This is a genomic window from Amycolatopsis sp. NPDC059657 (genome assembly GCF_042734395.1).
Taxonomy (GTDB): domain Bacteria; phylum Actinomycetota; class Actinomycetes; order Mycobacteriales; family Pseudonocardiaceae; genus Amycolatopsis.
Genome location: NZ_JBHWEB010000025.1, coordinates 1 through 57,671, shown reverse-complemented (window position 1 = coordinate 57,671; position 57,671 = coordinate 1). Strand labels below are relative to the sequence as shown.

Annotated in this window: 48 protein-coding genes and 3 CRISPR repeat arrays (1 of these 51 running past the window's edge); of the genes, 26 read left to right on the top strand and 22 right to left on the bottom strand. The window is 66.5% G+C overall.

Going from position 1 to position 57,671, the window contains the following annotated elements:
- Positions 1-681: the 3' portion of a recombinase family protein gene (locus ACFV15_RS16380; protein ID WP_378351277.1), read on the top strand. 1,260 nt of this gene lie to the left of the window's left edge; the window shows 681 of its 1,941 coding nt (coding positions 1,261-1,941); its start codon lies beyond the left edge, outside the window; its stop codon occupies positions 679-681.
- Here the strand turns inward: ACFV15_RS16380 and ACFV15_RS16375 are convergent.
- Positions 597-2,564: a recombinase family protein gene (locus ACFV15_RS16375; RefSeq protein WP_378351276.1), complete on the bottom strand. Its 1,968-nt coding sequence runs from the start codon at positions 2,562-2,564 to the stop codon at positions 597-599. The genes ACFV15_RS16380 and ACFV15_RS16375 overlap by 85 nt on opposite strands.
- On the bottom strand, positions 2,561-2,770 hold the full coding sequence (locus tag ACFV15_RS16370; protein ID WP_378351275.1) for a hypothetical protein: 210 nt from the start codon (positions 2,768-2,770) through the stop codon (positions 2,561-2,563). The genes ACFV15_RS16375 and ACFV15_RS16370 overlap by 4 nt, the downstream gene beginning before the upstream one ends.
- A gap of 785 nt (positions 2,771-3,555) precedes the next feature.
- On the opposite strand from ACFV15_RS16370, the gene ACFV15_RS16365 reads away from it, so the two are divergent.
- From ACFV15_RS16365 to ACFV15_RS16300, 14 genes are all read left to right on the top strand, one after another.
- Complete coding sequence (locus ACFV15_RS16365; RefSeq protein WP_378351274.1) at positions 3,556-3,864, top strand: hypothetical protein; 309 nt, start codon at positions 3,556-3,558, stop codon at positions 3,862-3,864.
- A gap of 31 nt (positions 3,865-3,895) precedes the next feature.
- On the top strand, positions 3,896-4,168 hold the full coding sequence (locus tag ACFV15_RS16360) for a hypothetical protein (RefSeq protein WP_378351273.1): 273 nt from the start codon (positions 3,896-3,898) through the stop codon (positions 4,166-4,168).
- A 90-nt stretch (positions 4,169-4,258) separates the two neighbouring features.
- The gene (locus ACFV15_RS16355; RefSeq protein WP_378351272.1) at positions 4,259-4,657 is read left to right on the top strand and encodes a hypothetical protein; all 399 of its coding nucleotides are present in this window, start codon (positions 4,259-4,261) and stop codon (positions 4,655-4,657) included.
- Positions 4,658-5,542: 885 nt separating this feature from the next.
- The gene (locus ACFV15_RS16350; protein WP_378351271.1) at positions 5,543-6,400 is read left to right on the top strand and encodes a hypothetical protein; all 858 of its coding nucleotides are present in this window, start codon (positions 5,543-5,545) and stop codon (positions 6,398-6,400) included.
- Between the two features lie 67 nt (positions 6,401-6,467).
- The gene (locus ACFV15_RS16345; protein ID WP_378351270.1) at positions 6,468-6,731 is read left to right on the top strand and encodes a hypothetical protein; all 264 of its coding nucleotides are present in this window, start codon (positions 6,468-6,470) and stop codon (positions 6,729-6,731) included.
- Positions 6,732-6,941: 210 nt separating this feature from the next.
- On the top strand, positions 6,942-7,709 hold the full coding sequence (locus tag ACFV15_RS16340; RefSeq protein ID WP_378351269.1) for an NlpC/P60 family protein: 768 nt from the start codon (positions 6,942-6,944) through the stop codon (positions 7,707-7,709).
- A gap of 703 nt (positions 7,710-8,412) precedes the next feature.
- Complete coding sequence (locus ACFV15_RS16335; protein ID WP_378351268.1) at positions 8,413-8,952, top strand: hypothetical protein; 540 nt, start codon at positions 8,413-8,415, stop codon at positions 8,950-8,952.
- 1,437 nt (positions 8,953-10,389) lie between these two features.
- Complete coding sequence (locus tag ACFV15_RS16330) at positions 10,390-10,779, top strand: type II secretion system F family protein (protein WP_378351267.1); 390 nt, start codon at positions 10,390-10,392, stop codon at positions 10,777-10,779.
- Positions 10,780-11,272: 493 nt separating this feature from the next.
- The gene (locus ACFV15_RS16325) at positions 11,273-11,503 is read left to right on the top strand and encodes a hypothetical protein (RefSeq protein WP_378351266.1); all 231 of its coding nucleotides are present in this window, start codon (positions 11,273-11,275) and stop codon (positions 11,501-11,503) included.
- 140 nt (positions 11,504-11,643) lie between these two features.
- On the top strand, positions 11,644-11,853 hold the full coding sequence (locus ACFV15_RS16320; RefSeq protein ID WP_378351265.1) for a hypothetical protein: 210 nt from the start codon (positions 11,644-11,646) through the stop codon (positions 11,851-11,853).
- The gene (locus tag ACFV15_RS16315) at positions 11,850-12,236 is read left to right on the top strand and encodes a hypothetical protein (protein ID WP_378351264.1); all 387 of its coding nucleotides are present in this window, start codon (positions 11,850-11,852) and stop codon (positions 12,234-12,236) included. The genes ACFV15_RS16320 and ACFV15_RS16315 overlap by 4 nt, the downstream gene beginning before the upstream one ends.
- The gene (locus ACFV15_RS16310) at positions 12,233-12,688 is read left to right on the top strand and encodes a hypothetical protein (protein ID WP_378351263.1); all 456 of its coding nucleotides are present in this window, start codon (positions 12,233-12,235) and stop codon (positions 12,686-12,688) included. The genes ACFV15_RS16315 and ACFV15_RS16310 overlap by 4 nt, the downstream gene beginning before the upstream one ends.
- Complete coding sequence (locus ACFV15_RS16305) at positions 12,666-13,076, top strand: pilus assembly protein TadG-related protein (protein WP_378351262.1); 411 nt, start codon at positions 12,666-12,668, stop codon at positions 13,074-13,076. The genes ACFV15_RS16310 and ACFV15_RS16305 overlap by 23 nt, the downstream gene beginning before the upstream one ends.
- 12 nt (positions 13,077-13,088) lie before the next feature.
- Positions 13,089-16,112, top strand: coding sequence for a BTAD domain-containing putative transcriptional regulator (locus ACFV15_RS16300; protein ID WP_378351261.1), 3,024 nt, complete (start codon positions 13,089-13,091; stop codon positions 16,110-16,112).
- A gap of 162 nt (positions 16,113-16,274) precedes the next feature.
- Positions 16,275-17,901: a CRISPR direct-repeat array (repeat unit 28 nt; unit sequence GGACCAGCCCCGCTCGCGCGGGGACGAC).
- A gap of 63 nt (positions 17,902-17,964) precedes the next feature.
- On the opposite strand, the gene cas2e is transcribed toward ACFV15_RS16300, so the two are convergent.
- From cas2e to ACFV15_RS16245, 11 genes are all read right to left on the bottom strand, one after another.
- Entirely contained in the window at positions 17,965-18,312 is a 348-nt protein-coding gene (cas2e, locus tag ACFV15_RS16295; RefSeq protein WP_378351260.1) for a type I-E CRISPR-associated endoribonuclease Cas2e, read from the bottom strand.
- Positions 18,309-19,271, bottom strand: a complete 963-nt coding sequence (gene cas1e, locus ACFV15_RS16290) for a type I-E CRISPR-associated endonuclease Cas1e (RefSeq protein ID WP_378351259.1) — start codon at positions 19,269-19,271, stop codon at positions 18,309-18,311. The genes cas2e and cas1e overlap by 4 nt, the downstream gene beginning before the upstream one ends.
- A 1-nt stretch (position 19,272) precedes the next feature.
- Complete coding sequence (cas6e, locus tag ACFV15_RS16285) at positions 19,273-19,935, bottom strand: type I-E CRISPR-associated protein Cas6/Cse3/CasE (RefSeq protein WP_378351258.1); 663 nt, start codon at positions 19,933-19,935, stop codon at positions 19,273-19,275.
- Positions 19,935-20,645, bottom strand: coding sequence for a type I-E CRISPR-associated protein Cas5/CasD (gene cas5e / locus ACFV15_RS16280; RefSeq protein WP_378351257.1), 711 nt, complete (start codon positions 20,643-20,645; stop codon positions 19,935-19,937). Before cas5e ends, cas6e begins: the two co-directional genes overlap by 1 nt.
- Entirely contained in the window at positions 20,642-21,766 is a 1,125-nt protein-coding gene (gene cas7e, locus ACFV15_RS16275) for a type I-E CRISPR-associated protein Cas7/Cse4/CasC (RefSeq protein ID WP_378351256.1), read from the bottom strand. The genes cas5e and cas7e overlap by 4 nt, the downstream gene beginning before the upstream one ends.
- Complete coding sequence (casB, locus tag ACFV15_RS16270; RefSeq protein WP_378351255.1) at positions 21,763-22,377, bottom strand: type I-E CRISPR-associated protein Cse2/CasB; 615 nt, start codon at positions 22,375-22,377, stop codon at positions 21,763-21,765. Before casB ends, cas7e begins: the two co-directional genes overlap by 4 nt.
- Positions 22,374-23,972, bottom strand: a complete 1,599-nt coding sequence (gene casA / locus ACFV15_RS16265; protein WP_378351254.1) for a type I-E CRISPR-associated protein Cse1/CasA — start codon at positions 23,970-23,972, stop codon at positions 22,374-22,376. Before casA ends, casB begins: the two co-directional genes overlap by 4 nt.
- The gene (gene cas3 / locus ACFV15_RS16260) at positions 23,959-26,727 is read right to left on the bottom strand and encodes a CRISPR-associated helicase Cas3' (RefSeq protein ID WP_378351253.1); all 2,769 of its coding nucleotides are present in this window, start codon (positions 26,725-26,727) and stop codon (positions 23,959-23,961) included. The genes casA and cas3 overlap by 14 nt, the downstream gene beginning before the upstream one ends.
- Before the next feature lie 318 nt (positions 26,728-27,045).
- Positions 27,046-27,626: a CRISPR direct-repeat array (repeat unit 29 nt; unit sequence GGGACCAGCCCCGCTCGCGCGGGGACGAC).
- 124 nt (positions 27,627-27,750) lie between these two features.
- Entirely contained in the window at positions 27,751-28,260 is a 510-nt protein-coding gene (locus ACFV15_RS16255; protein WP_378351252.1) for a hypothetical protein, read from the bottom strand.
- The gene (locus tag ACFV15_RS16250) at positions 28,260-32,786 is read right to left on the bottom strand and encodes an RHS repeat-associated core domain-containing protein (protein WP_378351251.1); all 4,527 of its coding nucleotides are present in this window, start codon (positions 32,784-32,786) and stop codon (positions 28,260-28,262) included. Before ACFV15_RS16250 ends, ACFV15_RS16255 begins: the two co-directional genes overlap by 1 nt.
- A gap of 160 nt (positions 32,787-32,946) precedes the next feature.
- Positions 32,947-33,829: a CRISPR direct-repeat array (repeat unit 29 nt; unit sequence GGGACCAGCCCCGCTCGCGCGGGGACGAC).
- Position 33,830: 1 nt separating this feature from the next.
- Positions 33,831-34,574 carry a DUF2637 domain-containing protein gene (locus ACFV15_RS16245; RefSeq protein ID WP_378351250.1) on the bottom strand — a complete coding sequence of 248 codons (744 nt, stop codon included), beginning with the start codon at positions 34,572-34,574 and terminating at the stop codon, positions 33,831-33,833.
- Positions 34,575-34,864: 290 nt separating this feature from the next.
- Here ACFV15_RS16245 and ACFV15_RS16240 point away from each other — a divergent pair, with 290 nt between their 5' ends.
- Together ACFV15_RS16240 and ACFV15_RS16235 are read left to right on the top strand one after the other, a co-directional pair.
- On the top strand, positions 34,865-35,329 hold the full coding sequence (locus tag ACFV15_RS16240; RefSeq protein ID WP_378351249.1) for a hypothetical protein: 465 nt from the start codon (positions 34,865-34,867) through the stop codon (positions 35,327-35,329).
- Positions 35,330-35,474: 145 nt separating this feature from the next.
- On the top strand, positions 35,475-35,783 hold the full coding sequence (locus ACFV15_RS16235; protein ID WP_378351248.1) for a hypothetical protein: 309 nt from the start codon (positions 35,475-35,477) through the stop codon (positions 35,781-35,783).
- 54 nt (positions 35,784-35,837) lie between these two features.
- Here the strand turns inward: ACFV15_RS16235 and ACFV15_RS16230 are convergent, their stop codons facing one another.
- Positions 35,838-36,224, bottom strand: coding sequence for a hypothetical protein (locus ACFV15_RS16230; RefSeq protein ID WP_378351247.1), 387 nt, complete (start codon positions 36,222-36,224; stop codon positions 35,838-35,840).
- Between the two features lie 91 nt (positions 36,225-36,315).
- Here ACFV15_RS16230 and ACFV15_RS16225 point away from each other — a divergent pair, with 91 nt between their 5' ends.
- Positions 36,316-37,800, top strand: coding sequence for a substrate-binding and VWA domain-containing protein (locus ACFV15_RS16225; protein WP_378351246.1), 1,485 nt, complete (start codon positions 36,316-36,318; stop codon positions 37,798-37,800).
- Positions 37,801-37,812: 12 nt separating this feature from the next.
- Entirely contained in the window at positions 37,813-39,543 is a 1,731-nt protein-coding gene (locus ACFV15_RS16220; protein ID WP_378351245.1) for a hypothetical protein, read from the top strand.
- Here the strand turns inward: ACFV15_RS16220 and ACFV15_RS16215 are convergent.
- Positions 39,537-40,187, bottom strand: a complete 651-nt coding sequence (locus ACFV15_RS16215) for a class I SAM-dependent methyltransferase (protein ID WP_378351244.1) — start codon at positions 40,185-40,187, stop codon at positions 39,537-39,539. The two genes, ACFV15_RS16220 and ACFV15_RS16215, sit on opposite strands and share 7 nt — an antisense overlap.
- A 146-nt stretch (positions 40,188-40,333) precedes the next feature.
- Here ACFV15_RS16215 and ACFV15_RS16210 point away from each other — a divergent pair, with 146 nt between their 5' ends.
- Together ACFV15_RS16210 and ACFV15_RS16205 are read left to right on the top strand one after the other, a co-directional pair.
- Complete coding sequence (locus tag ACFV15_RS16210) at positions 40,334-44,281, top strand: alpha-(1->3)-arabinofuranosyltransferase (RefSeq protein ID WP_378351243.1); 3,948 nt, start codon at positions 40,334-40,336, stop codon at positions 44,279-44,281.
- A gap of 161 nt (positions 44,282-44,442) precedes the next feature.
- A complete protein-coding gene (locus ACFV15_RS16205; RefSeq protein WP_378351242.1) occupies positions 44,443-45,333 on the top strand; it encodes a hypothetical protein in 891 nt (296 codons plus the stop codon).
- Here the strand turns inward: ACFV15_RS16205 and ACFV15_RS16200 are convergent.
- On the bottom strand, positions 45,294-46,481 hold the full coding sequence (locus ACFV15_RS16200) for a polysaccharide biosynthesis protein (protein ID WP_378351241.1): 1,188 nt from the start codon (positions 46,479-46,481) through the stop codon (positions 45,294-45,296). The two genes, ACFV15_RS16205 and ACFV15_RS16200, sit on opposite strands and share 40 nt — an antisense overlap.
- A 71-nt stretch (positions 46,482-46,552) precedes the next feature.
- Here ACFV15_RS16200 and ACFV15_RS16195 point away from each other — a divergent pair, with 71 nt between their 5' ends.
- Both ACFV15_RS16195 and ACFV15_RS16190 read left to right on the top strand, forming a co-directional pair.
- Positions 46,553-48,217 carry a hypothetical protein gene (locus ACFV15_RS16195; protein WP_378351240.1) on the top strand — a complete coding sequence of 555 codons (1,665 nt, stop codon included), beginning with the start codon at positions 46,553-46,555 and terminating at the stop codon, positions 48,215-48,217.
- A 3-nt stretch (positions 48,218-48,220) separates the two neighbouring features.
- Positions 48,221-48,397 carry a hypothetical protein gene (locus ACFV15_RS16190; RefSeq protein WP_176968663.1) on the top strand — a complete coding sequence of 59 codons (177 nt, stop codon included), beginning with the start codon at positions 48,221-48,223 and terminating at the stop codon, positions 48,395-48,397.
- A 930-nt stretch (positions 48,398-49,327) separates the two neighbouring features.
- Here ACFV15_RS16190 and ACFV15_RS16185 read toward each other — a convergent pair.
- Positions 49,328-50,560, bottom strand: a complete 1,233-nt coding sequence (locus ACFV15_RS16185; RefSeq protein WP_378351317.1) for a glycosyltransferase family 4 protein — start codon at positions 50,558-50,560, stop codon at positions 49,328-49,330.
- A 153-nt stretch (positions 50,561-50,713) separates the two neighbouring features.
- On the opposite strand from ACFV15_RS16185, the gene ACFV15_RS16180 reads away from it, so the two are divergent.
- Positions 50,714-51,415, top strand: a complete 702-nt coding sequence (locus tag ACFV15_RS16180) for a class I SAM-dependent methyltransferase (protein WP_378351239.1) — start codon at positions 50,714-50,716, stop codon at positions 51,413-51,415.
- Here the strand turns inward: ACFV15_RS16180 and ACFV15_RS16175 are convergent.
- Entirely contained in the window at positions 51,412-52,488 is a 1,077-nt protein-coding gene (locus ACFV15_RS16175; RefSeq protein WP_378351238.1) for a DUF3068 domain-containing protein, read from the bottom strand. The genes ACFV15_RS16180 and ACFV15_RS16175 overlap by 4 nt on opposite strands.
- A gap of 209 nt (positions 52,489-52,697) precedes the next feature.
- Between ACFV15_RS16175 and ACFV15_RS16170 the strand changes: the two genes are divergently transcribed.
- A complete protein-coding gene (locus tag ACFV15_RS16170) occupies positions 52,698-53,072 on the top strand; it encodes a hypothetical protein (RefSeq protein ID WP_378351237.1) in 375 nt (124 codons plus the stop codon).
- Here ACFV15_RS16170 and ACFV15_RS16165 read toward each other — a convergent pair.
- The 4 genes from ACFV15_RS16165 to ACFV15_RS16150 form a co-directional block, all read right to left on the bottom strand.
- On the bottom strand, positions 53,027-54,205 hold the full coding sequence (locus ACFV15_RS16165; protein WP_378351236.1) for a PucR family transcriptional regulator: 1,179 nt from the start codon (positions 54,203-54,205) through the stop codon (positions 53,027-53,029). The two genes, ACFV15_RS16170 and ACFV15_RS16165, sit on opposite strands and share 46 nt — an antisense overlap.
- Before the next feature lie 121 nt (positions 54,206-54,326).
- Entirely contained in the window at positions 54,327-55,163 is an 837-nt protein-coding gene (locus ACFV15_RS16160) for an MBL fold metallo-hydrolase (protein ID WP_378351235.1), read from the bottom strand.
- Between the two features lie 62 nt (positions 55,164-55,225).
- Positions 55,226-55,888: a response regulator gene (locus tag ACFV15_RS16155; protein ID WP_378351234.1), complete on the bottom strand. Its 663-nt coding sequence runs from the start codon at positions 55,886-55,888 to the stop codon at positions 55,226-55,228.
- Between the two features lie 9 nt (positions 55,889-55,897).
- Positions 55,898-57,070: a sensor histidine kinase gene (locus tag ACFV15_RS16150; RefSeq protein WP_378351233.1), complete on the bottom strand. Its 1,173-nt coding sequence runs from the start codon at positions 57,068-57,070 to the stop codon at positions 55,898-55,900.
- 170 nt (positions 57,071-57,240) lie between these two features.
- Between ACFV15_RS16150 and ACFV15_RS16145 the strand changes: the two genes are divergently transcribed.
- Positions 57,241-57,573 (top strand): hypothetical protein, encoded by a 333-nt coding sequence (locus ACFV15_RS16145; protein WP_378351232.1) that lies wholly within the window; start codon positions 57,241-57,243, stop codon positions 57,571-57,573.
- The last annotated feature ends 98 nt before the right edge of the window (positions 57,574-57,671 follow it).

Below are 57,671 nucleotides of genomic sequence, written 5' to 3'. Positions count from 1 at the left end.
TGTCGGGTCCGCGAGGATGTCCTGCTCGACATGCTTGAAACCTTCCTGTCGACGAGGGTTTTCGGTACTTACCGCCAGGACCTTCTTGAACTCAACCTCAAGACGCTCGACGAGGCCGCCGAAGGCGAACGAACCGCCCGTATCCAGGCGCTTCGACGTGCGATCGCGGACAACCAGGCCAAAGGCAAGAACCTGCTTCGCACCCTCGAAGTGGCCGAGGATGTGGATCAAGACTTCATCCGCGACGTCAACGAGCGACGCGCCGAGCTGAAAATCCAACGGACGACACTTGAAGCCCAGCTCGACGAGGTGGAGGAGGGGCGGCGCAAGGCGCCGAACCCAGCCCTCCTCCCGCTGCTTCCCACTGGGGAAATCAAGCTGGGCGGACTACCGGACGAGTTGACCCGGCAGCTGTTCGAAGCGCTACGGCTCGAGATCCGCTACAACCACGACACTCGCTTGGTTACCTGCAGGATCACCCTCGTCGGGGCGAGCCTCGCCGCAGTGAACCAGGCGATCAAGAAGTCGAACGTCATTCCGTTCCCATCCACGAGCAGTCCGCTCGCGACACAGGAGGCCCCTACGATGAACGCAGGTCAGACGTCCCTTATTGATGATGGTTTGCGGGCCACCCTGTCGGGGGCACGGACAGCATCCACACAAGCGCTGTCTGCCCGCTGAGCAGGCACTTCTTGTGCGGACATGGGGTCACTGATCCTTTCGGCCGTGTGGGCGATCTCGGGCACCAGCTTGGCTGGTAGCCGGATAGTGATTGTCACATGGTCGGTGTCGTCGTGGAGCCTGATCTCGAGCTGGGTGGCCTCGGACAGGGCTTGGAGCTGCGGCTCGGGTGCGTTAGCGAGGTTGAGCGCGAGGTAGGGGAGCGCGTCGAGCAACGCCACGTCCTCGGTGCTGGGAAGCTGGGTCGGGTCTGCTTTGTCCGCGGCGTCGAGCTCGGCGAGTCTGGTGAGCGGCGTGCTCTTTTGGGCTTCCAGGTCGTTGTAGCTGCCACGCAGCGCCTTGGTGAACGGGTCGCCTGGATCGCCGTCCTGAGCCTGGCGGAGGACACCGGCCTGTTTCCGTTCAAGCTCAGCGAGCAGCCGCTGAAGGCGTTCTCGTTCCGCCTGGCGTGCGAGGGTGGCTCGGTCATCGACTTGGTTGAGGTCTGCGGCTAGGAGTTCACGGCGCTCGGGGCCGAACACGCGGTCGGCGAAGAACCTTGCGACCGCGTTGAGCAGCGCGTTCTCCCTGATGTAGACCGTCTTGGGATGCCCGACCCACTTATCGGGACGTCCGCGGTTGTTGTTGCGTGGCGCGCACTTGTAGTAAGGCGCATCGTGCCGGATACAGCCCTCCATGCGACGGTTGCAGTCGCAGAAGGCTCTGCTGCGGAACAAGTACGTGCGCTTCGTGGCGGGATGGCTGTTGGGGGCGTTGCCGGGCCGGGACCCGCGGTTGGCCTGTGATCGGGCGTTCAGCTGGTCGTACAGCTGCTTGGGGATCAGGGGCGAGTGTGCGGGCTCAACGGACCAGACCCATTTGACTTGATCATTCACCTTGCCGCCTCGTGATCGGCGGGCTCGGCGATTGAACACCTGGTAGCCGGTGTATTTGGGGTTCTTCAGGATCTCGTACACCGTGGTCTTGCCCCATGCGCCGCGTGCGCGGGCCTTGTTGGTGGGCGCGGGTGGCGGGTACTTCGTTGGGTCGGCGTTGAGCTTGTCGGCGATCTCGCCATAGCCGAGTTGCTCGTGGTACCGCCACAAGGCGATCTGGGTGACTGTTTCAGCGGCGAGCCCGTCCGGCTCCAGTCTGGACTTGGTGAGTCCCTTGGCGGCCTTGACCGGGTTGGGGTGGCGGAAACTCTTGGCTCGGTATCCGTACGGCGGCTTGCCGATGTTCCAGCCTTCGCGGACATGGGTGCAGAGACCGCCCCAGGACATTTCGAGGGTGTTGAGGACCTCGTACTCGGCTACCGACTGGTTGATCCTGCGCTGCAAGATCCGCTGAGCCCGGCTGCCCGACAACATGATCGGTTCGTTCGAGGCGAAGAGGGGGACGTCAGCCAGGTCGAGCGCACGCTCTACCGAGAGGCCTTCGAAGGCGCGGCGGGCGACGCGGCTGATTCCTTCGCAGATCACCACGTCGAATCGACGGTCGGCGCGCGTGGCCTCGTCGAGGAGGTCCGCGATTCCGCCGTCGCGGGCGATCGGGATGTCGAATCGCTCGTAGTTGTCGCCGTGGCCGCGGGCGTCGAGATCCATTCGCCCGGACTCGACGTCGTAGAAGTGAGCGACGATCACCCAAGACTCGGGGATCGCCGGCTTACAGTTCCCGAGTTGGCGCAGCATGGACTGGCGCGGGTCCTGTTGGTCCTCGGTGGATGTCCTGCCGAGAAACGCCACCCGCACTTCGTCGCGCAGCAGCGCGGCGGGCATCCCCAGAGGCGAGACCGCGTAGTCCGACAGCCCAGACGGGCCAGAAGCCGTCACGGGCGTCAACGCCGCCGCTGTGAGCTGCGCCTGCTCGAAGAGCGACGAAATGGTCTGGCCGGGCTCTGTCATGCCGGTTCGTCCTCCGTGGATTCCTGACGGGATCGTTCGTCGGCCCAGCGGAGAAGATCGCCGATCACGGTGGCGAGTCGGCCGCTGAGACGTTCAGCTTCGGCGCCGTGGATTTGGCGGATATAGCCAGAGAATTTGAGAGCCGCGCCGTTTCTGCGTGGCTGATCGTAACACCAGACTGCATGGTCGGGGGCGTCACCGTGCATGGCATGGCTCCTTGTCGGCAGACCGACTCTCCCGGTGACGTGAGACCAGAAGCCTTGTGCAGTAAGGCAAGTCGTCTCGTTGGATCTCGGTGAGTCTCGGCGTGGATGCTCTGAAGGAGACATGCGTTTCGAAGATACCGTTTGATTCATTGAATCGACTGACGATTCCTAGCCCAAGCAGGCGAACAGTCTGGGCGGCGAGACCTGATGAGACGATGAGACCTGCAAGTCGAGACAAACGAGACTGCTACGAGACCAGGCCGACGTCTCGATACTCGGAGTGTCTCCCGGAGTCGCCCGACCGGGCAACCGAGCGTTGGAGAGGCTTCGCGTGGCAGCGAGGTGTCGATCCCAACTGGTCGGCTCTGCCTGCAGGTTTTGACTTGGTGCTGGTGCGCATGCGTGGCGCGTGCGGACGTTCAACCAGCGGTGGCCTGCGGAGTCGGTTGTCACTGCGGCTGGATGCGTGTTCGGAATCGCAGAGGTTGCAGGTCTGCTTCCTTATAAGCGCAGAAGTCGCGATTTGGGTGATGCAACCAGAAACCGGCTTCACCCGAATGGGTGTTGCGTTGGTTGCACATGGTCGGCATGATCAACTTTGTTATCAAAAAGTCGGGGAGGGCTTCAGATGACGAGGTGGTCGAGCTTGGCCTCGCGATATATGCAATGTTGCGGCGGGCTGCACTTCGCGCGAGCGCGCCGGATGCGCGTGCGTCTATAGTCAGTCGCGTAGAAGGTTTACTCTGCCACTCTGGGGCTCTCTCCTGTAGTAGGGGAGGTTCAGTGTGAATATTATCCAGCGAGGTGCGTTGGTTGCTGGCGCGCTCAGCCTCGGCGTGCTGGGGTCAGCTGGTTCGGCGGCTGCGAGCCCGGGCATTGCCGCTGTTCACAGTACTTCCTTGGTCGGTGCGGTCTTTGCGAGTTCGCCGGAACCTGCGTCGGTCGAGGATTGGTATCCGTGGGGGACGTACGCGTCCGAAGGGCAGTGTGTCGACGCGGGAAATAAGTATCTGAGGGAGGAGCCTTGGCATTTTCGCGCCTACCGTTGTCAGATGCAGGGAATTATTTGGAAGCTCTATTTGGATGAAAAGTAGTAGGTAGGCTGTATATCCTGAGGGGGATACGATGAATAAAATGGTAATGCGCGCCGCTCTCTTTTTCTCGGTGGCCATGTCGCTTGTATTTGGTGGCGGTCTCGCGTCGGCGGCCAGTGTGTCGCCTGCGAACTCTGCCGGAGTTGAGTCGTACTTCAGGTACGGCGTCTACAATGGATACGAGGAATGTTCCGTCTACGGTGTTGCCTACGATGCTGCCAATCCGCGGTCGACCGGCTGGTACTGCGTCTCGGAGGGTGGCAACCGTTATGCGCTCTACGTCGACGATGGCATCACTGACTGAGGCTGACCTGGCGAGTTAGTTCGCAGTTGACTTGGCATGCTCGACAACGTTATGTTGTCGAGCATGCCAAGGAACGCGAACCGTCTCACCATGGACGAGGAATACGAACTGGTCACCCAGCTCAAGCGCTTCATGCCGCCGAGTGCACGTGAGCAGGAGCATCCCGGCCTGTGGCCGCTGGTCGAGATGACCAGCGCCTGCTCAGTCGGCTCTGCAGAGCAGGACACGGACCGTCGGTCTGCCGGTCTGCCGACCGTCGATGAGGTCACCGCGAATGATGTGATCGCTGCGATGCGCCTCGTCCCGCAGGTCCGCGAGGACCTCGACGCCAGTGAGATCCGGCTCATCGAAGCCGCCCTTGACCGTGGAGAGAACTTCGACTCCCTCGGTGCTGCCTGTGGCCTGTCTCGGCAAGGCATGCGCCAGCGGTACCAACGGCTTGGCGGTACGCGTCGCTGGGCAGGATCCGACAACGACGACAGCGAATAGGCTCGGTGCGCTGGAACTGCCAGGAAATCCTGGTCGGCTGCACGCATTCTGACCTGGTGCGCCGTCGTCGCCAATGCTGCAGTGCGATGCTGGCTACGCGGGTTGATCTCTCTGTCGTGCCCCGGTGAAGATTGCGGGCAGGGTTCCTGACTCGTGGTCCGCCAAGCAGGTCCGGACGGCCGGTCACTGAGTTGTCCTGACCTACTTGGCGGATTCGGCGCCCCTGCGTGGTCTCGGCACGGCCTCGACTTTTCGGCGTTGTCTGCTGCCCGCCGGGAGCCCGTCAAACGCAGGCGCTGACGCCGCGGTAGCAGGCCTGTCCGACGAGATACGTGGACGCGTCGTCGAGCATGTAAACCCAGACCTTGTCGGCCCCGCCGACGACGTCTGCTTTCAGGGGGAGGGGCTGCGGTCCCCGAGTTGTTACACCAGACGTTGGAGTGGTTGCTGTCCAGAAGGCCGCTGCCTCGATACGCCTTCGCGTAGACCTGCCGGCACCCGGTGGCCTTGAACGCTCCGTCGACGCCAACACTCCGGTTGTACCAGGTGACCGTGCCTTTGTAGTAGCTCGCCCCATACACAATCGAGAAGGTGCTGGTGGGGTAGGCGGTGGCGGCGGCCGGAGCCGCCGCGAAAATCATCCCCGCGACCGCGGTCACGGCCGCGCCGACCTTTCTTGTGTGGCTCTTCGCTGTCGTTCTGTCCTTCAATATCACCATGACGAACCCTTCCCGGTTCGCAGACGGTGCAATAGACCAGAACATATAACCCACACGGGTGAAGTAATGCTTGCCCTTAGGCAGGGGCAAGGATCTGGCCCAGCAAATGGCCAAGGGGTGATTTCGAGGCTGTGGCGATCTTGTTGCCACTCGGAAGGCCTCGATCATGTCCACCTGTTCGAACAGTCCCCTGTCAGCGTTGCAGGCCCATTTCACCAACCCGCGTTCGCTCACCCGATTCGATGGCGCGCTCGAGGCGTGGTCGGCGCGAGATCCGGAGCTGGCGGGAATCACAGGCCACGCTGAGCTGGCCGAGGTATTGCGGAGCGACAACTACGCGCGCCACGACGTGGTGCTCCATAACCTGCTGCGGCGTGCGGCCACTGCGGACGATGAGGGGAACCTCGCGACCGATGTGGTGATGAACGCGATGGTGCCGGCGGTACCCGGCATCGTGGGCCGCGTCATCCGAGCCACCCGCGCCGCCGCGTTCACGTGCGGGACTCGCCGTGGTGTGACGGGAGCCGGGGTCTCGACGAGCGAGAGCAACCGAGACATCCAGGCCGTGGTGATCGGCCATCTCTGGGAGAAGGTGCGCTGTTACCCGTTGCGGCGGCGCAATTGTGTCGCGGCCAACTTGGTCAGGGACACACAGCGGGCCGTTCTGCGGTCCTTTGGCGTCGACTACTGCCAGGCCGCAGCGGACGTGGTCAGTTTGGACGATGCCGCGCTCGCCAGTCAGGTCCGCGATCAACCTGGAGAACTCGGCGCGTCCGAGGAACTGCTGGAGCTGCTGTCATGGGCGCTTGAGCAGAAATGCCTGGATGAGAAGGCCGCGGCGATTCTGGCCGAGCGCTACTTCGGAGAGCAGATTGGCTCGGGCGGCGTGGTCGCAGATCGGAAAGTCGGCAAGAAGCTGGGAATGAGCCAGCCGACAACGACCCGCCAACGTCAGCGCGCGGTCGAGCAACTGGCTGCTGCCGCCCACGACTTCTGTGGTGGCAGGAGGTCGTGGTTGGGGTGAATCAGACGACGGGTGCGGAGTGCGTGTCTGGGCATAAGCAGTCCGCACCCGGAGGGTTGGAGCACCTGTGACCGGTTCCCGTATCGCACTCGATCCCGATGAAACGGCGATCGCCCGCGCCCGTATTCATGCGCGGGACCTGGCCGCACGGCTGGCGGTCTCGCTGATCGATCGTCAGCTCTATGTCGAGTTGCGGGAGTTCCTCGAGGAGGTCGGCTTCCCCGCGTGCGACGCGTTGGACGCCATGGCCGGTCGCACTGACGCGAGACTGCGGTCCCGGCTGTGTCTCGTGCTTGGTCTCGATTCGAGCCGTGAGGACGAGACACGATGAGACGGCGATCGGGTAGCGAGACCGGGTCTCGGTTGCTTCCGGACGCCGATGTCGAGTCGTTGCGCCGGTCGGTCGTGCGCCGCGGCGGGCGACTCGCCGCGTGGTGTGTGGTGGTAGCTGGTCCGCTTGTGACCGTGCTGGCGCTGGTTCTGCTGCGGCCGGTACAGCAGACGGCGCCGACCGCGGTAGAGCAGGTGCAGCGAGATCCGCGTGGCTGGGCCGAGATGTACGTGCGGGCGGTCCATCCTGGCCAGCATCGCGCAGGTCGAATCCCGGCACGCGGCCGGCCGCACGATCGCGCCGAACGGGGACATCACGCCGCCGATCCAGGGCCCGCTACTCGACGGATCCGGCGTCGGGGGTAACCGCACCCCGATCCGCAATCCGGACGGAAGTTTCGCCGGCGCGGTCGGTCCATTTCAGTTCCTGACCACCACCTGGGCCACCGTCGCCCAAGACGGCAACGGAGACGGGCAACGCAACCCGCACAACGCCTTCGACGCCGCACTCGGCGCCGCCGCACTCTTGTGCGGAACCGGCGCCCGAAACCTTGCCGACGAGGGTCAGTTGCGGGCCGCGGTGTATGACTACAACCACAGCGCGGCCTACGTTGAGCAGGTCATCGCCAACATCCGCGGCTACGACGCCATCCAACTGCAACCCGGCACCGCCGTCGACGCCGTCGGCGCGGCCAAGACCGTGATCGACGCGGCGATGGCCCAGCGCGGCGTGCCCTACATCTGGGGCGGCGGCACCGCCAACGGACCCAGCGGAGGCGGCTTCGACTGCTCCGGCCTCACCCTCTACGCCTACGCACGCGTCGGAATCACGCTCGCCCACAGCAGCAGAATCCAGTTCACCACCGGAACCCGAATACCCCGCGAACAAGGCCTCGCCGCACTGCGTCCAGCGGATCTCGTGTTCTACAGCCCGGCAACATCCACCACGTCGGGATCTACCTCGGCAACAGACAGATGATCAACGCACCCTACTTCGGCACCGTCGTCCGCATCGACCACCTTAACCTCGCTGACTACGCGGGCGGCGTCCGTCTCTTGAATTGAAGCCAGTCACTGCGTTAGCCCAGGCCCGCGAGTTCGGGCAGCGAGGGCAAGCTCACAGGTGAGGAACGTCGGCAACACTGATGCATCGACTTCGAAGGCGACTGACCCCGCCAACCAAACGTATTGAAGGGGCGAGGGGGAGGTACAACACCTACACAAAGGACGCCCGTTCTGGATTTGAAACACATTGCTATTGCCTGACCTGAGGGCGGTTTGGAGAACTTCATAGTCTGTCCGCCGAACTGACCGCGCGCACTCGGTGGATATCGCCGGTAGCCCGACGCAGTGTTGTGTTGCGGATTGCGCAACCGTAGCGATGGCGACGTGAGGCGATGCGGTTACGAGGGTAGGCGGTTGCAAGGCGTGTTGCGATGGAGACTGTGCTATGTAGTCAGTCTCCGGTCGCTTGCTGGTTGCCTTGTGCATGTTGCCTCGTCTCGGCTGCGGGTGGGCGCGGCCGGGTGGAATGTAAGTGTGACTTGAACTCTGATCATCACCCGGTTGGCCGATGCGATCAGTCTGGTGGTGAGCCAAGCTAAAGGACGTCTACTTCGCGGAGGTTGTTCGCGGCTGGTAGCACTAAGGCTGGCGCTGGGGGGCTTTCGGCAATGTGAATCGTGGCAAGCACCTGGACGACGGTGCTTGGCGAGGATATTTATGGTTTCGAATCACGGCGGGACACGCAGACAGATTCAATGCTCCTTCTTGGGCAGGGGTTGACCTATGGGCCTCTCGTCTACGGTGGAGACTGGAAGAGTGGATTTGGATATCCGGTTAACGACTGGAGCGACCCTTTTATTGGTGAGTATGTGTGTGACAGCGGTGCGTACAGCGGAGAAGTCTGCCCAACTCGTGTTGCCGCTACTGACTCATTCATCAATGGGTCCGATGGTGGCACAGGGCCGGGATACGTGACAGAAAACTCATCCATCGACTATCACGGTAGTGCCGGAGAAGGAGATAGTGGCGGCGCGAGCTTCACCGTTCGCGGTGACGCTGTCATTGCTACCGGAATGATCGTTGCCGGATATATCGATAGTCAGGCTCCTTGCAGTCCCGGCGCGATGGAAATGCCGAGGCTCTGCTTCCACACTGTTTTCCACAACAATATTGAAGCCGTTGCGGATGCCCTTGACGTAACACCGATGACTCGCTGACGCAAGCGTGGCTCCTTGTCGAATAATCGACAAGGAGCCACGTTGGTTTTGTGTATCCGGTTATGTTGCTAACCCTGACGTGCCTCTACTACTTTTCCTTGCCTGGTGAGCAGCCGAATTCGGCCAGGCCTGTAGTCGAGACTTGCGGTCGGCGAATGGCCGAGGTCAAGCAATTGAACGGTGAAGCCGTCGGCCTCGCAGCGCTCTTTCGCTTCACGTTCCGGACAGCCCGATAGCTCTGTTAGGTCAAACGAGGGCTTCCGTCCGTCCAGCATGGCTACTCCTATCAGTACTGGCAAAGCAGGCTGTGCGAGCATCGCTCTCACAGTGTAAGCAGGCTACGTCGTAATAGCTTGAGCGTGCGTCACTGAGGAGGATGCATCACGCCGGGCTGGGCTATTGGGCTTGGCATGAGACATGCCAGCACTGCCGTTTGCGGGTCGCCAGGCTGGCTAAGCTATCTCCGCGACCGCGACCGCGACCGCGACCGCGACCGCGACCTGCGTTCTTCGCGAGCCCGCTGCTTGCATCAAACGGTGACCCTAGTGTGCATGTCGCGTGTGTAGACCTTCGAGCCGAGATGTACGTGGGGCTGAATCTGGCTGCTCTAGACCTGTCGCTCGACTTCCTCGCCACTTCCCAGGCTTACGCTGGTCTAGGCTGGTGGGACAGCCTTGCTCGTAAAACCGACCCCTTCCCTGCTGGCATGACCTGCGGGTTAATGTCCTGGGACAGTGCCGTAGGCGCTCCATATGGGCTCCGTCCTGACGTAACCCGCGGTGTGGTGGGTGACACCACTCGCGATCGGGATCGCGGTCTTCGTGCTCCACCGATACTTACGTTCCCACCACCTCCGCTCCTGAGTTCAATACGCCCCCCCCCGAGATCCACCGCGACACGGAGGAGAACTGCCTCCCGCCGCCGGAACGGGCCGGTCGCGTTGTTGAGATAGCGACCCATCGGCAACCTGCCGACCGACATCGCCGACTACGAACGCGCCGGATTCGGCCGGAACTGGCTGACCAGGGGAGGCGACGGCGGCTGGGTGCCCGACCAGCCCAGGGTCCGTGATGCCTGAACTCGTTCTCGCCGTGCTGGGCGCCGGTTTCGGGGTGGCCTCGCACTCGTCGTCGCAGGCTTCTACGGCCGAGGCAAGCCCGCGTCCTGGCGGAGGCCGGTCTCGGTGTGGTGGCCCCCCGATCCCGACGAGACGTTCACCTGCGCTGGCCGCTCGCGGTGATCGTCGGCACTGACAGGCTGGCCGGTCGCCGGCGTCGCCGTGCTCGTCGTCTGACTCTCGTGGTTTTGTTCACAGCAGGCATGATCGGAACGGCTCGAAGCCCTTGAGAGCGGGCTTCGCCACCTCGCCGACGTCATGGGGCCAGGCAACATCGGCCTGGTCAGCGCCATCGCAGGCTCCGCACATGAAGTGCCGCCGTGCTCCTCGCGTTCGACGACCAGATCGGCGACGCCGCGGCCGCCGGACTCTGCGTGGCCTACCAGCAAGGATCCGGCGTCGCCGACCTCCTCAAGACCCTCGCGACGCAGGTCGCCGAGGAAGTCACCGCGCGCCGCGCCACCGAAGCCGAACGCGCCCGCCGCCGCTCGACCGCACGAATCCTGCTCGGCATGTGGGCGGCCATGTTCACCGGCTTCGCCGTGTTCGGCAGCACCACCTACATCTCGGCGTACAACACCGCCATCGGCCAGTTCGTCCTCGCCGTCATTCTCGCCATGGTCGGCGGCTCCGCAGTCTGGCTGCGCCGGCTCGGGATCGAGCCCCGTGCGCCGCGCTTCCTCGTTTCAAGCCCAGGGAGGAAACCGTGAACCCCCTCGCGCTGTTGATCCTGCTGGCCATCGGCACCGCCGCCGGGCTCACGCTGGTGGTGGCCGCCTTCGTCCCGTTCCGGCCTCGCCTGAGCGACGTCTTGCGCGACCGCGATCTGCTCGCCGTCACCGCGGGCGGCTCGACGAACCGGGTCATGCAGCTGGCGGGCCGACTTCGGCTCACCGTGCCTGACACCGACCTCGATCTCGTCGGGCTGCCTCGAGAATCCTTCGTACTGCAACGCATCGGCTTCGCCCTCGGCGGCGCCCTGTGGATTCCGCTCCTGGCATGGATCCTGGCGCTCGCCGACGTCGCACCGCCCCCATTCCTCACCGGCATGGCGTCCCTCGGCGCCGCCTTCGCCGGCTGGACGCTGCCGCCAGTGCTGCTCAAAGGAAAGGTGACGCGCGCGCGGCGTTCAAAGGCGCCCTCGCCTCCTACTGCCAGCTCGTCGCACTGGGACGCCTCGGCGACCGCGGGCCCGCCGAGGCGATGCGTTACCCCGCCCTGCTCGGATCGGGCTGGGGATTCCGGCGCATCCAGATCGCCATCGACGAAGCCGCCTTGCGCGGCGAGATGCCGTGGGACGGCCTGCAACGGCTCTCGGAATCCATGGGCGTACGCGAGCTCAAAGACCTCGGCCACATCATCACCAACGCCGGACAGGGCGGAGCAAGCATCGTGGACACGTTGCGCGCCAAGGCATCTTCCCTCGCCCAGTAGCAACTCGCCGCGCAGAAGGTCGGGTCGTCGATCCGATCCGACCGCATGGACATGCCGGTCGCCGTCATGGGCCTGGCCTTCATCGGTTTCTTGGCTTTCCCCGGTATCTACACCCTGCTCGGCGGATAAAGGAGAAGATCATGCTCATCACGAAGCTCTACCTCGCCACGCTGGCCCTCGGCCAGGTCCTACACGAGCGCCGCGCGCAGTTCGCCCGTGAGAGCGAACGCGGCGACGAGAACATCACCAAGGTGTTCTACGCCGTCCTCGGCGTCACCGTCGCCACGCTGATTGCCGCAGCGGTCACCGCGTTCGTCAACGGCAAACTACCGCTGATCGGCGGCCAATGAACCGCCTCGCCGTGCTGCATGGCGAACGCGGCGACGAGAACCTCGCCGCGGTCTACGTCTTCAGCGCGCTGCTGTTGTTCACCTGGGCCGTATTCCAGGCCGTCGCGGTGTTCCTCGGCAGCAACGTCGCGCTGGAGGCGGCTCGCGACGGTGTCAACGCAGCGAGGCTTCCACCGGTCGACACTGTGACCGCTGAAACCCGAGCCCGCGACTACACCAGCCGCGTGACGGTCGGCTGGCTCACCAACGTCGCGGCCTCCGCATCCAGTGATGGCCAGAACGTCACCGTGACCGTCAGCGCGGACGCCGCCTCCTTCGTGCCGTTTCTGCGATTCCCAGTCAGCCAGACCGCGTCAGCGCCGATCGAACAGCTCGCATCATGAGACGCCGTGCGCTGCAACACGGCGAACGTGGTGACCTGACCGTGGAGGTAGCCATTGGTGCGTCGGCACTCATCCTCCTTTTTGGACTTGTACTGGCCGCGATGCGAATCGAGACCGCGGAAGCGGCCGTCGATGAGGCTGCTCGCTCCGCAGCCCGTGCTGCCTCTATCGCCCGCGATGGCGAGGCTGCCGCCGCTACCGCCCGGCAACGGGCTCGCGACGTTCTTGCCACCCAACACCTCGCCTGCGCGGCACTCGATGTCGCCATCGACACCCGTGACTTCGCCCAACCCCTCGGCGAGACCGGGTATGTCACCGCGGTGGTCACCTGCGAAATCCAGCTCAGTGACTTACTGATACCGGGAATCGGCGGTGCCAGGACGGCAAGTCCGAGTTCCGATCGCCGATCGATCGGTATGGAGTTCGCCGATGAGACTGCAGCTTCTGCGTGATGATCGAGGCTCGGCGTCGGTCTGGCTGATCGGCTTGAGCGTAGCCCTCGCGATCGCGATCGGCGGGGCTGTCGACGGCAGCCGAAAAGCCCAAGCTCACTCCCGCGCCACTGCTATAGCTGAGGAAGCTGCTCGTGCCGGTGGGCAAGCGCTGCGCGCTCAAGCGCTCGCAGCAGGTCGGGATGCCACCGTCAATCCGGAGATGGCTGCCACCGAAGCTCGCAACTACCTCGCCGGCGCCGGTGCGACCGGTGTGGTTTCGGTACAGGGCAACCGCATCGTGGTCGACACGACGATCACCGAGCGGACGGTCTTTTTGAGCATGATCGGCATAGCCGAACACACCGTCCACGGCTATGGCACCGCCGACCTGATCTCGGCCGGATAAGGAGGACAGCTCATGCGGATCATCCGAATCTTTGCGACCGCGGCAGTCCTGGCCCTCGTGCTTGCAGCTCCGCCGGCCGTGTTGTGGACAACCCGTTCGACCTTCCTGCCCGACCACATCCCCAATGCAGCTGAGCTAGCCGGCCGGCTCACCGACCGCGACACCGGCCACGTCTTCCTTGCTGTCCTAGTACTCGCCGGACTGCTTGCCTGGCTGCAACTGGTAATCGCCTTCGCTGTCGAGATCATCGCCCGTGCGCGTGGTGTCCGTGCTCCGCGGCTGCCTGGTTTCGGGTGGGCACAGAGACTCGTCGCGGCCGTGCTCCTCGGACTGCTCGCCGGAACCGCGACGGCGGCGGCCGACTCTGGCCAGGAATCCGCTGAGTCTGTAGTCAGTACGCCGTTCGTGGCCAGCGACATACCGGCCCCAGCACCGCCCTCGGAGTCACAGCCGACCCACACAGTCGTGCCCGGCGACTCGTTGATGCGCATCGCTGCGGACCGACTCGGCGATGAAAACCGGTTTCGCGAAATCTTCGAACTCAACAAGAGCCGTCGTCAGGCCGATGGTGGACTCTTGCGCGATCTGGGTCTGCTCAAGCCCGGCTGGATCCTTGTTCTGCCCGCCGATGGCGACCGGTCGCCGTGTGGCGAAGTGACCGTGCGCATCGGCGACACTCTGTCCAAGATCGCCCGCGACCACCTCGGTGACTCGCGCCGCTACCAAGAGATCTTCACTCTCAACAAAGACCGACCCCAGCCTGGCGGACATCCGCTGACCGACCCCGACCGCATCTACCCCGGCGCCGTGGTGCGGCTACCTACTGCCGCTCGGCCCGCGGGTGGAGGATCGGCACCACAATCAAGTTCGATCGCGCGGTCCGTCGACGGGCCCAAACCGGTCGCGCCGAACTGTGCACCCCCAGCGCAACCAGTTGACGAAAGGCCGCCGACCGATCCGGCCTCTCCGGCCTTCCCGCCGAGTAGCACACCTGCGCCTCCGGTCGCGACGCCTTCGACCTCCGGAGTGGAGCCTGCTGCGGCAGACGACGGCGTATCCACCTCTGTGATCATGGTGGGCGGGCTGCTGGCCGCGGGAATCCTCGCAACCCTCGGTACCCGCCGCATGCTCGCCCAACGCCGCCGTCGACCCGGCCACCGCATCCCGCACCCCGAGACACTCGGCGACGCCGAGACCGCTCTCCGAATCGCTGAACAACCCGAGATCGCACAGCTGCTGAACACCTCCCTGCGTACCCTCGCTCACCACGCCCACGAGGACAGCCACGAACTCCCGGTGATCCGGTCGGCCATCGCCGGTCCTGCCGGGCTCACCCTGCATCCACAGCATCCAGCCAGGCCACCAGCGCCCTTCAAGGCGCAGCGGCGTTCGCGGGACGCGTGGACACTTGACCCCGCAGCAGCCTTGCTGAAACCAGAGCAGGTCCGCGCCACCCCCGCTCCGTACCCGGCGTTAATCACCCTCGGACACACCCGCGACCGCGACCTCGTCCTGGTCAACCTCGAACACGCTGGCGCGATCGTGCTCCGCGGCGACGGTGCCGACGTCGACGCGGTCCTGCTTGCCATGGCGTGGGAACTGTCGGCTTCACCATGGGCCGACCACATCGTGGTGACCCTTGTCGGGGTCGGCCAGACAACGGCCGCACACAATCCCGACCGCCTGCGTTATGCCGCCACCGTCGACGATGCGCTGGATGCATTCGAACGTCGCGCTCATGACGTCGCCCAAGGCCTGCGCGATGCGGGCGTCGATTCCGTCACGCAAGCTCGTGGCACCAATCGAGCTGAAGACACCTGGACCCCGGACATCATCCTGTCCGCCTGTCCCTTTTCTCGTTCCCAACAGGACCGGCTCTTCGCGCTGATCGCCACGGGTGGTCCCGTCAAGAGTCTGGCCGCGATCATCACCGCCGCTGACGACGCACACCCGCTCACCGGAGCCTGGGAACTTGATCTCTCGACCAACCCCACCCCGGTCGAAGCGCTCGGCCTCGACGTCGAGCTCCAACGCCTCACCCCGGCACATGTGAATGAGCTCGTCGCGGCGCTCGCGGCTGCGGACAACGCGGTCCAGGCCCCGGCCGAGGAATACCGCAATGTCCCTACCGAGCCCGAGGACATTCCGGAACCACTCAATACCGACGAACTGCTCGTCGCCGAGACAACGGCACCAGAGTGCGACACGGCAGATTGGCCTGATCCCGTGGTTCCCTTGATCCAAGTCCTCGGATCGGTCGGGCTCAAGAACGTCGACGTGACAACGGTCGAAGCACGGAAGGTCAACCGCCTCACCGAACTCGCCGTGTTCCTCGCGCTGCACCCAGGTGCGACAGCTGACGAAATTTCTCGTCAGCTGGGCACCGGTGCCCAGCCGTGGTCCCAGGCCACACGACAGGGTTACATTTCGCGTCTGCGCACCTGGCTCGGTCGCGACCTCGACGGTGAGCTCTACGTCCCCAACAACGACTCCAAACACGGCGGCTACCGTCTGTCCGAGGCGATTCAGTGCGATTGGCTCCATTTCCAACAACTTGCACATCGCGGCCTCAATGGTGACCCCGCCCGTAGGCTCGCCAACCTCGAGCGTGCGCTGGACCTCGTCGACGGCGTGCCCCTCAGCAATGTCCCGCACGGTCGCTATACGTGGAGCTCCTGGCTCCAGCGCGACATGACCGATGCCATCGTCGATGTCGCCCACACTGTTGCCGACATCCAGCAACAAGCCGGCAACCTGCGCGCGGCCCGTCACGCTCTCGGTCAAGGATTACGTGCCGAGCCCGTCAGCGAAATCCTCTACCGCGACTTCCTGCGAGTCGAGCACCGTGCAGGAAACCACAACGTAGTCAGAGAAATGGCCGACAAGCTCGCCGAGTTGTCCGAGACCCTCGACGTCGACCTGGAACCGGAGACCAGTGAGCTCATCCGCCGTCTTCTGGAGTCTCACGTTCAGGCGCAGGTCGTACCCCAAGCGGAGGAATCCACTGAGCTGATCGAATCGACTCGTCGGCTTTGATCTGCGGACAGGCGTCGTGCTCGCTGGCGGACCAGCGCGACCAGCCGCCAGCCCGCGCCGGTCCTAAGGGTCGTGTCGTGGGCTTTGCACAGAGTCGCATCCTGGTGTCGGCGGCCGTGGTCAGTATTCTCGGTGAGCGGCCAGCGGTGATCGGGTCGGGCACGATCATCGGCCCCGCTCGCGGGGACGACTGCGTGCATGTGTGTGCGTATGCGCGTAAGGAGGGACCAGCCCCGCTCGCGCGGGGACGACGCCTGCTCGGCGCGAGATACGGCCTCCCGCATGGGACCAGCCTCGCTCGCGCGGGGACGACACCTACCTGAGGGGGCGTTCGTGGTGGAGTGAGGGACCAGCCCCGCTCGCGCGGGGACGACATGGCGAGATTTCGCACCAGCCCCTGCGCTTCGGGACCAGCCCCGCTCGCGCGGGGACGGCTGCTGCCTCCGGTCCGGGCTCGTCGACGGGGAGGGACCAGCCCCGCTCGCGCGGGGACGACACTGCCTGCCGCCGAGCTGGGCACGGTGTTACGGGACCAGCCCCGCTCGCGCGGGGACGACGCCCAGACCCGGGTGGCAGGTGAGGCGGAGCCGGGACCAGCCCCGCTCGCGCGGGGACGACTTCCGGCCCATCAGGTCATAGTCGCAATCGTGCGGACCAGCCCCGCTCGCGCGGGGACGACAGCAGGGCGACGTCTTCGGCGCTCGTGTGGTCGGGACCAGCCCCGCTCGCGCGGGGACGACCATCGCCCATGGAACGTCGCAAGATCGGAAGGCGGACCAGCCCCGCTCGCGCGGGGACGACTTCGAAGACGTCGTCGGAGAATCAATCCGCCGGGGACCAGCCCCGCTCGCGCGGGGACGACAGAGCCTTCACCGTCTCCTCGTTCACCGCCACGGGACCAGCCCCGCTCGCGCGGGGACGACGCCCCGCCGGTGAACCTGGCGGGTCCGCTCACGGGACCAGCCCCGCTCGCGCGGGGACGACCCTCTAGCTTGTACATAGCTACCCCTCGTGTGGGGACCAGCCCCGCTCGCGCGGGGACGACGGAGAAGGTTGTTCGGCAGCTGCGGGCACGCGGGGACCAGCCCCGCTCGCGCGGGGACGACGCCAATGGCATCACGTGGAACGGCACCAACACGGGACCAGCCCCGCTCGCGCGGGGACGACGTCGAGTCGGACGCCGGCGAGTCGGTGCAGTTCAACGGACCAGCCCCGCTCGCGCGGGGACGACGTCGCTCCGTCTGGCACGACAACCGAGTTCATGGGACCAGCCCCGCTCGCGCGGGGACGACCCGCTGGTCCGCGAGGACCTGGCCGAGGCCGGCGGACCAGCCCCGCTCGCGCGGGGACGACCCCTGGGCCCTAGGCCCCAGAAGGGTGCCAAGGGGACCAGCCCCGCTCGCGCGGGGACGACGCGCGGCTCTGGTACGACGACCGCGACATCGCGGGACCAGCCCCGCTCGCGCGGGGACGACCGCGGGCCTGACGAGGAACAACAGCCCGACCGAAGACGCCGCGGACCAGCCCCGCTCGCGCGGGGACGACGTAGCGGATCAAGTCGTGGTCGGTGGTGGCGCGGGACCAGCCCCGCTCGCGCGGGGACGACTACCAGCAGAAGGATGTCGCGGATTCGGCGACGGGACCAGCCCCGCTCGCGCGGGGACGACCGACGGCGTTGGTGGTGTCCGGCCCGAGCTTGGGGACCAGCCCCGCTCGCGCGGGGACGACGTCAACGGCGGAACGACCCTGCCGCGTCCACAGGGACCAGCCCCGCTCGCGCGGGGACGACCCTTCCTGACCTGTGGTTTCACCAATCAGAACAGTGTTTTGCATTCACTTCTACTCGGGCTTGTCAGTGTTGGCCGTAGCGGCGCCGTCTGCCAGCGTTGCTCCAGCCCTTCTTGTGGCCGTCGTCGTTGGCGTTGTTCTCGGCCGGACGCAGCATCAGCTGGATGCCTTCGAAGTCGACCGGAATCCAATCATGGCGGTGAACTTCGAACTCGAGACCTTGCTCGTTGTCCGCGTTGTAGACCATGATCGCTCGCCCGGTCTTGGCCATGTCGATGACGCGCTGCCACATCAGCTCCCGTACTCGGGCAGTGACACTGCCAACGAAGACACCAGGCGAGATTTCGAGCAGCCATCGGGTCAGGTGTCCACGAAGGCCGACGGGGCAGGCGGTGACGACGATGACTGTCATTCCTCAGCGCCAGGTTCCTCGTAGCCGGTGCCTGCGGCGACGTTGCGGCCGTTGTAGTCCCAAAGCATGACCACATCAGGATCCTCGAACGCCTCAGGACCGTATTCGATGAGGTCGTCGTCGTTGAGCAGCGTCTTGATGTCGCGGACGCATGTTTCCAGGAACGCGCCGTCCTTCATGACGTCGCGGATTGCACGTCGGGTCTCGGCTCCGATGTCGGCGACTTCCCGTGAGGCGATGTCGAAGGCGACCGGGATGGTGATGTCGGCTTTGTAGAGGTCCGCGATGTCGTACACGAACGACCTGATGTGTCCCGTGTGGACGAACCCGAGTCCCGGTGCGCAGCCGAGAGCGACAATGACCGCGTGCACTACTCCGTACAGGCTGGTGTTGGCCGCGGAGAGGGCTTGGTTGATCGGCGAGCCTTCGTCGAAGTCGGTTGTGTCATAGTCGCGCCGTGTCCATGAGACGCCGGTGCGGTCGGCGTGCTGGCGGTAGAGACGGCGTACGCGGGCGCCTTCACGTCCGCGAAGTTGCTGCATCGTGAGCGCGGTCGTGTCTTCGCCCTGAAACCGCATGGCGTACATGGCTCGCGCCACGCGAAGCCGCGAGTTCTGATTGGACACAAGCCTTGCTTGCTGTTCGATCAACCGCGATGAATTCGTCAATGTGCGCCCGTGGGCGTAGTAGCGGACACCGTGTTCGCCTACCCATACAGCTGTCGAGCCGCTTTCGGCGAGCAGGACCATGGCCTGCTGGCTGACGGTCGTTCCCGGGCCGAGCAGCAGTGCGCCGAGCGTCGCCGCCGGGATGTGGACCGTGCCGCGGGCGTCCTTCGCGGTGATGGCGTTCGCGGCGCGGTGGATCACCGCGTGTTCGAGGTAGACGAAGGTGAGCCGGTCCTGCGCTCGGGTCAGCTGCCCCAGCGGAACGGGTTTGGCGCCCGGGATGTCAGCCATGTCAAGTCGCCGCGGCCAAGGTGAGCAGGCCGCACCCGTAGCCTTTCGCGGCCCCGATGCCGTGGGTCAATGTGCGCCGGAAAAGCGCGGCGTCGGAGATTTCCAGAGTGCCTTCGAAGGTCGCGGTCGCCAGCGTGACGGTATTCTTGCCTCGGTCGAAACGCCAGATGCGACGGCCGTGTACGGCGACGTCGGGCTCTTTACCAAAGCCGTCCGGGATGACGAAGCCGTTGCGTTCGCAGCGTTCGAGCAGCCACGCCTCTTGCTGGCGCACAGTGACGTGGCCAAATCGCTGCGAGCGCTCCGCGGCGTCGGATTTGCGCTTGCTGTGTACGGGATTCGCAGTGAGCCGGAAGCTCCAGCGGCTGCCCCGCTCCAGCCGGTCGAGCAACGGTGCGTACGGGCGTGTCTGCCACGTGCTCGTGGTCGGCCAACCGGCTTGCTCGACCAGGTGGGTGAGGTCCGGTATGAACGGGCTGACGAGGTAGAGCACGGTGTGATTGCCTCGCTCGTCGACCCGCCAGAGCACACGGCCGTGCTCGGTGGCTTCGCGCTGGGCGGGCGGAAAGGAAGCGAGTACCGCGGCGTGCATTCGCTGAGGCGAGGCGAGAAGGAAACGCGCATCCCGGCGCGCTGCATTGATTTCGAAGCGGGTCAGGTGCATCAGCTCACGCTCCCGAGCAGGTCCATCGGGTCGTGCGGGTCCGCGTCGAGCGAGCGGTAGTCAGGATTTGTCACGTTCACCGGGGTGCGTTTGATCGTGCGCCACTCGTATTTGCGGTGTCCGGGATCGAAGCTGATCGGCTGGTCGCGGACAACCTCGCTGCCGGCTTCGTTGGGCGGGCAGTCCACGATCATGTCCAGCTTGACTTCAGCGCGCCGATGGCGTTCGCGGATACCTGGTGACGCCATCCACGGTGCCGTACGCAGAACATGCTGGGCGCTGCCTTCATGAAGCCCGTAGTTGAGCTTCCCCGCCGGCGGGCAGGAACGGCGGCCAAGGAACAGCGGATACGCCGGACGTTTGAGCGCATCGCTGAGCCCTGCGAGCAGCTGTGGCTCGCCTTCGACAGCCACGGCGAAGACCGCGTCAGCAAGGTAAAACCGGTAGGACAAGGGCATCGACTCCGCCCCGTCCCTTGAGCGTGCAGTCTGGAAATCCCGCTCGAACTGCCCAGGCTGATCGACCCGCACACCGATGCGCAGATCGAGCAGCTCCTCGAGAGGATCGATCCGCCGGATGCCTTGTGCGTTGGCCAGCAATCCGATGATCCCGCTCTTGCTCGGCGCGCGATCTGTTGCCCGGCGGGCGAAGCGGCTGCTCGTTCCCCAGGACTGCAGTGGCGCGGCCAGCCGCAGCAGCAACGTTGTCATGGCGTCAGCCTGTCGGCGACGAGTGCACCCAGCTCTCGCACGGTCGTGTCGAACGTCGACCGCTGCCCGAGTTCCGCCAGCGGCTCGACCCGCTCGCCGCCGCCGAACGCCCATGCGGTTACAGGCGTCTCGTCGAAGGCCTCGTGCAGCTCGCGTGCGTGGCTGGCGAGCCGGACAATCGACGCGGTGATACGCCCCCCTTTTTCGCCTTCGCGGACAGCGTCCTCGAAGGCGCCGACCAGGTTGATGGGCTGGGTCTCGCGAACCACGATCAGCACGGCGTCGGGCAGGGTCCGGTTGGCGAAGGTGTTCTGCTTTCCGGTCGGCATGCTGGAAATGAACGCGCGAGCGAACGCTTCGATCGCTCGTCGTGTCGCCTCGGCGTCGCCGAGGTTACCCAGCAGCTGGTTCGCGTCGAGGGTGGCATAGCGGTAGAGCGTGGAGGAGTTGAACTCGACGGTGCCGATCATGCCGGCACCGGAGTCCTCGCTCTCGTCGGCTTTCTTGTGGTCGTCGACCGCGGTGAAGTAGTCGTACTCGTTGGCGACGGTGTGCACGCTCAGCGCATGTGCGACCTGTACAGCGGCTTCGACGTTCAGGTCAGGGATGTTCGCGACCATCCGGCCGAAGAGGGAGACGTCGACCGAGTGATCGCGGTCGGCACGGGCTTTCGCTTCCGTCTTGTTGATCGCCAGTTTGCCGTCCTGCCGGGCCGCTTCGATCGCCAGTTCGGCGAGGTTCGCGATCTGCTGATTGCTCAGGAAGAGCAGGAACTCCGATTCGTTGAGCGCTTCCTTCTTCCGGGCCGGCTTGAGCTTGATCCCCGCGGCTTCGAGTACCGCCGTGGCGAGCTCCTCCGCGCGCTCGGTGAGGCCGGGTTCCTGGCGGGCGATCTCGCCGGAGACGAGTTCGACGACCTGCCGTGTCCGCACACCGAGCTGGTCGCGGTCGAGCAGCTCGCCGAACATGTCCCGAGTCGAGCGTTTCCAGGCCTGGCTTGAGACCCGCGCCCTGCGCGTTCCACCGTAGACCGCGGTCTTCGGGCTGCCGGTGTCGTCGCGGTTGATGTTGCTCGGCGGCACCGTCTGAATCACGTGGAAGTCGATGAGTGTGCGAGTCACGGGACGTCTTTCTGCTCGGTGTTCTCGGATTTGTCAGTCTTGGGCGGAACATGGAAATCCCGGCCCCAGCGCAGCCCCACCCGTGCCCGCCCACCAGGGCGCTGCCACGTCACCAGATGCTCGGCGAGCAGCCCGTAGTCCAGCGGCACACCGGCGGCGCGCAGCAGCTGGACGATTCCGCGCAGGTGATAGACCAGCTCGGCAAGATCCTCGGCGGTACTGAGCATCGCGAACCGGCGCGCGACGGCGTGCGTCGGTTTGTACTCCGAGTCCGGGATCAGGCGCCGTACGGCTTCGCCGAGCGACCGCCCGCGCTGATGCATTCCGCGCGGCTGGGACTGCTGATGGACCGCGTACAGGGTGATGGCGTGGTGCGCGGCGATCTCAGCCCAGCTCGCCTTGTCATCGGCTCGCTTGTAGATGAGTTCGTCGCCGAGTGTGTATTCGAAAATGTCCAAGGCGTCGCCGGGTTCTTTGCCCGCCGCGCGGCGCAGCCGGGCGAGCGCGGCGACCGCGGCGGAACGGTTGGCTCGGTTGCCTTGCTGCAGTTGGCTCACCCGGGCGCCGACGAAAGCCTGCACGACGCGTTCCGGGCTGAGGATGTCGGTCACGCGGTGCTCCTCGCAGGTTCTTGGTGCGCCATCGGGAAAGCCTCATTCACCGAGCGCCGGAACCACACGTCGGCGTGCGCGGCGGTGATCCAGCGCTTGCGGACCATCCGGCCGGTGAGAGCTTGTGGCGAGGCGGTCTCGAGAAGAGCCTGGCCGAGTGCGCTGATTTCAGATCGAGCGGTCGTATGCCAGGCGATCTTGCTGTCGGTTGACTCGCTGTCGGGGCCGAGCCCGGCCAGCCAAGCGCGGAAAAGCGGATCGAGCGCCGCATAGGCGAGTTCGCTCGCCCTGGCCTTGTAGCCGTCGACCGAATCGCGTGACCCGCTGGCCTCGGCGAGGGCCACAGCGAGCTTGCCCAGCGCGTACGCGCCATCTTCAGCGGCCCGGACACAGTCCAGCACAACCTGCTTGAGGTCGTGCGCGCCCTGATCGAGAAGCACGGCCTGCAGGGACACGGCGTCGTCAACGATCTCATCGATGACCGATTCGTTGCTGCCGTACCGCACACCGATCGCGCGCAGCTGCAACGGATAGTTCTTCGGCACGACCCGGTTGTTCGTGAGCTTGCTGATCCACTCCATCACTCCCGGAGCAATCCGCGCTGGAGGATCACCGGCACCGGTACTCGACGAGGAAGGCAGCATCGCCTGCAGCCCGCGCCACACCAGACGTTCAGGATCGTGGGTCAACGGCATGTACACCGGAACCGCCGACTTGAGCTTCTTCTCCTGAGCCTGACTACGCCGCCACGCCGTATGGATCTCCACGCCGTGCTTGTTTTGCGGGGTGACTCGGCTGCCCTGGCAGATCAAGACCCCGACGACTCGACCGCCCTCGCGTGCCAGCCGTATGCGACGGCTTTGCCAGACGAACAGATCTACATGCCCTGTCGGCGCGCGATTCTCGTCCTCGGCTCCGAGCGGTGGGCGATCCCAAGCAGGGCAGTCCCCGGCCGACGTTGGCATCAGGTTCAGCAGCAGCGTCTCCAGCAGCGTGGCGCCATGGGGGAGGAGACCACCCAGACTGCCGGACCAGCCCGTCCCGATCGGGTACCCCTTCCCGCTCTTAACCCGAGCTTCGTCGCCGACGGCGCCGGACTTGATGCCCGAGGGATCGAAGGCGTGACAGTGCACCAACCAGCGCGCGGCCTCGGCGTAGCTGAGATCGAGGATGCGGCCGACCCGGTTGGAGAAGAACGGGTGCCCGTTCGGAACATCGGCGATCAGCTTGCTGAGCTCCGACACCTCGCCCTTCGCCGTGTGCAGGTCGCTGACCTGGAGAAAGGGTGTGTCCGGGTGAAACAGATCGAAGCGGCCGCGGCTCTCATCCAGGTATCGCTCGATGTCATCGACCGGCAGAATCTTGGCCCGCCACAACTTCTCCCACAGGTCTTCACTCAGCTGTTCGCGCAGTGTCCCGTGCAGAACGGCCAGCAGCAGCCGGGTCAGCGCGAACACCTGTGTCGGAACATCACCAGCCAGCCCGCGCAGGGCACCCGCGCGCCGGAATACATCGATCAGTGACAGCTCGTGCAGTTGCCCGTCGAGGTCATGAGCGAGCAGCCACGGTTCGTCGACCAGGTCAAACTCGTTCATGGATCAGCCCTCGCCGGAGGTCGTAGATCAAGCGGTAGCCGTGCACCACGGCCTGTCGCTCGTCATCAAGCGGAAGCACCAGCTGTCCTTTCAGGTAAGGGCTCGCCTCGAAGGCGGCAAAGCGGTTCTCCTCCAGTTCGGCGATGACAGCGTCGATCACGCCGCCGTGGCTGAGCGCGAGCGGCAAACGCAACGTGCACGCGGCGATCACCCGCGCCAGGTACACCGGAACCGGCTCCAGGAGGGGGATCTGCTGCCTGCCGACCTTCGGGAGCCAGTTCGGTGTCAGCAGCCCGCCGCCCGCGTCCCGCTGCACCACCAGGACCTCCAGCGACTCGGCACCATCGCGGACTTGAGCCATCCCTTGTGGACTGTCCTCATGCACGTCACCGACCCCGGCGCGTAACCACGACACCAGTGAGATGGAACTGTCCGCTTCGCCGAGCAGGTACGTCTGCGCGTACGCGACCCGCTCCTGCTCCTTCGCACGAGCTACTTCCGCCGCAGTCGACATCGCCGCCTGCCAGCTGGCTGGCCCGAGCGGTTCGTCACCGTAGGCGCGCTGGACAAGCGGAGCGATGTCGTCGGGGACACGCACCCTGCTCTGGTCGTGCAGCAGCGCGGCGGCTCGAAGCAGAAGGTGCTCGCCGTAGACACGACGCGACCCGGCGACCGCGGGCACCGGCGTCGCTGTCCAATCGTCCACGCCGACTACCGCGCATCGCGGCTCGGACAGACGATCCGGCCGTGACCGGGTGTGGCGGTGCAACCTGCCCAGGCGCTGCAGCACCAAGTCCATCGGAGCCAGATCGGTGACCATCAAGTCGAAGTCCACGTCGAGCGACTGCTCCAGAACCTGCGACGCCACCACAATGTGCAGCTTCGGCCGCTCGGCCGCAGCGCTCGGCGGCCCGAATCGTCGCACCAGGCCGGTATCGATTCGCATCCGATCGCAGGCGAGGAAACGCGAATGCGTGATGGTCACGGCGTCTTCGCCGAACTCGGCGCTCAATCTCTCCGCCGTCTCCTGCACTCGGCCGACCGTGTTGCGCACCACCGCGGCGCAGCCACCGTCGGCCAGGTGCGTCCGCAAGTAAGCGACCAGCGTGTCCAGGTCGTCAGGCAGACGATCAACGGCGATATCGCTCGAGTCACCGACCTGCTCGATCAACTCCGGCGCGACACCCGCCGACCCCGTCACGACCGGATAACCCGGATCTTCCGTCGGCGAAGTCCCGGTACCTCCGGTGCCGCTCTCATACGCGCGCAGCAGTTCAGCGCGCCGCCGACTGGGCAGCGTCGCCGACAAGAGCACAACCGGAACACCGTATGCGCCCAGCCAGTGCAGAATCCGGTGCAAATACTGCGACATGTACACGTCGTAGGCGTGCACCTCATCGATCACCACGACCTTGCCCGCCAACGCCAGATGCCGCAGCATCACGTGCCGACTCTTCAAAGCCCCGAACAACAGCTGATCAATCGTGCCGACCACGAACTGAGCCAGCATCGACTTCTTCCGCCCACTCAGCCACCAGTGCGCCACGACCGCGTCCTCGCTGGTCGCTGCCGCAAACCGGCCATCGCGCACCAAACCCGCATGCTCGTCATTCAAATGCGCCTTACCGTGGGCCAAACTCAAGGCGCGGCGCTCAACCGACGGCAGTTGGCCCAGCCATTCGCGCACCCGGCTGTACATCGCATCTGTCGTTGCCTGCGTCGGCAACGCCACAAACACACCATCGGCCCCGGACCGCGCCGCCATGACCTCGGCGGCCATCAACGCGGCTTCCGTCTTGCCCGACCCCATCGGCGCCTCAACGATCAACAACCCCGGGACGGCCTGCCTCACGGCCGCCCGGACCGCCGCTGCCTGCACCGGCCGAGCCGACCGCCCTCTGCCGCCGAAACGCTCACGAAAGAGGCGATCGATGTCACCATCGAAAGGCTCAGCGACCCACCGCTGCGGCAGATTCAAAGCCGCCAACGCATCCCGCGCACGCTCAGCCGTGGCCGCGTCGTCGGGTTTCACGTCCACTGCCGAAAGTGGCAGAAGCGGAAACAAGTCCGAATTCGAGGCTATCCAGTCCGACACGATGACAATCGCCACGAGAAGTACCTGCGTCGGAAGACTCAGCTCGCGATCTCGATAGCGTTCCAGCACATGCGCGCCGCCGATGCGCCTGGCAGCTTGCAGCAGGAGGCTTTGCCTCGTCGTGTGCCATATACCGTGGCCAGTGAAAGTTGGCGAAGCGTCAACAATGGCGAGCTGTGCTTCGTCGGGAGTCATGCCGTGATGGCTCCCGACGACCGAACCCCACTGCTGGGCATTGCGCTTGAAGTCAAAACTCAGTTCGTCGGTCAACCACTCACGGACAGTCCAATGTCCAACGAGCGAGTGATTGACCGCTCGCCGATCCTTATCTTCACTGAGGCGTGGATGCATGCGGAACCCGTTGTCACGCATCCGATCTGCCAGGATATCAACCTGGCAGGCGAACGCCGGACTCGCTTTCCCAATGTCGTGAACCCCTGCCAGCCATGAAGCCAAGCGTACGGTGTCCTGCTCGCCTGGCAATTCGTTTGCCATGCGGTTGATGGCCTGCGGCGAAATCCAATGCTCCGCCAGGGAGTGAGCAACGGACATTGTGTCGTCCAGATGTTGCCGTAACGGCAACCACCCGTCGACATTTCCCAACTCGTCGTGGGTAGTTTTAGCCCATACGAACGAGTCGCTCAGCCCATTGATCAGCACCCTGCTCCTCCCATAGATACCATGTCAGCGGCAAGGCGTGGACTGTTTCAATTGTCGGCGAGGATCACGCTTATGGAGCAACTGCGTCCCAGAAGAGCTACTGACCTGGCGTTACGATCGAGCCGGATGTGTTGCATGATTCAGTAACGGGCTGTGGCCTGAATCGGTGAGGTGGCTCCATGTGCAGCGGTCATCCCAAACTTCTTATTGCTGTGCTTGCAACCCGTCCTCAGCTCCCGAACCGGCCGGAAGGGCGAGCTGACAGGGATCTGGCTCGCTTGTGCGGAAGACCGGACGGGGCTCGTGGCCTGTCGGGTGGGGACCAGCCCCGCTCGCGCGGGGACGACGGCAGACCGTGAGCTCGTGGCTTACGTGGGTGGGGGACCAGCCCCGCTCGCGCGGGGACGACCTACCAGTTCAAGGCGCTCTCGGCGCCGCGGCGGGGACCAGCCCCGCTCGCGCGGGGACGACGCCCTGGTCGGCTACGAGGTGGACGGGACCCCGGGACCAGCCCCGCTCGCGCGGGGACGACGCTGTAGGTGAACGGCCGCACCGTCCCCGAGGGGGACCAGCCCCGCTCGCGCGGGGACGACGCCCAGACCCAGCGCGGTATTGCCCGAGGTGCGGGACCAGCCCCGCTCGCGCGGGGACGACGCTGGCGCGGCGTGGGATCGCCTCCGCCCACAGGGGACCAGCCCCGCTCGCGCGGGGACGACCACTGGTGCCCGGTCGCCGTCCACGCCTCGGGGGGACCAGCCCCGCTCGCGCGGGGACGACCAACCAGCACCAGTGAACGTGTCACTGTTGGCGGGACCAGCCCCGCTCGCGCGGGGACGACTTGGTTGTGTGCTTCGGGTTCTTGCCCGGCGGGGGACCAGCCCCGCTCGCGCGGGGACGACACTATTTGACCAGCGACTCTAGCAACGGAGACAGTGTTTCTATATTACTTTGAATCTCGTGGAAGGCCTTCGAAGGCGCAGAGTCCGAGGCGGCAGAGGCCTCTTTGACAGAGTGGCGGCCGGGTTACCTGCCCAGTCCGGGCACGGTGCCGCGCCGCCAGTCGGGTAGGGGCCACAGTTCGTCGAGCGCCGGATCGATGCGGTAGAGGTAGTTTGCGAAATTCTGGGCGAGGGTGGTGAGCATCCGCTCCAGCTCTGGCCACGGGACGTATTCGGTGCCGGGGTCAGGTTTCCACCCGGTGTCGGACGTGCAGGTGATCTCGACCAAGTCGCCCAGCATCGCGAATTCGAGATTCCGCTCCAGGTGCGGACTGTAGAAGTCCAGCCCCGCTTCGTCTCCGGCGCGCAGATCCTCGATGAGGTCGGGGGTTTGCTGGAGCACTGCGGCGAGGTCGTAGTCGATGTCGACCGGCCACGAGTTGTCGCCGAACCCCGACACCGAAAACCGGCAGTCCGTACGCGCGAGCGCGCCACAGGTGCCGATGATCAGGGATTCGAAATCTTCCTTCAGCGGCTCGATGTCGGTGATCCGCGGCGGCGCGGTCGGCTGCTGAAGGGCGAGCGTGAAAGGCACTAATCGGCTCCCGGGATGATGGGGTAGGCGGTGTGGTAGGCGCCGCCGATCCTGCTGGGTTTCAGCAGGGCGTGGGTGGCTTGCAGGATCGATCCGTCGGGCATGATCACCGAGCCCAGTCCTTCGGGGAGAGGCACGGTCCGGACCATGTCCAGATTCGGATCATAGACTTCGCGCAGGAACTGCGCGGCTTGGTCGTTGTCGGTCCAGCGTCCTTGCGGGCCGCCTTTTCCTTGGCTGTTCGCGCGTTCGACCAGGTCCTGGGTCGGCCGTCGTGCGCCGTGGCCGTTCTCGTTGTTCAGTGCGTGCCCGAAGGTCTTGCCGCTGTTCGGATTCCAGTTCAGGTCTTCGGCGGGCGGGCATTTCTTCACCTTCGGGTTTCTTCTCGCCAAACCGAGCGGGTCGGTCCACGCTGTCGGGTCATGGACGTAGACGTAGGGGTTCGCGTCCGGTGCGAGGCCCAGCGGGTCGGCGCTGTGGTAGCGGCCGCTTTCCGGGTCGTAGTAGCGCTGGTAGTTGTAGTGCAGCCCCGTTTCGGCGTCGTAGTACTGGCCGGGAAACCGCAGCGGTGTGTCCGTCCGCTGGGCGAGCTGGGACAGCGCGGCTCCCCAGATCGTTCGTTCGGCGTGCCAGGCCAGCTCCCCGGCGGCGTCGACGAGTTCGGTGGGAGTGCCGATGAGGTCGGTGACGATCGAGTAGAACTCGCGATCCACCCACTCCTGCGTGGCGTCGTGGGCCAGGCTCCGCTCGACCTGGGTGACCGGCCGGAAACCGCCGAGTTCCCAGTTCCAGGTCGTGGTGCTGCCCGACGAGGTGGTCTGTTCGGTGAGTACGCCGCCGTCCCAGGTGAAGTCCACCTGCTCGACGACGGTCATGCCGTCGTCGGCATAGCGCTGCTTGGCGATGCGCCGGCCGAGCGGGTCATAGCGGTAGCGCCAGCGCGTGCCGTCCGGTGTCACCACCGCGGTCAGCCGATCGTTCGCGTCCCAGGAATAGCGCCAGGCGGCGGGTTTCGCCGAGAGCCGTTTCTTCTGCCGCAGGACCACCCTGCCCTGGGCGTCATAGGAATACCGCAGGTTCCCGGCGCTGTGCAGCCGGCCGCCGGAGTATTCACGCGGCCCGGCATCCGCCGAACCCGGCCAGGATGCCGAGGTGAGGTTGCCTGCCGGGTCGTAGGAGTAGGTCTCCGTCGAGTTGTCCCGGCGCACGCTGTGGACGCGACCGGCCTGGTCGAACTGGTACCAGCGCGTCCCGGCGAGCCGATCCTCGACAGCTGAAAGGTGGCCACCGGGCTGGTAGCGGTACTGACGCTGCTGGATCAGCCGCGGACGGCGGGTGGGGTCGGCCCGGCCGCCGGTCACCGACGAAATCGTCTGGCTGGTGAGCCGGTCCGCGGCGTCCCAGGTCTGCGCCTGGATCGTGCCGGTGTCCACCAGCCGTTCCACCTCGCGCCCGGCGGAGTCGTAGCCGAAATGAAGGCTGCGACCGGCGGTGTGCAGGGTGGTGACCTGGTCGTTTCCGTTGTATTCCCAGACGCTTTCCGCTCCGGTCGGCGTGCGGCGGTGGACCCGCCTGCCCAGGGGGTCGTAGCGCGAGGTGAGTGTCCGGCCGTTGACGGTCTCGGACAGGACCCGGCCGAGCCGGTCCCGGTCGAACACCAGGTCCGCGTCGGCGTTCACCGCTCTGGTCAACCGGCCCATCGCGTCGAACTCGAAGGTCGCCACCGCGCCGTCGTCGCTGCGTTGTTCGACGATGTTGCCCACTGCGTCGCGGGCGAGCCGCAGGGTTTGGCCGGCGCCGTTGGTGCGGGCGATCAATCGTCCGGCCTGGTCATAGTCGTAGGTGGTGCGCCTGCCGGAGAAGTCAACCTCTTCGACGACGTCTCCGACCGGGTTGTACGCGTAGCGCCAGACCAGCCCCTGCTCGTTGGTCACCGCGGTCATTCGGAGTTCGCTGTCGTAAGAGAATTCGAGCCGTGAGCCGTCCGGCCTGACTTCCGCCGCGGGCAAGTCGAAGTGTGTCGTCTCGATCCGGCTGACCCGGCCGAGCGCGTCGACATGCTCGACCTTGTTGCCCTCGCCGTCATATCGCCACCGTTCGACGGCACCGTCGGGCGAGGTGCGGGAGATGAGCCTGCCGCCGACGGTCCACGCCAGACGGATGGTGTTGCCGAGCGGGTCGGTGGTCGCCATGACCCGGCCGAACTGGTCCCGGTCGTGCCGGGTGGTCGCACCGAGTGCGTCGGTGACTTCGACGACGAGCCCGGCGTCGTTGGTCCGGATCCGCTGGGTGTTGCCGAGTGCGTCGGTCACCGAGGAGAGGAATCCGCGTTCGTCGTAAGCGAGAGTGGTGACACCACCGCCGGGTTCGGTGACCGCGACGAGATTGCCCGCTGCGTCGTACTCGCGGCGCCACACCGCTCCGTCCGCGTCGACGATGGCGACTGGCAGACCGAGTTCGCCGAATTCGGCCGTCGATCGTGTTCCGTCGGGCAGGGTGATCGCGGTCTGGTTGCCGTTGCTGTCGTATTCGTAGCCGGTGGTGTTGCCGAGCGGATCGGTGTAGGACAGCAGCTGGTCGCGGCGGTCCCAGAGCTGGTGGGTTTCCCGGCCGAGCGGGTCGATCTCACGGACCGCCTGCCAGAACTCGTTGAAGTGGTAGGTCCAGCTGTTGCCGAGTGAATCGGTGTAGACGGTGACCCGGTTGCCCGGGTCGTAGTTCCAGCTCCCGGCAAGCGCGTTTCCCGAGCCTTCGGTCCGGACGCATCGGCCGTCGGCGTCATAGTGGTAGCGGTACCACTCGCCGTTGCGGTCCTCCCAGCGTGTGACGCGCCCGTCGGCGTCGTAGTCGAATCGCATGGCCCGATGCTCGGGGTCGAGCACCTCCGTCAGTTGCCGCGCGTCGTTGTACCGGTAGCGCACCAACGTGATCGGTTCGCCGACCGGGTTGTGCAGCCAGATCGCGGTGACCAGTCCGGCCTCGCTGTCGACGCCGAGGTGGTATCCACCGCTGTGCCTGATCCCGACGGGGATTCCCGCAGGATCGTGGTCGACGTCGATCCGATTGCCGTTGCGGTCGACGATCGCGGTGAGCGGGCGCAGTCCGGCGCCGCCGCCGAACTGCAGCTCGCGGCCGGTCGCCGGATCGGTGACCACGTAACCGGTTTCGGTCCGCGCCAACGGCCACCGCGGCCCTTCCCGTGGGAAGACCGGGGTGCCATCGGTGGCCGGCGCGGGATAGATCAGGCGGATGCCGTCCTGACCTGCGAAGTACACGCTGTCTTCGTCGACCTCCACACGCTGATCCAGCGTCGACGTCCAGGAACGGCCGAACAGGCGGCCTACCCGGTACTCCGAGAAGTGGGTGCGCTGGAGCACCAGCGGCAGCACACCACGCAACTCGACGTCGACCTGCGTGGTGAACATCTGCCCGGTGGCAAGGTCGATCGGGTCACCGGAGCCCGGCACGCATTCCTGCTTGCGCGCCTCGGTCTTCGGGTCGCCGCTGTTCTTCTTCATCGACGGGTCGGCGTCGCCGTTCTTGCCACCCGGGCTCTTGCCCGCACCTGGGGCGCCGGTGCCGCTCGGGTGCGTGGTGTCCGGACTGTCGGTCTTCGTGCTGGACGGAGTCGTGCCACTGTCAGGGCTGTCCGGCGAGTGAGCACTGGACGGTGTGGTGTCGCCCTTGGGTGCGTTGAGATCCGGGGCGTCGGTTTTCCTCGCGGCTTTGGCCGCGGACGGCGAGGTGCCGCCACCCTTGCTGAGCTTCTTGCCCAGTTTGGACAGTTTCTCGATGATTTCACCGAGCTTGTCCACGATCTTGCGGATCTTCGGTGCGACGTTGCCGATCGTCTTGACCAGCTTGCGGATGAGATCTGAGACTTTGCTGATCGCCTTGGTGATCGCGGCAGTCGCCTGGGCCGCGACCAGCGGTGTCGCGAAGCCGAGGGTGCACGCCTCTTCCAGTGCCCAGGTGATGAGCTTGCCGACCAGTTCGGCGACGAGGTCCCGCACAGTTTCGCGGACCATGGCCACGACCTGGCCCATCACCATCACACCGGTGGAGATCCCGTCCGCCAGCGTCGCCGCGCCCACTATCGCGTCGGCCTGCTCGGCGACCTCACCGCGGTAGGCCTCGGCCGCGGCGCCCTGCCAGCCCGCAGTGCCGGTCTTGCCCTCATTGTTCATATCGCCGGCGATCGCGTTGACCTCTTTGGCAACGTTCGCCCACGTGTCGGAATACGACTGGATGACCGGTGGATTGCCCGCAAGCCAATCCAGCGCCTCCTTCAGCGGCTGCACATGCTCGATCAGCCACGAAACCCCATACTGGGCCAAGGTCCCGATCGGATCGAGTGCCAGCGATAGGACCTCGAGGCCGACGCCGAGTGCGCCTAGGCCGCCCTCGACCCAAGACCCGTCCTTGACCCCGTTCGCCAGATCGACCGCAGACTCCGCGATCCCGATCCCCGTCACCCCGGTCGTCTGCGACTGAGCCTTCGCGACCAGCGGATTCCCCTCAGGCATACGCCATGCCCCCCTTCTCCCCGGAGTACGACGCAACACGGTTCGGCCGGGTTCCGCAACTCTCCGGAAGGCGTCGAGATCAGAAAATCGGGTACTCACGGTCGGTCCCGCTCGCGCTGGGACAAACTGCTTTGCCTGGGGACGGATACGCGGTGACCTGAGACCCAGCCCCGCTCGCGCGGGGACGACACCATCAGGACGTGGAGTGGTCACAGATCATCGGGACCAGCCCCGCTCGCGCGGGGACGACTACCAAGGCAACGTCATCCGGATCACGTTCAACGGACCAGCCCCGCTCGCGCGGGGACGACATCGCGACCATGCGTTGCTGCCAGCGGGAAAGGGGACCAGCTCCGCTCGCGCGGGGACGACAGTCCCGAAAGCTGCGGGACCGGACCGACTGAGGGACCAGCCCCGCTCGCGCGGGGACGACGTGGCCGCAGGCACCAAGCAGATCTTCGGGCCGGGACCAGCCCCGCTCGCGCGGGGACGACTTGAGGGTGTTGCCTACCTTGTCGAGCGCATCGGGACCAGCCCCGCTCGCGCGGGGACGACTTGGCCACTGCGGCGCTGGCCGTCAGCTTTGTGGGACCAGCCCCGCTCGCGCGGGGACGACGATAAGGCTGAGCGCGCCACCGTTGCAAAAACGGGACCAGCCCCGCTCGCGCGGGGACGACCGCAGCCGGCCGTCGCCCTGCGGGGTGCGGGAGGGACCAGCCCCGCTCGCGCGGGGACGACACGTCCTTGGTGCGGGTGGTCATGATGACCTTGGGACCAGCCCCGCTCGCGCGGGGACGACTGTGAGGCCAAGCATGTCCAGCCACTCCGCCAGGGACCAGCCCCGCTCGCGCGGGGACGACGGTGAAGGCCAAGTGAGTCCGCTCGTTGGCGCGGGACCAGCCCCGCTCGCGCGGGGACGACGGTGAAGGCCAAGTGAGTCCGCTCGTTGGCGCGGGACCAGCCCCGCTCGCGCGGGGACGACCCACCACGCACTCCAGATACTCAGTGTCAACCGGGACCAGCCCCGCTCGCGCGGGGACGACACTACTTGACCAGCGACTCTAGCAATGGGGACAGCGTTTCTGCATCACTTTGATTCCGGAGGGCTGCGGATTCGGATGCGCTGCTTGGGGCGTGTATGTCATGAAGTTGCCCGGAGTTGCGCCATTGGCGGAGGACTCGGCGTCCGTAGTTGTTTGTGCCGGCGATGCGATCGAGTTCGGCGCCGGTCGGTGTTCGGCCTTTCGACAGTTCGGTGGTGTAGTGCGCCCACATCTGCTGCTCGGCGGTGAGTTCCACGGCCGTGGAACCGCGTGTGTTTGAGATCAGCGATAGGTGCCCGGCAGTGGTGGCGTCGGCTGCCAGAGTTTTGGACTCGAGCAGAGGTTCCTGCTGTCGGTTGTCGCGACTGCGCTTGAGCGCGCGGTTGAGCAGCTCGACGGCTAGTAGAAGAGCCAGGGGCGGGCAGGCCGCGACAGCGATCGCCGGTGCATTCAGGATCGGTGCCGCGTCGACGTTGGCGCAGAGCGACAGAATGATCCCGAATGCGAAAGCCAGCCAGGCTTTCCATCGACCGGGACTTCGGGCGGAGCGCCACAGCTCGACGGTGGCGATGGTGAGAAGGCCGTCGACGATCAGCGGCCAGATCGCGGCGGTCGACTCGTCGGCGCCGAACCTCAGCGCGAACTCCCGGCCGTGGCGGTACGAGGCGTAGGCCGCGCCGAGCGCGACCAGGGCCGTGCACGCGCACTGCACCCACAATGCGCGGTCTTGGTTGTTGGTAGTCATCGTGCGTCACCGCCAGTGCGTCGACGGCGTCGTTCGATTTCCACGGTTGCGGAAACTCGCAGCTCACGGGCTATATTGCGGCGTGCGGATGCGGTCCGAGCCAGGTCGGGGGCACTGCACAACGGCGACCTTGGGTTCGGCATGCTGGTTCTGGCCGGCGCGCTCGGCTCGGTTCCGGCGGTCGTGGCGACCGCGACGGCGCAGGCCGGTGCCCGCTCCTTCTCGCTTTAACACTTTTCCGCTCCTGAGCGACTGATGGGCCAACCAGTCGCGCCATGGAGAGGTTTCTCGTGAAAAAGCGATACTTAAGTGCGATTCTCGGTTCGGCGATGCTGTTCGCGTTGGCGCCTGGGGTGGCCGATGCCGTGACGGTGAAGCAGTTCACGGTGGTCAGTGATCCGGCGACCGCGGTGGTCGACCTCGGTGGCATCACGACGCCGCCGCTGCCGGGGCAGCCGCTCACCATTCGCGAAAGCCTCAAAGATCAAAATGGTGGCAAGGCCGGTCGTGCTGCCATTGATTGTGTGGTCGTGGCATTCACTACCGCTGATCTCCTGCTGGATTGTCAGGCTCACTTCGAGCTGCTGGACGGCACTATCGACGGGCACGCCGCTTTCTTGACGTCGCAGCATGACTATCCGGCCGTTGTCCTCGGTGGCACCGGCGCCTATCAGGGCGTGCTCGGGAGTGTTCGGGTGCTCGATCGGGCACCTGGCGATGAGACCTACGTGTTCAACCTGCTGTCACTGGCGTAAGCCTGTGTGGATGCAGTCTCTCACTCATTCATCTCAGTTGACACCATGGCTGAAGGCCGGCCATGATGGTCGTATCAGCTGACATGAATGGCAGTGAGTTACCTACTCACACTGGCTGGTAACTGCGAGGGGAGAAGCAGGAGTGATGAACAGGCTCATCAAGCGTGGACTGGTTGTCGTGGCGTTCGTCGGTGCGGGGGTGGTGGTTCCGGCGATCCAGGTCGGGGCGGCCACCGCGAACGCGGCTGTCATCCAGGAGACGCAGACCTTCAGTGGCTGGGATTTCGGGAACAGCCCGAGCAAGGCGAAGAACAACGCCGTCAAGGACGCGCAGCGGCAGGCGGCGATCGCGGGCTACATTCCGCCCGCGCAGTGTGTGACCACGTTCACCGACTCCAGCCGGTGGGGTCCGGGCTACTACTACGGGACCGCGGTGATCAGCTGTACCCGGTGATGGGCTGAGCGGGGAAGCGCCCGCCGCGGGAACGCGGGCGCTTCCCCGCTCTTTTCAGCATTCGGATTTCGGGATGTAGCCCTGCTCGCAGCCGTACCGGTGCTGGAGTTCGCCTGAGGTCGGGCCGCGGCCGGGGCCGCCGGGATCCAGATAGCCCTGGTATTCGAGGCATGCGGGGTTGAACTTCCCCGCTGTGACCGCTCGCTGACCGCAACCGGGGCCGGACGGCGAGACCGTTCTCTTGGCAGAAGCCTTGAGTGTCGCGGTCGCGGTCACGGGGATTGGTGGTGGCGGCGGAACCGTTGACGAGGTCGTGACGGGCACCTGGGCCGGCGGCGTCGTCGGCCCAGGTGGAGATTGCGGGGCCGTGCAGGCGGAAAGCGTCACGGCGGCCGCCGCGAGCAGGATGCGCTTGGTGAGCACATGACCTAGGTCGTTCACTTGGCGGAGCCGGTTACGACGAATGCCGCGTCGTTGCCAAACCGGCGCTACTGTGAAGTAATGACGCCTTCGGTGACACGGAGGCAGGTGCATGCGGGAAGACGCGAGGCGGTTCGGTTCGCCGGTCGTCATCTTGAGTGCGCTGCTGGTGATCGCGTTGCTCGGCTGGGTCGGGGTCGAGTATCTGCGGGCGCGGTTGGCGAACGGTGGGTGCGAGAGCACCACGCAGGTCAGGATCGCCGCGGCGCCGGATATCGCGCCGGTGCTCACGGAATTGGCTCGAAACCTGCCTGAGCAGGACTGTTTCCATGCCGACGTCGCGTCCGCCGGGTCCGCTGAAACCGCCGAGGCGCTGGCCGGTGGGTCGAGTGGGCTTGATGTCTGGGTGCCTGAGTCGAGCACGTGGTTGTTGCAGGCCAGGGATGCCGGAGCCTGGAATCTGCCTGAATCCGGTCAATCGGTGGCGAGTTCTCCCGTCGTCCTGTCGCTCGATGACGAGACCGCGCGTAAGTACGGCTGGCCCGAGAAGGCGCCTGGGTGGCAGGAAATCCTCGACGGCGAGACCGTCGGGGTGCCTGATCCCAACCGTGATCCAGTTGGCATCTCAGCGTTGCTCGGGGTCAAGGAGCTGAACAAGGACGACGCCTCCTTCATCGCTGCCATGCGGAAACTGGCCGCGCCGGACCCCAAGGTGCTTCCCTCGTCCGAGCAGTTCGCGTTGGGGCACAAGCGGGTTCCGGTCTACGCGAACGCGCCGAGTCTTGACTATCCGTACGTTGTGCTTCCCAAGGCTTCTGAGGCCGGAAGGGCTGGTGCTGAGCGGTTTCTCCGGACGTTGCTCGCGCCGGACGCCGTCAAGGCGATCGCCGACGCCGGGTTCCGGGGTGCTGCTCCGGCACTGCCCGCGGATGCCATGTACTCCGTGCTGCAAGCCTGGGCCGGGGTGAATCTCAGTGCGCGCATTCAGGTTCTGCTCGATGTCTCCGGGTCGATGGCCGCCCTTGTGCCCGGCACTGGACGGTCGCGAATGGATCTCACGCTCGAGGCCGCGACGGAAGGGCTGGGGCTGTTCAAGCTGACGACCGAGCTCGGGTTGTGGTTGTTCTCCACCAAGCTGGACGGGGACAAGGACTACCAGGAACTCCTGCCGATGCGCACGATCGCCGAGCAGGTCGCGGCCGGTGGGGTCGAGAAGCTCAAGGCCGTGCGGCCCAAGGTCGGCGGTGCGACGGGGTTGTATGACTCGATACTCGCCGCTTATCAAAGCGCGCGGCAGAATTGGCGGCCTGGCCGGATCAATCTGGTCGTCGTGCTCACCGATGGGCAGAACGAGGACCGGGACGGGATCAACCTCGACCAGCTCAAGCGCGAACTGGGCAGGCTGCAGGACCCGCGTAAACCCTTGCCTGTCATCGGAATCGGTATCGGTCCGGACATCGACGCGACCGAGTTGCAGGCCGTTTCGGCCGCGACCGGCGGGGAGTCGTTCACCACCGCCGATCCTCGTAAGATCTCCGACGTCTTCTATCAGGCGTTGAGCAAGATCATGTGTCAACCTCCCGCCTGTAAGAAGTGAGGCGCCGTGCTGGTGCGTGAAAGACCCGCGGTCAAGGTACTGTCGCCGCTCACTGTCGCGGCGTTCGTCGCGGCCGCGGTGCCGTTCGGTTTTCACGCCTGGGCGGCGTTGCACGGGAGTCTCGGCCAAGACGACTTCTTGATCACCTATCGGGCCGGGCATGCCGCGCCGTTCGATCTCGGGTACCTTTTCCAGGACTACCAAGGGCATCTCGCGCCCGGATGTTTTCTTCTCACCTGGTTTCTGACCGCCTTGGCACCCTTGAACTTCGCGGTGCTGACGATTCCGCTGCTGCTCATGCAGGCGGCCGCGTCGTTCTTGTTCTGGGCGCTGCTCGTGCGGTGTTTCGGGCGGCGGTGGGCGATCCTGGTGCCGTTCACCGTGGTCACCGCGTCGAATCTGCTGCTGGTGCCCACTGTTTGGTGGGCATACGGCGTCCAGGTGCTGCCGGTACTGCTCGCGATGACCGGCGCGCTGCACGCGCACGTGCGTTATCTGCGTGAGGGTGGACGCTGGGCGATCGGCACGATCGCGTGGACCGTCTTCGGGCTTTCCTTTTACGAGAAGGCCGTCTTCATTCCGGTGCTCGTCGTCGGCGTCACCGTGCTGCTCGGTGAACCGCTGCGCAAGCACCTCAAGCTCTGGGCCTGCCTCGGCGTCGTGCTTGCGGGTTATGTTGTTTTGTTGCTGTCGTTGACATCCAGCCAGGTCGCGCACGGTACCGGCACGGTTTCCGCTGGTACCGTGGCCGATCTGACCGGGCGGATGCTCGCGGACACGCTACTGCCAGGGCTGCTCGGCGGGCCGTGGTCCGGTCCGGGGCCCGGTGCGACGTGGTCGCCTTCGCCGATCCTGGTGAGCGTCGGCCTGCTGATCGGGCTGCTGGTACTGGTGATCGCGGCCGGGCGTCGCACCGGCCGTCGTGCTTGGCAGGCTTGGGTCTTGCTGGGGTTCACCTTCGCCGTGGACGTCGGACTGGTGGCGGCGACGCGGCTCACCGATGTCGGACCGGGGCTGGGCAACGATCCGCGGTATGTCGCCGAGCTGGCGTTGATCGCCGCGCTGTGCGGGTCGTTCGCGGTGCTGACGCCTGGCGAGACCGGCGGGGCGCGGGAACGGCCGGTCGCGATCGTCCTCTGTGTACTGTTGCTGGCGAGCTCGGCCGTGACTTTCCCACGGCTCGCGCCGGCATTGCGGTTCGCTCAGTCGCGGCAGTACATCGCGAACGTCCGCGCCGCCGTCGAAAACGACTCGGAACTGGTGCTGTACGACACTTTCGTGCCGCGTGACGTGATGCACGAATGGTTCGCCGACAATTCACGCGCCTCGCGGGTGGTCGGCCTGATCCCCGGCACGCGGTTCGATCAGGCCACCGTGAAGATGCACCTGCTCGACGACACGGGCAAGCCGAAACGGATCATCGGCGTCGACCCTGTCGCCCGCGGCCTGCCTGGTCCGGCGCCGGATTGCGGCACGGTCGTCGGTGAAGACCTTGTCCGCATCCCGCTGGACAAACCTGTGCTCGGCCGCAACCTGCTCAAGATCGAGTACTTCACCTCCGACGGCGGCGAAGGCTTCGTCGACCACGACGGCGTGCGTACGCCGGTGTGGTTCCCGCCGGGCGTGCATGCGGTCTACGTGCCCATCGAGGGGCTTTACGACAAGGTCGGCCTGCAGCTTTCGGGCAAGGGCGCGCCGATCTGCGCCGCGAAGCTCGAGATCGGGAAGCCGATCACTCAGTAAGGGTCGTACGGGCTGTCGTGGCCGGCCAGCCTGGCCACAGCGCGCAAGCGCAGCCGCAGCAGCACTTTGATGCAGACGTTGCGGAAGAACCATGGCAATTGGGCTAATGTGCGCAGCCGATCGGCCGAAGTCGGCTTGCGCAACTGAAACCGGGCGAGCGACGTCGCACGGTCCACATAGGCGTAACGCCGTCCGAAAAGGACCTTCGCGATCGTGCCGAGTGTGACACCGATCGACGAAAAGCAGTCGTGGACCAGGATTTCTCCACCCGGCGGAAGATGCGCGGACCAGCGCAGATCGTCGGTGTATGTCCAGTAGTCGTGCTTGCCGTCGATGTAGAGCAACTGGATCGGACGATCCCAGCCAGGCCGCAGTTCGGTGCTGTATCCGGCGACGAGCTCGACGACGTCGTCCAGTCCCGCGGCCGTGATGTTCGCCTCGAACCGTTGGCGTGTCGGGGATCCACCGAACAGCTTGCCGTCGACGAACGGGTCGACCGCGATCACCGTGGCGCCGACCGTGCGCGCGGCGGAGCCGAGCACGACCGTCGATCGGCCCTGGTGGCTGCCGATTTCCACGATCACGTCGCCCTTGCCGAGCCTGCGCGCGGCATTCCACAGCGCGAGGCCCTGGTCCCTGGTCATCCAGCCCTTGACCGGTTCCGCGAGCGCCCACGCGTGGCCGAAGTCGTCCGCTGTATGTGTCCGCTCAGAAGAGATAGCGCACCTGCCTAGGCCGCTGGGAAAATCGTCGGCCCATCGTAGCCACGTTTCCGCTTAGTATCTACCGGATGGTAACAATGGCCGCGCGGACCGAGGGCAGTGTCGAACGGGCACCGCGGCGGCTGCTGCGTGGGCCGAGTACCTGGATCGTGCTCGGGCTGACCGTGCTGTCGTTCGTGCAACGGCCTGGCAAGACGACTTTCGACACGAAGCTCGACTTGTCGGTTGATCCGCTGAATTTCCTCGTGCGCGCGCTGCATCTGTGGAACCCGCAGGCGACCAGCGGGGAACTGCAGAACCAGGCCTACGGCTACCTGTTCCCGATGGGACCGTATTTCGCGCTGTGCCGGGCGGCCGGGCTGCCGGTGTGGATCTCGCAACGCCTGTGGTGCGCGATCCTGCTCTCGGTCGCGTTCGGTGGCGCGCTGCTGCTCGCGCGTGCGATGGGCATCGGCACCGAGCGGGCGCGGCTGGTCGGCGCGCTCGGGTACGCGCTGGCGCCGCGCATGCTCACCGAAATCGGCCCGCTGTCGGCGGAAATGCTGCCCGCGGTGCTGTTGCCCTGGGTGCTGTTGCCGCTGGTGCGCGCGGACCGTATCGGGTCGCCGCGCCGCGCCGCCGGGTTTTCCGCTGTCGCCGTGCTGTGCATGGGCGGTGTGAACGGCGCCATGGTGGTCATGGCGCTGGTGCTGCCCGGTTTGTGGCTGCTGACCCGGTTCTGGACGACGGATCATCTGAAGCTGGTGCTGTGGTGGATCGCGTTCGTCGTCGGCGCGACGCTCTGGTGGATCCTGCCGCTGCTGCTGCTCGGTGAATACAGCCTGCCGTTCCTGAACTACATCGAGTCCGCGACCAACACGACCGCGCCGATGTCGTTGTTCGAGGTGCTGCGCGGGACGAACCAATGGGTCGCCTACGTCGTGCAGGGAACGCCATGGTGGCCAGCCGGCTGGACGTTGATCGACAATCCGGTGCTGATGGCGGTGACCGGGCTGGTGGCCGCGGTCGGGCTGTTCGGGCTCACGCGCGCGGCGCTGCCGGAACGCCGGTTCCTGGTGCTGGGTGTGCTCGTCGGGCTCACGCTGCTCACCGTCGGGTATGTCGGCACGCTGGACAGTCCGCTCGCGGAACCGGTACGGCATCTGCTCGACGGGCCGCTCGCGCCGCTGCGCAACGTGCACAAGTTCGAGCCGGTGCTGCGGCTGCCGCTCATGCTGGCGTTCGTCTACGGCATCTCGGGTCCCGTGCACGCGGCCCGCCGCTGGGCACGCCCGGCGCTCGGCCTGCTGCTGGTGCTGGGGATGGCGGCGCCCGCGTTCATGCTGACGCTGCGCCCAGGCCCGGGCTGGGACGACGTGCCCGGCTATTGGCACGACGCGCTCGCGTATGTCGCGAAGGCCGACGCGCGCGCCCGCACGCTGATGCTGCCCGCGACCGGCTTCGGCGAGTACGAGTGGGGCCGCACGGTGGACGAGCCCGCGCAAGCGCTCGCGTCGAGTCCCTGGGCCGTGCGCAACCAGGTCCCGCTCGGGTCCGAGGGCAACACGCGGCTGATGGACACCGTCGACGCCGCACTCGCCGACGGCAGGGGAGACCCCGGCCTCGCGCCGTTGCTCGCGCGGTCCGGGTACCGGTTCCTGTTGCTGCGCAACGACATTGACCGCCGCAAGCTCGACGCGCCCGCGGTGTCGACACTGCGCTCCGGGCTCGCCGGTTCCTCCGGCATCGGCAAGGCGGCGACGTTCGGCCCGCTGGAGATCTACGAGGTGCAGCGCGAGGTGCCGACGGTCACCGCGACGTCCACAAAGGATGTTCCAACGGTCAGCGGTGGCCCCGAGTCGTTGCTGCCACTGCTCAATTCGGGTCAGCTCGACCCCACGGCGCCGACCGTGCTCACCGGCGACGGCGGCTCGCCCGGCGGTCCCCGGTATGTCACCGACGGCCTGCGCCGTGCCGAGCGGAATGTCGCCGGTGTGCGCGACAATCTCAGCCAGACGTTGACCGCGTCCGAGTCGCCGAGACTGGATCGTGCGGCCAGCGATGTGCTGCCGTTTCCCGGGCGGCAGCATCAGACGGTCGCGGCGTATCGCGGGATCCGCTCGGTCACCGCGTCGACGGCGGCCTCGTTCGCCGACGCGTTCGGCAGCGCGGACCCGAGTCATCAGCCGTTCGCGGCCATCGACGGCGACTCGCGCACGGCGTGGCATTCGTCGTCGTTCACCGGCCCGATCGGCCAATGGCTCGAGGTCGAACTCGACACACCCAGGCTGGTCAACGCGATCGACCTCGAAATGGTCGAGGACATCCGCGTCGGCTGGCCCGCCACCCGCATCCGCGTCACCACCGACGCGGGCTCTGTCGAACAGCAGGTCGCGCGCGGCGCGGGCCCGCACAGTTACCCGACCGCGCCAGGCCTCACCCGCAAGGTCCGGATCACGCTGCTGTCGCTGGTCGTCGGCAGGCAGGACGGCAACGTCGGCATCGCCGAGCTCAAGATCCCCGGCACCGATCCGCAGCGCGCCCTCGAAGTGCCGTCCGACCTGCCCGCCGGCGACGTCCCCGGCTTCGCGTTCACCAGGGGCGCGCAGCCGCGCTACGCCTGCGTGACCGACGACGGACACGTCCGCTGTGACTCCCAGCTGGTCCGCCAAGGCGAGGAACCCGGTGGTGTACACCGGCTGTTCGGCACCTCGGCGCGTACTTCCTTCGTGTTCGGCGGAACCGTGGTCCCGGCTTTCGACGCGCGGAGCCCGTTGACGTTGCCGGGCGTCCAGGTCTCGGCGACCTCGCAGCTCGGCGGCGATATCGCGGCCTCGGGTTTCGCGGCGGTCGACGGCGATCCCGCGACGGCGTGGATCCCGGATCTGACCGATTTGCGGCCGACGCTGACTTTCGACTGGCCGGAGGAGCAGCGGATCTCGTCGCTGCGTGTGGCCGTTGACCCGCTGGGGACGGCCAAGGCGCCGCCGCGGCTCGAGCTGTCCACTGATTCGGGCAGTCAGATCGTGGAGCTGGTCGACGGGGTGGCGACGTTTAGTCCACTGGAGACCAAGCAGTTGAAGATCAGCATCGTGGCGTCCGACGATGATCGGCGGATCGCGTTCGGGATCGGAACGTTGTCCTTTGACGGGCTGCCGAGTCCGGAGACCTCGTTCACCGTGCCGTGCGGGTCCGGGCCGAACGTCCACCTGGACGGTCTCGACTATCACACGTCAGTGCAGGGCACGCTGGCCGATTTGACCGCACACCGGCCGCTCGCGTTGCGGACCTGCCCGGACTCGGAAGGCGGAGTCGACCTCGCGCCGGGCGGGCACGAGGTCCGGACCGATCGGTCGGATTCGTTCGTGGTGCAGGATCTCTGGTTCCGCCCGGTCGACGCCGTCGTCACGCCCGTCGAACATCGTGCGGTCCAAGTGTCCACATGGGACGCCACCTCGCGCGAGGTCACGGTCGCGCCCGGCGCCGAAGCGGTGCTCGCGGTGCCGGAGAACGCCAACGCCGGATGGGTGGCCACGCTGGACGGCCGCCCGCTGGCTCGCACGCGCGTGGACGGTTGGCAACAGGCTTGGATCGTGCCCGCGGGGGCGGGCGGGGTGGTGTCGCTGACGTTCACCCCGGACTCGACGTATCGGATGGCTCTGCTCGTCGGGGCTATCGCGGTCGCGTTGTTCCTGCTGGGTGCGTTCCTGCCCGCGCGACGGCGGCGGATCACGGTCGAGCCCGGCGGGGCGAGTGTGGCCGCGGTGGGGATGATCGTGGTCTTGGTTGTCCTGGGTGGGATGTTGCCGGTGGTGCTGCTGATCGTCTGCCTGCTCGGGCGGCAGTTCAGTGAACGGGTGCCCAGGGTGCTGGCGATCGGGGGGATGGTCGTGGGTACCGGGGTCGCGGTGACCGGACGGTTGCTGGGGCATGGGCAGGACTGGGCCTATGGGCTTGTCACCCAGGGTGCGCTTTTGCTGGCGGCGGCCGCCGTGGTCGCGTGTTGTGTCGACTGGTTCGGGGCGAGGAAGGCTTGAACGAAACCCGAGTTTTGGCTATTGAGTGGCCAAAACTCGGGTTTCGCACGCGAGCGGTCCACCCGGTTCGGGCGCGATTTGGCGCGCCGGGCTGAGGGGCCCAGGGTGGTGAGGTGCGAAGAGGGACCTGGGCGGACAATCCACTGCTCGCGAAGCCGATCGTGATCCGGGCAGTAGCGCTCGAGGGTCTCGGTGTGCCCCGCCGCACGATCACCTCTCGGTGCGAGCGCGGGGTTTGGCAAACACTGTTGCGCGGCATTCTGCTGCTCAGCAACGCCGAGCCCACCGACGAACACCGCATCGAAGCGGCGATACTCCACGGCCGCGAAGGTGCGATGCTGACCGGCATTTGGGCACTCCGCCGATACGGCCTCCAGAATCTCCCGGCGCCGAAGGACGTGCACATCCTCGTCCCGTCTGACCGCAAGATCAGTAGTGCGAAGTTCGTCCACGTCGAAACGACCACGCGCTTGCCGAGTCCGCAGACCCGCCAAAGCATCCCCGTCGCCCCCGTGCATCGAGCGGTACTTGATGCCGTGCGGCGGCTCAAAGAGAAAGACATGATCCTCGCGATCATGGCCGAGGCTGTGCAGCGCGGACGATGCACAACCGAAGCCCTTGCACGAGAACTCGAACTGGGCAGCTCAAGAGGTGCTGCGAAACCACGGCGCGCCCTGATCCCACTGCTCGGCGGAGCCCGGTCGGTAGCCGAAGCAGACGCCTGGCATCTCTGGCAACGTTCCGGCCTCCCGCCCTGCAGATGGAACGTGAAAATCGTGGACGGGCAAGGCGAATACATCGCGACACCCGATGGCTGGGCCGACGAAGTCGCCCTCGCCTGGGAAGTCGACTCCCGCAGCCATCACGGTCAAGGCGACGACTACCTCAAAACCCTCGCGAGGAACACCCGCTACACGAAAGTCGGGATAGTCCTACTCCAAACACCGCCGGCCCGGCTACGCGCCGAGCCCGAGAAAGTCCTCGCCGAACTCCGCGCGGCCTACCAGACCGCTCAAGCCCGCCCTCGCCCCGAAGCCCGGATCTCCACATAAGCCCCAGCCAGCGCAAGCCCGCCCACGCAGCAAGCCGAAACCCCCACCACCTGCGCGGCCGACCCGTGGAGCCACGCCGTCACCACAACGACTTCCACCACGACAGCCGCCCACATCAGCACGGTCACCCGGCGATCACCGTCGGCGAGCCGGGCGTACAAGAGGATCTGGACCAGCGCCAGCATCGACCCGGTGAGCGCGAACGGCCACACCGCCATCGTGCTGCCCGCGTACCCGGCGCCGCCGATGATCGTCAGTAACCCCGGCCCGAGGACCAGCGAAACCGCCAGCACCACCGAGTCCAGCCCCGCGCACACCAGCAACGCGATCGGCAGCACCCGCCGTCGCGAACCGCCGTGGGCGAACCGGGGCAGCACCAGGACGCCCACCGCCTGGGGCAGCCAGTACGCGATCTTCGTGACGATCGAACCCAGCGCGTATTCACCGGCCACGGCCGCGGGGAGGGTGTGGCGGGCGAGCACCAGGTCGAGATTGACCAGCAGGACCAGCGCGAGCATGGCCTGCGCCGTGTGCAGCACCTCGCCGACGCGTGCGCCGCGGACAGGGCGCGGTTTGCCGCAGACCACCCAGCTGACCGTCACGACCATGAGTGAGCCCAGCGCCGTGCCCGCGAGAGCGCCTGTCGCGTTGCCTGCGATGAGCAGGCCCGCGAGTGAGCCTCCGACCTTGCCAACGCCTTCGAGCGCGATAAGGCCTGCCAGTACTGAGAAGCGTCTGCTGCCCTGTAAGAGGCCGTGAAACAGCCCGAGGAGCGTCAGAGGGCCGAGAGTGGCTGCGAGGAGCAGCGCGGGCACGAACGAGCCCAGGTGCAGCACGAGGACGAGTACAGGGACCAGCACAAGGCCCAGTCCGGCGACGATCGCCGCCGTGGTCAGGCCGAGTGCCATCAGGGAGGTGTCGGACTTGCGGGCCACGCGGAGCGCGGTCACCGTCTGCAGGCCCATCGCGGGCACGACACCGATGACCAGTACCGCCAGCAGCGAGCTGAGTTCGCCGAACGCGCTGGGGACGAGGATGCGGGCCGCGACGAGACTCAGTGCGTAGCTGCCCGCGTTGTTGCATGCCAAAGCCAGCGAGACGAGGATCGCCGAGACGCGCTCGTCCGTCCGTGCTTCGGCTACGGTCAAAGACCCGCTCCTTTATTACCCGCGAGTAATCGAGCGACCATAGCCCGGCCGGAAGCGGAAAGGGAGGGCCGTTGGGAGTAACCAGGCGACTTGCACTGCCCGCGGTGTCGGCGGGGCTCGCGCTGCTGATGCTGGCGCCCTTGCTCGGGCGCGGGTTCGTGCTGAGCTACGACATGGTGTTCGCGCCCCGGCAATCGCTGGTGCCGGACGCTTTCGGGCTCGGGTCTTCACTGGCTCGTTCTGTTCCGGCGGACGCGGTCGCCGCGCTCGCGACAGCCGTGCTGCCCGGGGACATCGTGCAGAAACTCGTGCTCGTGCTGTCGGTCTTCTTCGCCGCTTACGGGGCTGGACGGCTGGTGCCGACCGAAAGCCTGGGTATCCGGCTCGTCGCCGCGACCGGGTACGCGTGGACGGCGTATTTCGCGGAACGGCTGTTCATCGGGCACTGGCCGTTGCTGATCACCTACGCGTGCCTGCCCTGGATCGTCAAAGCGGGCCTCAAGCTCAGAGAACAGCCCAAAGCGCTCGCACACCTCGTGCTCGCCTGCGCACCCGCGATGCTTACGCCGCCGGGTGGAGTGCTGGCCGCCGCCACTGCGGTAGTCGCCGCTGGGCCGCGAAAGGCTTGGCAAACGCTGAGCATCGCCTTGCTGCTTAACCTGCCCTGGCTGGTGCCGACGTTGGCTCACCCGGGCGGCTCGCTGTCCGACCCCGCCGGTGTCGCCGCTTTCAGCGCGCGGCCGGAGAGCTGGGGACCGGCGATACTCAGCGTTCTCGGGCTCGGCGGGATCTGGAACGGCGACGTCGTGCCGGACAGCCGGAGCGGGCCGATCGCGCCGGTGCTGATCCTGGTGACCTTGGTGATCGCGATGCTGGGCCTCAAGACGTTGGCCCAGCGCTGGGGTGTCGCGCCGGCGAGGTCGTTGGTACTGCTCGGGGTTTGCGGGGTACTGCTCGCTTCGCTCGCGACCTTGCCGCTGGGCGAACCCGTGCTCACCTGGGCGATGTCCCACGTTCCCGGCGCCGGATTGCTGCGGGACGCGCAGAAATGGGTGGCCTGGCTGGCGTTGCCGATCGCGCTCGGGTTCGCGCTCGCCGTCGAGACGGTCGCGCGGCGGGCCAAGGGCATCGTCGTGGTGGCGGCCGTGTTCCCGTTGATCGTCATGCCGGATCTCGCGTTCGCGGGCTGGGGCAGGCTGGAAACCGTGCACTACCCGGAAGATTGGCAGGCCGTGCACGACGTGCTCGCCGCCGATGACCGGCCGGGGGATGTGCTGGCGTTGCCGCTTTCGACGTTCCGGGTCTTCCGGTGGAATGATCTCCGCACGCAGCTCGACCCCGCGCCGCGCGCGTTGCCGAAGACCGTGCTGATCGACGACACGCTTCGCGTCGGCACTCGGGTGATCTCCGGCGAGGACACTCGGCTCGATCGAATCCGGCAGGCGAAATCGGCGCGTGAGCTGGCCGTTGAAGGCGTTGGCTGGATTCTCGTCGAGCACGGCACACCTGGACGCGTCGATCCGGGGTTGCTCGCCGACGCTACGCGGGTGTGGTCGGGACCTTGGCTCACGCTGTACCGGACACCGGCCATGGGCGCTGTGCCATCGGTGTCGTGGACCGGGGTGCTGCTGGCGAATGGAGTAGCGCTGACAACGATCATGGCCGCACTGTTGTGCAGCATGTTACCGATGCGTAGATTGAGCCCCGGCCGGATTTCCCTGCCGCAGAAGGAGTAACCCTTGGCAACCCTGGTAGGCGCCGTCGCCGCCATTCTCGCCGGGCTCGGGCTCGCCGCGGGCGGCAGTCTCGCACTGGTCAGCACGTCGGACCCGGACACCACCACCACGGTGGAGGCCAGGTTCCAGGACAAGTACAACCCGCTCGACAACCTGCCGACGATCTACGGCAATCGCTGACGCCTTCGGCCGATGTCCCAGTCAGCTTCCGACCAGGCGCACAGCGTCGTCGGGCTTTACGGTGATCCCACCGTTTCCTGGAGCATCCTGCTGGAAGCATGCCTTTTTTCGGTGCTGTCCGCCGAAAAAGTGCGTGAACGGCTTCGCGACACGACGGTCGGGTATCCCCATCTCGGTGCGCCACCGGCCGTCGAGCCGATACGCGCGGCCGAGATTCCGCAGGCCCGCGCGCGATTCGCGGCGCGGCCTTACGAACGCGGTGAGCCACTGATCCGGGTCGCCGTGTGCACGGACGAACCCGTGGTGCTCGTCGCCGCGCATCACGGCGCGCTCGACGGGCTCGGCCTGCTGGCCGTGCTCGGGATCGTTGTGGACAGTCCCATTTCTTCCGGCGCCAAGGGAATCGGCGCACGGGCCGCGGACACCTCCTTTCTCGCCTCGGCGGCCAAGCGGCTCGCTGAGGCACTTTTCGCGCCACCGGCCAGAATCACGCCCGACGGCGGGGCGCCGACGGGCGGTGACGTCTTCAGCGCCAGGAACGAGCCCCGGATGCGGTTCGGTGCGGCGGAACTCGTCACGGCGGCCGCGCACGCGACCGAGCGGTGGAACGGCGAGCACGGCACGTCCGCCGCGCGCGTGGTGGCCGCGATCGGCGCCTCGTGCCGGGCTGGTGCCGCGCCGGAGCCGGAACGCGACAGCGCGTTCTTCCGGCTGCGGGTGGCGGGCGCACCGGTCGCGCGCGAAGTCGGGTCGGCATTGGCCGCGCAGTCGCCGGAACCGGATTTTCCCGCGCGCAGCAGCAAGATCGCGCGCATCGGCACCCGTCTGCTCGCGAGCAGGCTCGGTTCGACCTTCCTCGTCTCGAATCTCGGTGTCGTCGAGGCCGCCGGGGTGCGCTCGATCGCGTTCTATCCGGCCGCCAGCGGACGCTCAGGCGTGGCGTTCGGCGCGGCGACCGTCGGCGGCACCAGCACGGTGACCGTGCGCGCTCGCCGCAAGGACTTCGACGGCGCGGCCGCGGGCAGGCTGGCCGACGGGGTGGTCGGCGCCTTGCGCCGTCAGGGTTCGCGGCCGGGGAGCGGTCAGCCCGGCGACGTCGCGCACCAGTGATTCGAACTGGACGGCGCTCTGTTCCCAGCTGAACTTGCCTGCCCACGCGACACCGGCCGTGCCCATGGCGGCGCGGCGGCGCCGGTCACGGAGCAGACTGTCCACCTGGGCCGTGAAGTCGTCGAAGTCATCGGCCAGCAGGCCGGTCTCGCCTTCCACAATGGACTCGGTGACACCACCCGCCGACCGGTACGCGACCGAAGGCACACCGTGCGCGGCGGCCTCCATGTTCACGATTCCCCAGCCCTCCTTCACCGACGGGCACAGGTGCACCCAGGACCGCGCGAGCACCTCGTGTTTGCCCTGCTCGTCGACCCAGCCGTGCAAGCGGACCCGGTCGGCGACACCGCGCTTGACGGCGTGCTCACGGAGAACCTCGTGCCATGGGCCCTGTCCGACGACCTCGAGACGTAGCGTCGGCCAGCGGGGCGCGAGCTCGGCGACGACGTCGATGGCGTGCTCGATGCGCTTGTGCGGCACGAGCCTGCTCACCGCGACGAGCGTGGGTTCCTTGCTGCGGCTCACCTCGCGACGAGGCGGCGCGTCCATCCCGTTGGGCACCACGGCGATCCGCGAGCGGTCGACGCCGAGCGTCACCAGTTCGTCCTTGGTGACGTCGGAAACCGTGACGTAGCGGCACTTGCGGAACAGCCACGGCGCCAGTTTGGACTCGATCCACCAGCCGATCCGGCCGACGGTCTCGCCCAGCGCGCTGATCCACTGCTCGTGGTGGACATGGTGGACGAGCACCAGCACCGGGCCGCGCGCGGCCAGCTTGGCGAAGAACGGCATCCCGTTCTGCACGTCGACCACCAGGTCGGCGCGTGCCTTGCGGATGGCGAGCAGCGCGTGCGGGTAGACGCCGAACTTGTTGCCGCGCCTGCGATAGCGGACGCCGTCACGCCACTCACCCGCGTTCGCCGCCGGATACTCCGCGCACTGGATCTCGACGCGGTACCCGGACTTGGCGAGTCCTTCGGCCATCCGCTCGACGTACCGTTCCGAGCCGCCGCCTTCCGGATGGCCCGTGTCGCGCCAGTTGACCAGGAGCACACGGGGTCGGCACATCGATTTTCTCCAAACCTATGGCGGCGGTGCTACGTTACCGGTGCGTATACAGTAGGCGAATCATTCTCAGAAAGCGATGGTTCGATGGTAGGAATCATTTCAACGCCGGGTCATCATCGGGCCACCCTGCGTCGATCCGTGACGTTGTTCCGCTCCTTTCTCACCGAACAGACCGACCCTGACGGTTTCTACCGGACACTCGCCGAGGATTCCGTCAGGCAATTGGCCGATCACACGCCGCTGAGCGGCCGGACGATCGTCGATGTCGGCGGTGGTCCAGGCTATTTCTCCGACGCTTTCCGCGCGGCAGGCGCGTATTACCTCGGTGTCGACCCTGATGTCGGCGAGCTGTCGGCGCGGGGCACGCCCGGCGAGAACATGGTGCGCGCGAGCGGCACCAAACTGCCTGTGCGCACGGGATCCGTGGATATCTGCTACTCGTCCAACGTGCTGGAGCACGTCGGCGAGCCGTGGGTGATGCTCGACGAGATGTGCCGGGTCACCAAGCCCGGCGGTACCGTTTTCGTCTCCTTCACGCCGTGGTATTCGCCGTGGGGTGGCCATGAGACCGCGCCGTGGCATTTCTTCGGCGGGCATTACGCGCGACAGCGTTATCTGCGGACCATGGGCAAGGAACCGAAGAACAAATTCGGTGAATCCCTGTTCCCGCTGTCGGTCGGCGCGGCCATCCGCTGGGCGAAAGCCACACCGCACGCGCAACTGCGCCAGGCTTATCCGCGTTATCACCCGAGCTGGGCGATGTGGATCGCGCGGGTTCCAGGACTCCGTGAAATCGCGTCCTGGAACCTCGTCTTGGTGCTGAGGAAACAGGGTTCCTAGAAGAGTGGTTGCTTGGTGCGCGCGTGCTGGGGGGTCGCGCGGTCATCCGGCTCGGGTTCCGCCTTGCGGCCGCGCAGCAGCAGGAACAGTCCGGCCAGTATCATCACGCCGCCGCCGATGCCGAACGCGAGCGGCCCGACGAAGGTGATGAAGTCCAGCTTGCCCTTGTTCGCCTTGACCTGGTCGACCAGCCCGTTGATGGTCTTCTGGTTGAACGTGAGCGTCCCGTCGAAGACCACGGTCGTCGAGCCGGAGCCGATGGCGGGCCGCAGTTCTTGGTGCTGCTGCTGGGATTGCTTCACCTGGACGCCGGTGACCGGCTCGACCCACATGGTGATCGTGCCCTTGTAGAACAGCGGCACGTCCTTCACCGAATCCTCTGGCGATCCGATGAGCGAGCCCGGCACGGTCTTCGTCGCGATCTGGGTGTCACCGATGTTCTGGACGAACTTGTACACCTCGACACCGTTGATCGTGTCGGTGCCCTTGAACTCGGCGGGCACCGCGGTGCCGGTGTTGTCGTCGTAGACGTTGTACGTCTTCTGCTCGGTGCCGAACGGGAACTTGAACTGCAGGCCCGGCTGGGTGCGCTCGACGTTCTTCTCCGGCGGCTTGGCGCCTTCGGGGACCTTCTTCGACTCGTCGAGCTTGGTGACAAAGGAGCTCTTGGCCTGGCACTTGGGCTCTTCGCCGTCCTTCGGCACGTAGCCTTCGGCCGTGCGGCGGTCGAAGCACACCTGGCGCTTGCTCGCGCTGACGATGGTGTTGTCCTTGGTGTCGACCACCTGGACGGCCAGCAGCCAGACCGCGACGTCGGTGCCCGCCTTCATCTCGGCCGGCTCGAAGTTCGCCTGCACCTTGGCCGTGGCGGCCAGGTTCGCGCCCTTGCGCAGTTCCGCGCCCTTGCCGGTCACGGCCAGCACCTGGATGTCGGAGCCCTCGAGCACGGACGTCGAGTTCTGATCCAGCGGGACCTTCGCCAGCTTGGGATAGACGAACGTGGGCAGCAGTACCGCGATCGCGATCGCGAATACGCCCAGTCCCAGCAAGATCAGGCTGAAAACACGTCGCAACGGTCCTCCTCGGTGAGGCTGCGAACACCGTAACTACCCGACGGTAACCGGCTGCAAGATAGTGACTCTCTTGTCAGCCGGGGTCAAATTGTGACCGTGCGTCGCAGGTACCCGATTCGCCCGTAAGGTCGTATGCGAACCCCCGTTCGGGCCAAGCGGCCAAAAATGTTTGTTCCCAGGGACAATGCCGGTGCGGCGACCATCTGCCCATGGACATCGGCGCTTACTCCGATTCGATCGCCGACACCGAGCTCCGCGACGCGGTCGCGGACGTCGCCGCCCTGCTTTCGTTGCACGGCAACGTCATCCGGGACCTCGACGCGAGAAAGTCACGCTGGCGCCGCGGACGGCGATCGCCGAGGCCGGACATCGTCGTGTCCGTGCCGGGTCATCGTCCACAATGGACGCGCAGGCCGGGTGCCGAGGTGACGCTCCCGGTGGGTGTCACCAGGCGCGGCCGTACGCTCGCGGTCCGGCTCACCGCGAGCCCCGGCTTCGGCAGCGAGTTGTTGCGGCTGGCCGTGATCATCGACGCCGATCAGTCCGGTTCGGCCTCGAGCCGCACGGATTCCAGTGCCACGTAAAGCTCGCCGATGTCGACCGGATCGGTCAGGTCGCGTTTGGTGAGCTCCTGCACCCGCCGCAGCCGGTAGCGAACCGTGTTCGGATGCACGAACAACCGGTCGGCCGCCTGCTTCGCGGAGCCATGCCCGGCGAACCACGCGGCAAGCGTGTCGAGCAGCACTTTTCGTTCCTGGGCAGGCAAAACGAGCACCCCGGACAGACTCGCCCGCACGACTTCCCGCGTCATGGCCGGTGCGCCGGCGACCAGCGTCGTCACCGGTGAATCACCGAAAACGGCGACCCCCGGCGTCCCGGCGGGCAGCGAAAGCCGCGCGACCCGCGCCCGGCTCAGCGCGTCCGGGATCTCGGCCAGCCCGGTGAACGGCTTGCTCATCCCGACGGCCAGCGGCATCGAGCCCAGCACATCCCGCACCCGCCGCACATCTTCGAGCCGGTCGATGGCCACCAGCCCGGCCTCGGCACCGTGCCGCCACACCGACCGCCACCGCCGCGCGCGCAACAGCAGTTCGACCGCGTTGTGCCAGTCGGGTTCGACGGCCTCACTCACCACGGCGACGAACATCCCCGCCGATGGCAGCCCGAGTTTCACGGCGGCCTCTTCGAGCTCCAGCGGGTCGTTCAGCCTGCCCTGCAGCAGGCTTTCGAGCAGTTCACGCCGCTCCGGGGACGGCTCCGCGGCCACTTCGTCGTATGCGGTGGCGAGTGCGTCCGAGTAGAGGTCGATCGTGCGCCAAACGGTCGAACTCATCGCCGCCGTTTGCGCCGAGCTGATGAACCCCGGCCCTGCCAGCCCGAGCAGCGCCTCGTAGACGAACATCCCGCCAATCCGGAACGCCCGGAGGACAGCGGGCAGCGGAATCCCCTGCCGCGCCTGCGCGAGCCCGGTCTTACGCGCCGCGTCGAGCGAGAGTTCCCGCCCGTCCGCGAACGAGGTCAGCGCCCGCTTGAGGTTCGCCCGGCACACCTGCCGCAGCTCATCGGGCGCGACGGCGTCGACCTGGTGATAGAACTCGTCCTTCTCGCTGAGCAGCTTCGCCAGCCGGTCGGCGAACTCCGGGAGCCTGGTGAGCATCGCCTGCATGAGCTCACGCTGCTCCCGAGGAGCAGGAGTGGCGAGAGCTTCGGTGCCCATCCGCTGACTCTAGCCCGGTGACACGCGGCCACGCAGTTCACTGCCTGTGACAGCTGGATGTCAAGGACGTCAAGCGGCCCGGACATCCAATGGTCGGTTGACTGCCGCGGCGGCTGAATCTCTAACCGGGTGTTCCGTCGCGTTTGTTTCTGCTGACGAGGCGCTGGGCCTGGCCGTCGTGGATGTCGCTCACCCATTCCCAGCCGGGCTTGGCCGATGGGCCGATGCGCGGGTCATCGGGAGTGCGGCCGTCACGCAAGGCGTGCACGTACGCCCGATCCTGCTCGATCCGTGCGCGGAGCTGATCGGCTCCGCAGGCGGACCCGTGCCCGGGTACGAGCACATCGACGTCGTCTGCCACGCGTTCGAGCAGCCGCAGACCGACGAGGTACTCCTCGACCGGGTCATTGGTGTCGGTGAAGTCGTCGAGCATCGGAACGAAGACATCGGACAGCATGTCGCCCGCGACCAGAACGCCGCTTTCCCCGACCACCAGCGCCGCATGGCCCGGTGCGTGCGCCGGATGCTCGACGATCCGGATTTTCGGCCCGTCCCAAGGAATCCGCGTCGTTTCGGCGGGCAGGCCGATAATGAGGCCGTACAGGTCGAGCGGTGTGTCGTCGGCGATTTCCGGCGGCAACCCCTCGGCGACGCGGGCCTTCCAGTCCGCGTTCGAGAGCACCTCTCGGGTGAACGCCGCGCAGCGGGCCGTTCCGTAACGGGGAGCTTCGCCGAGTTCGGCGTGCCAGAGCACGTGATCCCAGTCAGGGTGCGTCGCGAAGCCCGCCACAACGGGCAGGCCCAGCTCGCGAAGGTCGTTCGCGAGGCAGGCCATTTCGGAGCCCTGAATCCCGGGGTCGATGAGCAACACGCCGTCGCGGCCCCGCACGACGACCGTGTTGTTCTGGAGCAACTCGCTCTGGTGGATCAGTACACCCTCGGCGACCTGCGTCAGCACGGTGGCCCCCTCCGCTCGTGATGGGCAATCGCTGGCCGGGACATTACCAACGCGAGGGCACGTCAGGCTGAAACCAAGCCCGCTTCGTAGGCGAAAATCGTGAGCTGGACCCGGTTTGTCGCGTCCAGCTTCGCGAACACGCGGGTGATGTGCGTTTTCACCGTGGCTTCGCTCAAATGCAGCGCGGCGCCGATTTCCGCGTTGGTCTTTCCCTGGGCGACGGTCGTGACGATTTCCCGTTCCCGGTCGCTCAGTGAAGCCAATGCCGCACGGGCCTGCTGGCGGCGTGGGCTCGTCCGGGTGGCGACGAACTGGCCGATGAGCCTGCGGGTGGCGCTCGGGGTGAGCATGGCCTCGCCCGCGGCGACCAGGCGGACCGCGTCGATGATCTCCTGGGGTGAGCACTCCTTGAGCAGGAAGCCGCTGGCGCCTGCGTCGAGTGCGTCGAAGACGTATTCGTCGAGGTCGTAGGTCGTGAGGACGACGACCTTGGGTGGGCTGGGGAGCGTCATGAGCGCGGCGGTGGCTTCGAGGCCGTTCATGCGGCGCATGCGGATGTCCATCAGGACCACGTCGGGGCCGTGCAGGTTGACCTGGCCGACCGCCTCGTCGCCGTCACTCGCCTCGGCGACCACCCGGATGTCGTCCGTGCTGGCCAGGATCATGGACAGGCCGGTGCGCACGAGCGGGTCGTCGTCCACGAGCAGGACTCGCAGCTGGTTCACCACCCCAGGTTAGTGCGCCTCCCACGGCAGCCAGGCGCGGAGTGCGAACATGCCGCCCGACGGGCCCGCGGTGGCCGAGCCGCCGAGCAGGCTCGCGCGCTCGGCGACGCCGGTCAGGCCGGTGCCGGAGCCCGGTGACGGGTGGGCGACCGAGGGCAGCGGGTTGGCCACCTCGATGGTCAGTCCCGCGCCGGGCGCGCCGCGGACGGTCAGGTCGGCCGGGGCGCCGGGGGCGTGGCGGAGCGCGTTGGTGAGGGATTCCTGCAGGATGCGGTAGGTGGCCGTGCCCAGCTGGGCGGGCGCCGTGCCTGCCTCGTTGAGCAGGATGGTCACGTTGATGACCATGCCTGCCGTGCGGGCGTTGGCGATCAGCTCGGGGATGTCGGCCAGTGTCGGCTGGGGCTTGGCGGGCTCGCCGACCGGCGCGTCGCCGTCGCGGAGGACGCCGATGACCTGACGCAGGTCGTCGAGTGATTGGCGGGCCGTGGTGCGGACGCTCTTGGCCGCTTCGCTCGACGCCTGCGCGTCCTTGCTGACCTCGAGCGCTCCCGCCTGCAGGGAGAGCAGGGACAGGCGGTGGCCGAGCACGTCGTGCATCTCGCGGGCGATGCGGGTGCGCTCCTCGCGGCGGGTCATTTCGGCGCGCAGCTCGCGCTCGTGGACTTCGCGGAGCGCGAGGTCGTTGCGGATGCCGCTCACGATGCCGACCACGAGCGGCACGGCGACGAACACGGCGGTCGTGATCGCGATGCCGAAGACCTGCCAGCTGGACCCGGTGCCACTGATCCACAGCCCGGCGATCGTGGTCTCGGGGTTGTACGCGTCGCGGGCGACGGCTCGCGCGGTCGCCGCGGTGACGAGTGCCGCGCCGATCCAGAGCACGTGGTCGCGGCGGCGGGCCGCCAGCGCGGCGAGCGCGATCAGCGCGGCCATCGAGTCGCCGACCAGCACCAGTGGGGGCAGCAGCGCGATGCCGGTGATCACCTCGGGCCAGCGGTGCCGCCAGCACAGCAGGATGGCCGCCACGATCCCGAGGAAGAACGAGGTGATCGACCACGCGTCGGGATGGAAGGTCTGCTCCGCCTCGACCCAGCCGTATGAGCCGAACATGACGATGCTGCTCAGCACCGAGGCCACCACAGCGAGCACGGTGAGCAGCACCTGGAACACACGCCTTCCCATGCGCTGAGCCTACGCACCGGCCGTGCTGCGACGGGATCAGCTGATCGTCTCGGATGGACACCCCGTAATGACGACTTTCGTCGTAACGGGTCTGCGCGCCGAGAACGACGCGGGAACCCCCGGCGCGCTGGTTGTCTGCTCCCAGCTCACCGCCGGTGAAAGGAAGCCCCGTGACCCAGCAGACCTCGTTCCCCCGCAGCAGGCCCCGCGCCACCGGTCTCGTGTTCGGGCTGGCAGGCCTGGCGTTCTCGCCGCTGGTGGTGGTCGGACTCGTGCTCTCCGCGGTCGGGCTTTCCCGTGCCAGCAAGGGAATCGCGACGAACAAAGGGCTCTCGATCGCGGGTGCCATGGTGTCGCTGGCCGGCCTGGCTGTCTGCACGGCGTGGGCGGTCGGCTTCGGCAAGGCGGTCGAGGAGCCGGAGCGGGTCAGCCGGTCCTCCTACGAGATGACCGTCGACAGCACGTACGGCGCGGACGCCGTCGAGACCGGCATCGGAGGCTGAGGGGGCTCCGGTGTGAAGGGGGAACGGCGTGGCGGGGGGGGGGGGGGGGCACCCCCCCCCCCCGGCTGTTTTAATCCTACGGGGAAAATCACGGGGCA

Excerpts from the sequence above, each read along its gene's own strand:
- ACFV15_RS16375 (WP_378351276.1), bottom strand. The coding sequence starts at position 2,564 with ATGACAGAGCCCGGCCAGACCATTTCGTCGCTCTTCGAGCAGGCGCAG.
- ACFV15_RS16370 (WP_378351275.1), bottom strand. The coding sequence starts at position 2,770 with ATGCACGGTGACGCCCCCGACCATGCAGTCTGGTGTTACGATCAGCCA.
- ACFV15_RS16360 (WP_378351273.1), top strand. The coding sequence starts at position 3,896 with ATGAATAAAATGGTAATGCGCGCCGCTCTCTTTTTCTCGGTGGCCATG.
- ACFV15_RS16355 (WP_378351272.1), top strand. The coding sequence starts at position 4,259 with ATGGACGAGGAATACGAACTGGTCACCCAGCTCAAGCGCTTCATGCCG.
- ACFV15_RS16350 (WP_378351271.1), top strand. The coding sequence starts at position 5,543 with ATGTCCACCTGTTCGAACAGTCCCCTGTCAGCGTTGCAGGCCCATTTC.
- ACFV15_RS16325 (WP_378351266.1), top strand. The coding sequence starts at position 11,273 with ATGCGTTACCCCGCCCTGCTCGGATCGGGCTGGGGATTCCGGCGCATC.
- ACFV15_RS16320 (WP_378351265.1), top strand. The coding sequence starts at position 11,644 with ATGCTCATCACGAAGCTCTACCTCGCCACGCTGGCCCTCGGCCAGGTC.
- ACFV15_RS16315 (WP_378351264.1), top strand. The coding sequence starts at position 11,850 with ATGAACCGCCTCGCCGTGCTGCATGGCGAACGCGGCGACGAGAACCTC.
- ACFV15_RS16310 (WP_378351263.1), top strand. The coding sequence starts at position 12,233 with ATGAGACGCCGTGCGCTGCAACACGGCGAACGTGGTGACCTGACCGTG.
- ACFV15_RS16305 (WP_378351262.1), top strand. The coding sequence starts at position 12,666 with ATGAGACTGCAGCTTCTGCGTGATGATCGAGGCTCGGCGTCGGTCTGG.
- ACFV15_RS16300 (WP_378351261.1), top strand. The coding sequence starts at position 13,089 with ATGCGGATCATCCGAATCTTTGCGACCGCGGCAGTCCTGGCCCTCGTG.
- cas2e (WP_378351260.1), bottom strand. The coding sequence starts at position 18,312 with ATGACAGTCATCGTCGTCACCGCCTGCCCCGTCGGCCTTCGTGGACAC.
- cas1e (WP_378351259.1), bottom strand. The coding sequence starts at position 19,271 with ATGGCTGACATCCCGGGCGCCAAACCCGTTCCGCTGGGGCAGCTGACC.
- cas6e (WP_378351258.1), bottom strand. The coding sequence starts at position 19,935 with ATGCACCTGACCCGCTTCGAAATCAATGCAGCGCGCCGGGATGCGCGT.
- cas5e (WP_378351257.1), bottom strand. The coding sequence starts at position 20,645 with ATGACAACGTTGCTGCTGCGGCTGGCCGCGCCACTGCAGTCCTGGGGA.
- casA (WP_378351254.1), bottom strand. The coding sequence starts at position 23,972 with ATGAACGAGTTTGACCTGGTCGACGAACCGTGGCTGCTCGCTCATGAC.
- ACFV15_RS16250 (WP_378351251.1), bottom strand. The coding sequence starts at position 32,786 with ATGCCTGAGGGGAATCCGCTGGTCGCGAAGGCTCAGTCGCAGACGACC.
- ACFV15_RS16245 (WP_378351250.1), bottom strand. The coding sequence starts at position 34,574 with ATGACTACCAACAACCAAGACCGCGCATTGTGGGTGCAGTGCGCGTGC.
- ACFV15_RS16235 (WP_378351248.1), top strand. The coding sequence starts at position 35,475 with ATGAACAGGCTCATCAAGCGTGGACTGGTTGTCGTGGCGTTCGTCGGT.
- ACFV15_RS16225 (WP_378351246.1), top strand. The coding sequence starts at position 36,316 with ATGCGGGAAGACGCGAGGCGGTTCGGTTCGCCGGTCGTCATCTTGAGT.
- ACFV15_RS16215 (WP_378351244.1), bottom strand. The coding sequence starts at position 40,187 with ATGACCAGGGACCAGGGCCTCGCGCTGTGGAATGCCGCGCGCAGGCTC.
- ACFV15_RS16210 (WP_378351243.1), top strand. The coding sequence starts at position 40,334 with ATGGTAACAATGGCCGCGCGGACCGAGGGCAGTGTCGAACGGGCACCG.
- ACFV15_RS16170 (WP_378351237.1), top strand. The coding sequence starts at position 52,698 with ATGGACATCGGCGCTTACTCCGATTCGATCGCCGACACCGAGCTCCGC.
- ACFV15_RS16165 (WP_378351236.1), bottom strand. The coding sequence starts at position 54,205 with ATGGGCACCGAAGCTCTCGCCACTCCTGCTCCTCGGGAGCAGCGTGAG.
- ACFV15_RS16150 (WP_378351233.1), bottom strand. The coding sequence starts at position 57,070 with ATGGGAAGGCGTGTGTTCCAGGTGCTGCTCACCGTGCTCGCTGTGGTG.